We start from the raw sequence: 57671 nt of genomic DNA, 5'->3' as shown, positions 1-57671 counted from the left end.
CGCGCAGGAGCGGCTGGAGCGCTGGCGCGCGGCTTCCCGCACGGCAGGCAACGTGGAGGAAGTCAAGGAGGTCGTGCACCACGTACGTCGTGCCTTGGCCGACGACCTCGATACGCCACGTGCCCTTGAGGTTATCGATCAATGGGCAGATAAGGCACTGCAGGATGGTGCTCCGGATGAGGAGGCGTCCAGCTTGCTGCGCACTGCACTTAATTCTCTGCTGGGCGTGCGCCTCTAGACAACTTCAGGCATGATTTAGCTCATGACGATTCGCGCCGAATTCCAGCCCACCGTAGATGAGTTCATGTCTAACCTAGAGTCCTTTGCCACCGGGGATTACCTCAAGGAAGAGGAAAAGGAGTTCTGGGAGGCACCGTTCGATGCAACGGTGCTTCCGGATCTTCGCAGCATCCTCGAGTCCTTCCTCGATGATCTGGATAAGCTGCCCGATGATCCGGAAGGTGGGCTGTTGAGTGCAGCGGTGCGCCCCTCCGTGGAGAAACTCGCCGCCTTCAACCGAAAGAATGCTGACGCAGTGCTGGAGCCGGAGGAAAAGGAGGAGCTCACGGAGCTTATTCACTCTGCCTCGGCGGCCACCGGCGCGGATGACGATGCCTTGGCACAGCTACCGGAACTGGATTTTTAATTGACTGATAGTGAGCAGGCTGCAGGTGCTACCCGTCCCGCAGCGATCTTCTGGGATATGGATGGCACCCTTACTAATTCCGAGCCCCTTTGGGAGCAAGCCACCTTCCACCTCTCCGAAACGCTGGGACGCCGGCTAACGCCGACGGAGCGCTTAGCCACGGTAGGCGCCACGTTCGAGGACACCTTGGCCATCTGCGCCGATAAGGCGGGCGTCGTGCTTCAGCCCGGAGATACCGAAAAGTACCGTCGGCTCATGTTCGACTATGTCAAGTCCCTTTTTGTCGAACACCTCGAGATATTCCCGGGTATTCCGGAGCTGCTTAGTGAGCTCAAGGAGTTGGGTGTGCCCATGATGGTGACCACGAATACCGAACGTTACGTGGCGGACTCCGCGATTGCGGCTTTAGGCCGACACTACTTCGTGGACACGATTTGCGGTGACGAAGTCCCGCGGGGCAAACCCGCTCCGGACATGTATGCCGAAGCTGCCCGCCGGGTAGGCGCCTTACCGCAGGATTGCCTGGTCTTTGAAGATTCTGCAGCCGGCATGCGCGCGGCTGTCGCCGCTGGCTGCACCGTCATCGCGCTGCCCGAGGGCGACCACGTTGCGGTACCGGAGGAGGCGACCGTCATCACCGAGTTGCGCGGAACCCAGCACCGCCATCTCGACGGTGCTTCAGCCGCCGACGTCCACGACTGGTACAACCGCCTACGCGCACTCTAGCCGCCGCGGATTCGCTGCGGGGCGGTGGAGCGGTTGACTCCTTCCGTCGGGATTTCGGCTAGGGAGGAAGCATTTTATGCAGCAGTGTGGAAGAATAAGCCATTGTGAAGAATTTTGAGAGCCTGTTTGAGGAATTGTCCCAGAAAATCGCCGAGCGCCCTGAAGGCTCCGGCACCGTGGAAGCTTTTGACAAAGGGATCCACCACCTGGGCAAGAAAATCATCGAAGAGGCTGGCGAAGTGTGGATTGCCGCAGAGTATCAGTCCGATGAAGAGCTCGCCGAGGAGATGTCGCAGCTGCTGTACTGGCTCCAAGTCATGGCCCACAAGCGTGGCCTGAAGCTCGAGGACATTTACACCTACCTCTAATCGGCCGCCCAGTACGAGGGCTTCCAGCAGTTTCAACAACCAGCGCAATCACCGTAGAAAGCACCGCACACTCATGATCAAAATCGCCGTCCCTAACAAAGGCTCTCTGTCCGAGGCCGCTCTGGAGATCCTCAAGGAAGCAGGATATAAGGGCCGTGGTCACAATAAATCGTTGAACGTAGTGGATGAGGACAACGGCGTCGAGTTCTTTTTCCTGCGTCCGAAAGATATCGCCATTTATGTCGCGCAGGGTGTCCTTGATCTCGGGATTACTGGCCGCGACTTGGCTCTCGATTCGCGCGCGAAATTTAACGAAGTCTTGGATCTCGGTTTTGGCGCCTCAACGTTCCGCTACGCAGCACCAGCGGGGGAGCAGTGGGATGTTCCGAAGCTCCAGGGCAAGCGCATCGCTACCTCGTACCCCAACGTTGTGCGCAATCACCTCAGCGCGAATGGAATTGAGGCTGACGTCATTCGCCTCGACGGAGCGGTGGAGATTTCGATTCACCTCGGTGTCGCAGACGTGATCGCAGATGTTGTCTCAACGGGAACTACCCTGCGTCAGCAAGGGCTTAAGCCCTTTGGCGAGCCCATCGTTTCTTCCGAGGCCGTCGTGATCAAGCGCGAGGGCGAAGAAGTCACGGCCGAAGAGAACGTTGTGCTCAGCCGCATTCGCGGAATCCTCAACGCCCGCCACTATGTCATGCTCGATTACAACGTGGCGGAAGAGAAGCTCCCGGACGTCGAAGCTGTGACCCCCGGCTTAACTGGTCCCACCATCTCTCCATTGGCACGCGAAGGGTGGGTGGCCGTGCGCGTCATGGTGCCCCGCAAGCAGGCTAATCAGGTGATGGACGCGCTGGAAGGGCTCGGCGCCGAGGCAATCTTGGCTTCAGATCTGCGAATTGCCCGCTTTTAGGGGGAGAATCCAAGCATTTTATTCGCGCTCCTAGCTACGATGGGGGCTGACCATCATCGTTCTTCGATTTTTATGCAAGGAGTCAGCCCCGATGGCAAAGACAACTAAGAAGGATGCTCAGCCGGAGGCCAAGGAGACCAAGGACGTGAAGTCCCAGGTCGAGGAAAAAGCCACCAACAAGGCTCCGAAGTCCCCGTCCAGCAAAAAGACGCGTACTGAGACTGATCTTCTCGGCTCCGTAGAGGTTCCGAGCGATGCGTACTACGGTGTTCATACGCTGCGCGCTATCGAGAACTTCCAGATTTCCTACGTGACCATCAACACCATCCCGGATTTCATCCGCGGTATGGTGCAGGTCAAGAAGGCCACCGCGATGGCTAACCGCCGTCTGCACGTCCTTCCTAAGAAAAAGGCAGAGGCAATCATCTGGGCTTGTGACCAGATCCTGGAAGAGGGCCGCTGCATGGACCAGTTCCCGCTGGATGTCTTCCAGGGTGGCGCTGGCACCTCGCTCAACATGAACACCAACGAGGTTGTGGCCAACCTGGCGCTCGAGCACCTCGGTGAGGAAAAGGGTTCCTACGACGTCATCAACCCGAACGATGATGTCAACATGTCCCAGTCCACCAATGACGCATACCCCACCGGCTTCCGCTTGGGCATCTACTACGCCATGGAAGACCTCATCGAGCGCATCGATACCCTGCAGGCAGCATTCCACGCCAAGGGCAACGAGTTCGTTGACATCCTAAAGATGGGCCGCACCCAGCTGCAGGATGCCGTTCCGATGACCCTTGGTGATGAATTCAAGGCCTTCGCGCACAACCTTGCGGAAGAGCAGGCCATCCTGCGTGACGCCCAGAAGCGTCTGCTGGAGATCAACCTCGGCGCAACCGCTATCGGTACCGGCGTGAATACCCCGGCCGGCTACCGCCACCAGGTCACCGCCGCATTGTCCGAGGTCACTGGTCTGGAGATTAAGACCGCCCGCGATCTCATTGAGGCAACCTCTGACTGTGGCGCTTACGTACTGCTGCACTCCACCATCAAGCGTGCAGCAATGAAGCTGGCCAAGATCTGTAATGACCTGCGCCTGCTGTCGTCTGGCCCCCGCGCTGGCCTGGCCGAAATCAACCTGCCGCCGCGTCAGGCTGGTTCCTCCATCATGCCGGGTAAGGTCAACCCGGTTATTCCGGAGGTTGTCAACCAGGTCTGCTTCAAGATCTTCGGCAACGACCACGTCGTCACCATGGCCGCTGAGGCAGGCCAGCTGCAGCTCAACGTCATGGAGCCGGTGATCGGTGAGGCACTGTTCCAGTCCATCCGCATCATGGGCAACGCCGTCGACACCCTGCGTGAGAAGTGCGTCGTGGGCATCACCGCCAACGCTGACGTCTGCCGTGCTTATGTGGAGAACTCCATCGGTATCGTCACCTACCTGAACCCGTTCATCGGCCACCACAACGGTGACCTCATTGCCAAGGAGTCCCTGAAGACCGGCAAGGGAGTCAAGGAACTGGTTCTGGAGAAGGGCCTGCTCGACGAGGAAACCCTCAACAAGGTTCTGTCCGTGGAAAACCTCATGCACCCGGAGTTCCGCGGCCAGCTGTACATCGACGAATAAATCGTCGCCCAGCACTAGCGAGAGCGAATCGCTCATGCTGTACAACACACGCCCGCGCTGCCTCAATGATGGCGGCGCGGGCGTGTGCCCGTTTTCAACCACACCAGGTATCACGCCCTCTCTCGAGACCGAGCCGTCGGTGCGCACTTTTGTGGAAACGGACACAATCGGGCCTGAATACTCGCTAAAGCCACACCAATAGGGAAGAATAAAAACTGTCAGTTCTCGCGCCATGGTCGTGTTCTGACCGCCGCGCGAATTACCACCCATACTGCAGTTCAACTGCACATATTGGAGTTACACAATGGTTGTAGTGCACATCCTCATCGTCCTTGCGGCGATCTATCTCGGTGCCCGAATCGGTTCAATCGGCATTGGTATGGCCGGCGGCTTGGGCGTTCTACTTTTAGGCCTCACCGGCGTCCCCGTCACCCGCGAAGATATCCCCTTCGATGTCATCGGCATCATCATGACCGTTATCGCGGCCATCGCTGCCATGCAGCGCGCTGGCGGCATGGACTATCTGGTCTACCTGGCAGAGAGATTCCTTCGTAAAAACCCGAAGAAGATCACGTTCTATGCCCCGGTCGTCACGTGGCTGATGACCGTTCTGGCAGGCACTGGACACACCGCTTTTTCCACGCTCCCGGTTATCGTCGAGGTCGCCAAGGAAGGCAAGGTCCGCCCCTCACGCCCGTTGTCCATCGCGGTTGTTGCCTCGCAGATGGCCATCTGCGCCTCACCCATCTCTGCGGCCGTAGTCTTGCTGGCCTCCCTGTTGGAGCCCATGGGCGTGGGCTATTTGCAGATCCTCGCCGTGCTCATTCCTACGACGTTCCTCTCCATTTTCCCTGCCGCCTGGATAGCCAACCGAGCAGGTGCTGAGCTTGAAGATGATCCCGTTTACCAAGAGCGCAAGGCCCAAGGCCTGGTGAAGGTGCCACAGGGCTCCCACAACTACAGCCCGGTGCAGGGCGCCAAGACCTCCGTGATCATCTTCCTGGTTGCCATCGTCATCGTTATGCTGTGGGCCACCCTGACCTCCTCCCAGGTAGGACTCATTGAAGAGCCGACTCTGCCCCGTAACGAAGCCATCATGACGGTGATGCTTACCGCTGCAACCCTCATCGTCATGATCACCAAGATCTCCGCTGGCGATGTTCTCAACACCCCAGTGTTCAAGTCTGGCATGTCTGCCTGTATCTGTGTGCTTGGTGTGGCCTGGTTGGGCACCACGCTGATTAACCACTACATGGAGGACATCCAGGCTATCTCCGGGTCCATCATCGAGTCCGCCCCATGGTTGCTGGCCATCGTGCTCTTCTTTGCTGCGGCGCTGTTGTACTCCCAGGCAGCTACCACCAAGGCTCTCATGCCTGCGGCCCTGGCCCTTGGCGTCAACCCGCTGACTGCAGTCGCTGCCTTCCCCGCGGTATCCGCTCTGTTCATTCTGCCGACGTACCCGACCCTGTTGGCGGCCGTTGAAATGGATGACACTGGCTCGACCCGCATCGGAAAGGCTGTCTTCAACCACCCGTTCATCATTCCTGGCACTGTGAGCATCGTCTTGTCGGTCCTCCTGTGCTACGCCATCGGCGCAGTCGTTCTCTAGCATTATCAAAAAATTATTTGATTTTGCTCAAGACACTTCTTTAGCGCGCTAAGCTGGTGGGCATGACTACGCAACCTTCTGATGTTGAGATCGCTCAAGCCCACCAGCTCGAACCCATCACTGATATTGCCGCCCGCGCCGGTATCCCAGCGCCCGCCCTTATCCCTTATGGGCAGAACAAAGCCAAAGTAGATATCACCCAAGTTGGGGATACACCCGCCAACGGCAAACTCGTCCTCGTTACTGGTGTCTCGCCGACTCCAGCAGGTGAGGGCAAATCCACTGTCCTTATCGGTTTGACCGATGCCCTCACCCAGCTGGGGAAGAAGGCTATCGTGGCACTGCGCGAGCCCTCCCAGGGCCCCGTCATGGGCATTAAGGGAGGCGCCGCTGGAGGCGGCTACTCCCAGGTTGTTCCCATGGAGGACATCAACCTCCACTTCACGGGTGACTTCCACGCCATCTCTGCGGCGACCAATACCTTGGCCGCCATCATCGATAACCACATCCACCAAGGCAACGCTCTCAACATCGATCCGCGTCGCATCACCTGGCAGCGCTGTATCGACGTCAACGACCGCGCGCTGCGCAATGTCGTCACCGGTCTTGGCGGCCCGGCCCACGGTGTACCGGGGGAGACCGGTTTCACCATTACCGCGGCATCCGAAATCATGGCCATCCTGGGACTCGCCACTGACTTGGCAGACCTGAAGAAGCGCCTTGGCGACATCACCGTGGGCTACACCTATGACCAGAAGCCGGTCACTGCGCGCGAGTTGGGGGCAGAAGGCGCGCTGACGGCACTGATGCGCGATGCACTCAACCCCAACTTGGTGCAAACTCTCGGCGGAACCCCGGCCTTCGTCCACGGCGGACCATTTGCCAACATCGCTCACGGCTGCAACACGCTCCTCGCTACCCAAACCGCGATGCGCTTCGGCGATATCGTTCTTACGGAGGCAGGGTTCGGCGCGGATCTCGGCGGTGAAAAATTCCTCGACGTCAAGTCCCGCTTCGGTAACCTCGATGTCGCCGGCGCCGTCGTCGTGGCGACTATCCGTTCCCAGAAGTACAACGGTGGCCAGCCACGTGAGGAACTGACTACGGAAAACCTGGAAGCGTTGAAGAAGGGCGTGGTCAACCTCGAGCGCCACGTGGAGAACCTCCGCAAGTTTGGTCTGACCCCAGTGGTGGCCCTCAACCTCTTCGGCAGCGATACCGATGCCGAGCGCGAGTTCATGCGCCAGTGGGCGGCAGACTTTGACGTCGCGCTCGAGGAAGCAGAGGTGTGGGCCAAGGGAGGCGCCGGCGCCACAGCGCTAGCTGAGCGCCTTTTGGACAGCCTCTCCGAAGGCTCCTCTCACCAGCTTTACGATCCCGCCGATGGTATCGAGGCATCCATCGAGACCATCGCCACGGAAATTTACCGCGCAGAACGCGTCGAGTATTCCTCCAAGGCGCTCAAGGATCTCAAGTACATCAAGGACAACGGCTGGGAGAAGTTCCCCGTCGTTATCTCTAAGACCCAGTACTCCTTCTCCGATGATCCCAGCCAGCTCGGCGCTCCGGAAGGCCACGTCCTCCACGTCCGCGAGCTGCAGCCGCGCACCGGCGCTGGTTTCATCGTTGCCCTAACCGGTGACGTCATGACCATGCCGGGCCTGCCGAAGAAGCCCGCGGCGAACAACATCGACGTTGCCGCTGACGGATCGATCTCCGGCTTGTTCTAAGCCTCCGTGCGGTCTACGCAGCGCAATCTACGCGGTCTGGTCGGGCCACCCGGGATACTCGGGTGGCGTTCCACCAAAAGCCGGGCAGAGGTCTTGGAACGAGCACCAACCGCACAGCTTTGAAGTCTTCGGCCTAAAGTCTCCGGCCTTGCCATCGCCTTCGATTCTGGCCCAGAGCTCGCCTAGGTCGCGCTCGAAATACTCCAGTTCCTCCGGTCCCGGCGTGAGGAACATAGAGTCCAGAACCTTGAGGTACATCAGCCGCAGCTGCGTAGGGATGGTGCCGAGTAGCCGCCAGTACACCAGCGCGTAGAAATTCATTTGGAACTGCGCGTCCTGGGAATAACGGGGGAGCGGCTTCTTTCCGGTCTTATAGTCGACCACACGCACCTCGCCGGTGGGGGCGACGTCGACGCGGTCGATAAACCCGCGCACCGGCACGCCGTTGGGCAGCACGGTGTCGACGTACATTTCGCACTCGTGGGCGTCGAAACCTTGCGGGTTTTCCATCTGGAAGTAGCCCTTGATGAGCTCACGTGCTTCGACGAAGAAGTCGAGTTCTTCCTGTTCTGGGACTAATTCGCGTAGCTCGGGATCGGATTCAATCATCACTGCCCATTCGGGCTTAATCATCTTCACCGCCACCGGGTACTCCCGCTCCTCGCGTGGTAGCTGGTGCATCTTTTCCAGGACGGCGTGGACCAGCGTTCCCTTGACCTGTGCCTTCGTCTTGGGCTCGGGGAGCTTGTCGATGGCCCGGAAGCGATAGAGCAGCGGGCACTGCTTGTAATCGGAGGCGCGGGAAGGGGAGAGGGCTAGTCGTTTCGGCATAATGTTTCTCAGCCTAGCGCATAGGCACACACAGTCCTTCCGGCATCACCCGGCAGTCCGTGGCAAGCTGGAAGCATGAGCACTACGCAAGATTTTCTCGATTTCATCGCCGCCAGCCCGTCCTCCTACCACGCGGCTGAGGAGGTAGCGCGCAGACTCGTTGAGGCGGGTTTTAGCCGCCAGGATGAGTCCGCCGAGTGGTCAGCCGAACCGGGCGGCCACGTCATGGTCCGGGGTGGTGCGGTCATGGCATGGTTTGTCCCCGAGGGCGCGAGCCCGGACTCCGGCTTCCGGATTATCGGCTCCCATACTGATTCGCCCGGTCTTGCTCTCAAGCCCACCCCAGATTTCGACTCCGCCGGTTGGCAGCAGGTGGCCGTGGAAGTCTATGGCGGTGTGCTTCTCCACAGCTGGTTCGACCGCGAGCTCACCGTGGGCGGCCAGGTCATCACGAAGGATGGTAGCCGCCACTTGGTCAATACCGGGCCTCTCCTGCGCCTGCCTTCCTTGGCGATCCACCTCTACCGCAAGGATGAGTTCAAGCCGGATCGCCAGCGCCACATGCAGCCGGTGCTCTCCGTAGGCACTCCGGAGACGTCGGTGATGGGGGTCGTCGGCAAGCAGCTTGGCGTTGCTCCGGAAGACATTGCTTCCTTCAACCTCATTACCGCCGATGCCCAGCGCGGTGAAGTCTTTGGCGCCGGCGAAAAGCTCATCGCTGCTGGACGCATGGACAACCTCTCTTCCGTCCACGCCTCCCTGCGTGCCCTTCTCGCCGCTGCCCGCAACGCCGACTCGATTGAGCACAAGGACATCCTCGTCATGGCGGCCTTCGACCATGAAGAAGTTGGCTCCTCTTCGCGCTATGGCGCTGGTGGGCCGATTCTGGGGGATATCCTTACCCGCACCGCGCGGGCGCTCGGCGCCAATGAGGAGCAGCGCTTCCAAATGTTCGCGCGCTCCAGCTGTGTGTCGGCCGATGCCGCCCACTCCGTGCACCCGAACTACGCGGAAAAGCACGATCCCACCCACCACCCGATCATCGGCCAGGGGCCGGTGACCAAGATCAACGGCAACCAGCGCTACGCTTCCGACGCCAACACTGTGGCCCTGTGGGAATCTGCCTGCCGCCGTGCGGGCGTTCCGGTCCAGCGCTTCGTGGGAAATAACGATGTCCCGTGTGGCTCCACCATCGGGCCGATTTCTGCCACCCGTCTGGGCATCCCTACCGTTGATGTGGGAGTGCCGATGCTCTCGATGCACTCGATCCGCGAGCTGGTAGGCGAGCGCGACCAACTATGGCTTGGTAACGCCCTTGAGGCATACTTGGTGGGTTAATCCTAGCCACCCAAACTATGTGAAAGGTTCCCACGCCATGGCTTATTCTGGCCCCTTCCGCTACGGCGACCGCGTGCAGCTCACCGATGCCAAGCGGCGTCACTACACCATCGTCCTCGAGGAGGGAGGCCGGTTCCATTCGCACAAGGGCATCATCAACCACGATGATGTCGTCGGCATGGATGAAGGCTCCGTCATCGATTCGACTCTGGGCAGCTCCTTCCTCTTGTTTCGCCACCTCATGGTGGACCATGTCCTGTCGATGCCACGGGGTGCCGCGGTGATTTATCCCAAAGACTCCGCGCAGATTCTGGTCGAAGGCGATATCTTCATGGGCGCACGCGTGCTCGAGGCCGGCGCCGGTTCCGGCGCTCTCTCGATGACGCTGTTGCGCGCCGTGGGGCCGGAAGGCCACGTTTTCTCCTATGAGGTGCGCGATGATCACCTGGAATACGCCGTGGACAACGTCACCGAATACTTCGGTAAGCAGCCCGAATGGTGGAGCCCGCGTCTGGGGGACTTGGCCGATGTCACCGTCGAGGATCTGGGTGGCCCGGTGGACCGCGTCATCCTGGACATGCTCGAGCCCTGGGAGCACCTTGAGAAGGTACGCGACATCCTCATCCCGGGCGGCGTTTTCATGACCTACGTGGCCACCGTGCCGCAGCTGATGAAGGTCATGGAGGGCATCCGCGAGCTCAAGTGCTTTACGGAGCCGCGGGCCTGGGAGTCCCTCGTGCGTGAATGGAAGGTGGAAGGTTTGGCCACCCGCCCGGAGCATCGCATGAACGCGCACACCGCGTTTCTGATCTGGACGCGCCGGCTTGCCGACGGCGTCACTCCACCCCGCCCGCAGCGCCGCGCCCGAAAGTAAACCCTTTCACACTAATCGTGGGTTGCTGCGCGCTAGGGTGGGATCTATGAACGATGCCACTCATTCCCAGGAACTTGGCCAGCAGCGTCGCCAGATAGAGCAGCTCGCTGAACGCAATGCCAAGCTTGCTGCCCTGTTGAAGGATGCTCGCACGAAGCTTCAGCAGATGCTCGCGGAGGTTGACGCCCTTGCGGAGCCCGCCTCCACATACGGTGTCTTTCTGGGCTATTCCGGGCGTGCGCACGATTCGCGCCGCGACGCTGAGGTTTATACCAACGGTCGAGCCATGCGGGTCAAGATTTCGCCGAACCTCGAGCCCGGCTCCCTGAAAGTAGGGCAGCAGGTGCGCTTGGGCGAGGGCTTCGTTATCGTGGAGGCCTGCGCCCCTGTAAATACCGGCGCGCTGGCCACGCTACAAGAGCGTCTCGGCACCGACCGCGCCGTGGTCATTAATTCCTCTGGTGAAGAGCAGGTTATTCTCCTCGCCGCAGCGTTGCGGGATACCGTGCGCGCCGGCGATACCCTCTTGGTCGAGCCCAAATCAGGTGTAGCCACCGAACGCGTGCACAAGACTGAGGTAGCGCAGCTCACGCTGGAGGAGGTTCCTGACGTCTCCTACGAGGACATCGGCGGTTTGGACGAGCAGATCTCCCTTATCCGCGATTCCGTCGAGCTGCCTTTCCTCCACCCAGAGCTCTACCGCCAGTATGACCTCCAGCCGCCTAAGGGCGTGCTGCTCTACGGCCCGCCAGGCTGCGGAAAGACGCTCATCGCCAAGGCGGTGGCGCATTCGCTGTCCGCATCACTGGCAGCTAGTGCCCCCAGCTACTTCCTCAATGTGAAGGGCCCAGAACTGCTCAACAAATTCGTAGGCGAGACTGAGCGCCGCATCCGCCTCATCTTCGAACGCGCCCGCGAGCTTGCTTCCGAGCCCACCGAGGATGGCAGCCAGCGCCCGGTCATCATCTTTTTCGATGAGATGGAATCCATCTTCCGCACGCGTGGCTCCGGCGTGTCCTCCGATATGGAGACCACCGTCGTCCCGCAGCTGCTGACGGAGCTGGACGGTGTGGAGAAGCTCAGCAACGTCATCGTCATCGGCGCCACCAACCGCGAGGAACTCATCGACCCCGCCATCATGCGCCCGGGGCGCCTCGATATCAAGATTCGCGTCAACCGCCCGACCAAGCAGGGCGCGCGGGAAATCTTTGCGCGCCACTTTCCAGAATCAGTCCCGCACGAAGGCGACCTTTCCCAGCTCATCGATACCGCGGTCGACGATCTCTACGCCGAGCGGCCGTTCGTCAAACTCCACTTCGCTAACGCGGATCCGCGTGTGCTGCACTACCGGGACTTCGTGTCCGGCGCAATGATCGCCAACATCGTCTCCCGTGCCAAGAAGCTGGCGATCAAGGAAGCGTTGGACGCAGCCACTGCCACCGATGGGGCGAAGTCCACCGGCATAACCGCAGCGCACCTCCACGAGGCTATAGCCGCGGAACAGGCTGAATCGGAATACGTCCCCACCTCCGCCAACCCGGAAGAGTGGGCAAAGATCGTCGCAGGTACCTCTGCTGGCGCGTATGTCACCCAGGTCGAATTGATGGGAGTGTAGCCATGAGCCGTGTTCTAGGAACCGAAACTGAGTATGGAATCTCCACGCCGTCCAACCCGGCGCTGTCACCGATCGTGACCTCCACCCATGCTGTTGTGGCTTATGCCGCCCTGCATACCGGCGCGCGCTCCCGCTGGGATTTTCGGGAGGAGCACCCGCTGCGCGATAGCCGCGGCTTCGATCTCAAGCGCTACCACACCGTGCCGGTGGTGGACCCGAACGCGCTGGGTGTGGCCAACGTGGTGACCGCCAATGGCGCGCGTTTCTACGTCGACCACGCCCACCCCGAATACTCCTCACCGGAGTGCACGAATGCCTGGGATGCGATGCTTTACGACGCCGCCGGTGACCTCATCCTGCGCCGTGCAGGGGAGGCCGTAGCATCGCTGACCGCGCAGGGCACGTCCGTGTTGGCCACACACGATCCCTGCCCGCCGCTGAAGTTTTACAAGAACAATGTGGACGGCAAGGGGGCTTCCTATGGCAGCCACGAGAATTACCAGTACTCTCGGAACACCGACTTCGATGATATTGCCCAGGGGCTGATTCCTTTCTTCGTTGCCCGCCAAGTGGTCACCGGTGCCGGCCGCATGGGTGTGGGCGTCGATGGAGAGGAGCCAGGTTTCCAGATTTCGCAGCGCGCGGACTACATCGAGCAGGAAATCTCCCTAGAAACCACCCTCAACCGCGGCATCATTAACACCCGCGACGAGCCACACGCGGTGGCCGAGGACTTCGGCCGCCTGCACGTCATCATCGGTGACGCCACGATGTCCCACACCTCGACGCTGCTCAAGCTAGGCATGACCTCGCTAGTACTCGATGCCATCGAGAGCGGCGTGGACTTTAGTGACATGCGCCTTATGGAACCGGTGGAGGAGGTGCAGCGGGTGAGCCGCGACCTTACCTTGACCCATCAGCTTAAGCTTCACGACGGCCGCCGCCTCACCGCCCTCGACATCTTGGCCATCTACCGGGAAAGGGTTACCGCCGCCTCCGAAGCGGATGAAAAGGTACTCACCGTCTGGGACGAGGTTGTCGAGCTTCTGGCCGACAACCCGCTCAAGGCCGCCCACCTGCTGGATTGGGTAGCAAAATACCGCTTGATTAAGGGCTACCTGGACCGCGGCGTGGCGGCCGATGATCCGAAGCTGGCGCTGATCGATCTGCAGTACACCGACATCGATCCGGCAAAGTCCCTCTACCATGCGCTCGTGCGCAAGGGGCAGATGCGTACCTTGGTCAGCGAGGAAGAGATTGCTGCTGCAGCGGAAACGCCGCCCGCGGATACCCGCGCCTACCTGCGCGGCCACGCCACCCGAAAGTTCGGGGAGGATGTCTTGGCGGCGTCCTGGCAGTCGCTGACCTTCCGCATCGGTGAGGCCGAGGGAGCCAACTCTGGTACTGCCTGCGTGGCACTCGACGACACAAAAAGACTCGGGCAGGACGAGGTGGGCGCTCTGCTGGAATCTGCGGACAGCGCCGCCGACTTCGTTAATAGGTTGCGCCAGCTCGGGGTGCGAATCGAGTACCCTACACTGTATTAGCGCAGCATTTTCCACTCGCGAAAGGAGCTCTTAAGAATGAGCGGACAGCAGTCTCAGATCAACGCCGGTGGCGGCAACGGTCAAGGAGGCGACACTCCGGAGTTCGACGCCGGACAAGTCAGCATCAACAGCGCGGGTACCGATGACCTCCTCGATGAGATTGACGGCCTTTTGGAGTCCAACGCCGAGGAGTTCGTGCGCTCCTACGTCCAAAAGGGCGGCGAATAAAGGTGGAGCAGCCCTCCGATAGCGCCCCCGTTTATGCACGGCGGATTATGGGCATCGAAACCGAGTACGGCATTACAGCGAGCGCAAGCGATGGACAGCGGGTGATGTCCCCGGATGAGATCGCCCGCGTGCTTTTTCGGCCCATCGTGTCGAAGTACTCTTCCTCCAATATCTTTAGTCCCAACGCCTCCCGCCTCTACCTCGACGTGGGTTCCCACCCGGAGATCGCTACCGCGGAGTGCGATAGCTTAACCCAGCTCATTGCCTATGAGCGCGCCGGCGATGCTGTGGTCAATCGCATGGCCGTGCAGGCGGAGGAAACACTGGCGGCGGAGGGGGAGAAGCGCGCTGTCTACTTGTTCAAGAACAATGTGGACTCGGCCGGCAATTCCTACGGCTGCCACGAGAACTACCTCATCGGCCGCCACGTGGTGCTCAAGGACCTCGGCAAAGCTCTGCTGCCGTTCATGATCACCCGCCAGCTCATCTGTGGCGCAGGGATGGTTAGACCTGCCAAGGGAGAGGAACCCGCGCGTTTCGTGCTCTCCCAACGTGCCGACCAGGTGTGGGAAGGTGTGTCCTCTGCGACGACTCGCTCGCGCCCCATCATCAATACTCGCGACGAACCGCATGGTGATTCCAAGCGTTTCCGCCGCATGCACGTTATCGTTGGCGACTCCAACATGGCCGAACCCACGATGGCCCTCAAAGTTGGCTCCACGCTGCTCATGCTGGAGATGCTGGAAGCCGGTTTTGAGGTGCCGGCATTCTCGGTACTCGAGCCAATTAAACACATTAGGGCCATCGCGCTCGACCCCACCGGCCGCACCGAGCTTCCGCTTGAGGGAGGCGGCAGCACCACCGCGCTCGCCGTGCAGCAGGAGCTCTGTACCGCTGCCGAGCGCTGGCTGGATCACCGCGAGGACGCAGGTACACCGACGGTTGAGTTGGCCCGGGTCGTGGACTTGTGGAAGCGCACCCTCCAGGCCATTGACACTCAGGATTTCTCCGGCGTTGACCGCGAGATCGATTGGGTCATCAAGCGCAGCCTGCTGAACCGCTACCGCGAGCGCCTGGGCGGGGATTGGTCGCACCCCAAGCTGGCACAGATTGACCTGACCTACCATGACATCCGTCCAGGTCGCGGCCTCTACAGCGTATTGGAGCAGCGCGGCATGGTGAAACGCTGGATCGACGATGCTGCAATCAACGCCGCAGTCGACACCGCCCCGCAGACCACCCGTGCCAAGCTGCGCGGGGAGTTTCTCGCTGTTGCCCGCGAGCTCGATGCCGCGGTAACGGTGGATTGGACGCGGATGAAGGTCAACCGGCCTGAACCGATGACCGAGGAGTTCTCCGACCCCTTTGTGTCCGAGGACCCGCGCCTAGATGGGTTGTTAGACTACATGCGTTCGCACCCAGGCTCGTAGAGCCGTAGAGCTGATCAAGGAACCTGCCACTATGCCTTCAGTAGATCGCACTGCAGCCCGGACGCCGGTCAGAGACCGCGCTATCGAAAGGCTCACCAACCTCACCTTTGCCCTGCATGGGGCAGCGCACCAAGGCGGGGTTCCGGACCGCAGCGCGGCGTGGATCCGCAGCCACGTCGAGGGCTACCAGTCACGCAGCGATGAAGCCTTTCACAAGCAGCTTTCCCGCGACATCGTGACCCTGCAGCGCGCCGGTGTGCCAGTAGTACACAGCAGCGGCGCGGAAGGTTCGCTGTACCGGCTCGATCCCGAAAACTACCAGCTACCTCCCGTCGATTTCACGCCGGAGGAGGCCATGGTTCTCGGCGTAGCCGGCGGCATCGGCACTCCGGGAGGCTTAAGCGATTTCAGTCTCTCCGCGTGGACCAAGATCGCAGCCTCAGGCGCCTCCCGCGACTTGAGCGGAGCGCCGGTGTACACCGCAGTCAACGACATGACCAGGTTGAGCCCAGAGCTCGTCACTGGAGTCATCACCGCAGTGCGTGCTGGGCTGCGCATTTCCTTCGATTACTACGCCACGCCCTCTGCCGAGGCGGTTCGCCGCCATATGGATCCCTGGGGGCTGGTCAACCACCGGGATCGTGTTTATCTCGTCGGTTGGGATGTGGACCGCGAGGCTCCCCGAACTTTTCGCGCTACCCGCGTGGACAACGTCAGGCGCTCGCGCGCTGCGGCCACGCACCTCGAGCCCACTGCACCACTGCAGGATCTCGTTGTAGAGGCGCTGGAGCGGGGCGAAACGGTAAATGCAGTCCTCGAGGTTCCCGAGGGGCAGGCCGCCGAGCTTGTCGACGCCGGACGCAGGCGCGAGGATGGACTTCTAGAACTCACCAACGTACACCACGATTGGTTGGTGCGCACCGCTGCTGGCTATGCACCAGATGTCGTGGTTATCGAGCCACCCGAGGTTCGTGCCGACATCATCGCACTCCTAAGTGTCGGTGATGACCCATCATCAGCGTCTGGCGAGGAGGCCCGCCATGGTTGATCAACCCCGCAAGCTGCAGTCCCTTGTTCGCTCCCTCAACCTCATCCCTTACCTGCGTAACCACCCGGGGCTGACTCCGATGGAGGCTGCCGAGGATTTAGGGATGACCCCTGCTGAGCTTAAGGATGCTATCGACCGTCTCTTCTGCTCCGGTGTGGGCCGCAATACCGAGGACCTTATCGACTTAAGCTTTAGCTACCGCGATGGCATCGAGATCTACAACGACCAGGGCCTGACCCAGGCATTGCGCCTGACCCCAACTGAGGCCGGCGCATTGTTGCTGACGCTCGAGTCCCTTGAGGCAATGCCGGGGCTTGTCGACGTCTCCGCGGTCCACTCTGCCGCCGCGAAGCTGCGCGAGATCATGGATGAAAAGACAGCCGCCATCTATGACTCCCTGGCCACGACCGATCCCGAAGAGTCCGAGGTGCAAGCGGCGTTGGCGGGGGCCGTCGACAAGCGCCGGCAAGTGCGTTTTACCTACTGGAGTATGTCCTCCAACCGGACGAGTGAGCGTACCGTGCATCCGGCCCGCATCTTTATCGTGGACGGCGAACCCTATTTGGTGGCCTGGGACGAGTCGGTGGGGGAGCACCGCACGTTCCGCCTTGACCGGATGAGTGATGTCGAAGTGCTCGACGCTTCCGCGACACCACATGTGCGGGAGCTGGATTTCGACCCGGACTCCCCGTTTGGTCTAGATCACACTCTCACCGCCGAGCTGGAGATTCACCAAGAATTCACCTGGCTAGCGGAACACTACGACATCACCCTTGGCGAGACCCTAGAAAATGGCCTCATAGCTGCAACGATGCCGGTCGGCTCGGAGGCGTGGTTTAGCCGTTTCGCGCTCGGCCAAGCTGATCGCATGCGGGTTGTGGGGCCGCAGAAGCTCGTTGACGCCATTTCGGAGCATAGAAAACGAGCACTGGAGCGTTATACTCAACTGCCAGACTAAGAGCTCTCCCGCGTGCACGTCGCTCAGCGTCGCGCTGTGTGAACAAACACGCTTCATCGACCAAGAAAGAAGGGGCACCCTCAATGACCGTGGGACCTTTGGAAATCGGCCTTGTTGTTCTCGTGATCGTGCTGTTGTTCGGCGCTAAGAAGCTGCCGGAGCTGGCTCGCTCCATGGGCCGGTCTATGCGCATCTTCAAGTCCGAAGTCAAGGAGATGAAAGAGGAGAACAACACCTCTGAGCAGCAGGGCCAGATCGCGGGCTCCAAGCAGTCCGACGAGGACTTCTGGAACAGCCCGGAGATGCAGCCGCGCACTTCCAAGCCGGCTGACGGAAACCAGAACTAATAATCTTTCCCGGCAGGCAGACCACACTCCGAGTCCCTCGGCGTGCTGAGGCCTCGCCTGCCGTCGTGGGCTTTTCTGTGGAGGTCTTGCTTTGAGTACCGCGAGTACACCGTCGAATCCTGCTTCTAACGCGCCGAAGCAAAAATGGAGCTCAAAGCTACGCCGCAAGCCCAAGAACCCAACGGGGGAGATGACCTTAGTTCAGCACCTCCAGGAGCTGCGCCGACGCATCGTCATTTCCCTTCTCGCCCTCGCTGTGGGTGCCATCATCGGATTCATCTGGTACCAACACGCCCCGTTTGGCATGTCACCGCTAGGCGAGATTTTGCGCGGTCCCTATTGCTCACTCCCTGAAGAGAGCCGTGTTTCCTTCTCCGCGGACGGCGAATGCCGTCTGCTCGCAACCAGCCCCTTCGAAATGCTGATGCTCCGACTCAAGGTTGGCGCGTTAGCCGGCACTGTGCTGTCCTCACCGGTCTGGCTCTACCAGATATGGGCCTTCATCGTGCCCGGCCTGCACAAGAACGAACGCCGCTTTACCTTTTTGTTTGTCTCGACTGCGGTCCTGCTCTTCGTGCTCGGCGCGGTTCTCGCCTACGTCATCCTTTCCGTGGGTCTGGAGTTCCTCATGGGCATGGGCTCGGAGTACCAGACCGCAGCGCTCACGGGTGAGCGTTACTTCTACTTCCTGCTGGCGTTGCTCCTCATCTTTGGCGTGAGCTTTGAGATCCCACTACTCGTGGTTTGCCTTAATCTGATTGGTGTTTTGGAATATGACCACGTCAAAGATAAGCGCCGCATCATCATTGTCGTCATCATGATTTTCGCCGCGGTTGTTACACCGGGCCAAGAACCCTTCTCAATGTTGGTTTTGGCCGGTGCTCTCGTGGTTCTTGTGGAGATAGCTTTCCAGTTCTGCCGCATCAACGACAAGCGCCAGAAGCGCCAGCGCCCAGACTGGATGGACTTGGACGATGAAACTGCCTCGTCGCTGGATGAAGGTCCGGGTGCCATTGGCGCACCGACTCCGGTGTCTGCATCCACGAGCGTTTCTGCGTCGTCGCGGCCGGTATCTTCCGGGCCTGTCGCCCCGGCTTCGACTCCTGACGCTCGGGTACCGCAGCCTCAACAGACGAATACTCAGCCCCCGCAGAGCGGCTTCTTCGACGACGTTCTCTAACCTCGTCAGCCTTCTTAGCGAACTTGTTCAATCGTTCTGCTTGGCGCCGGGGACCGGCGCACTAGTACGCCGTCCCTGACAGGTACCCTGGGGACTTATGACACTGACGCATCTGGACGAGTTCACCCAAGCGCTTCCGTACTCACTGGATGAATTCCAGATCCAAGGATGCCAAGCCGTCGAAGCTGGCCACGGTGTTCTGGTCTGTGCGCCCACCGGCGCGGGTAAAACCGTGGTGGGTGAGTTCGCCGTGTCCTTGGCGCTGCGCCAAGGGACCCGCTGTTTCTACACCACACCCATCAAGGCGCTGAGTAACCAGAAGTACCACGACCTAGTTGACGCGCATGGTGAGGATGCGGTCGGGCTGCTGACCGGTGATGTCTCCATTAACTCCTCCGCGGACATCCTCGTGATGACCACTGAGGTTTTGCGCAACATGATTTACGCGGGCTCAGGTGCATTGGATCGCTTGACCCATGTGGTCATGGATGAGATCCACTTTCTTGCGGATGCTTCGCGCGGCGCAGTGTGGGAAGAGGTCATCCTCAACCTGGAGGAGCACGTCTCCATCATTGGTTTGTCCGCAACCGTATCCAACTCCGAGGAGTTCGGCCGGTGGCTGACCACCGTGCGTGGTGACACCAAGGTCATTGTCACCGACAAGCGCCCCGTACCGCTGGACCAGTGGATGATGGTCGGCCGCAAAATCTATCCGCTCTTTGAACCCGACTCAGGCGGCCAGGTAAACACTGAGCTCGCACGTCGTATCCAACGTCTGGAGGCCGGCGATACCGATAATGGCCGCGCAGACTATGCCCAGAACCGTGCGAGCTTCCGCGCCCGCGCCCGTCACAAAGGCGGCGGGCGCGGCGACCGGCACAGTGATCGGCGCAGCGGCGCGCCTCGTGCGCAGGACCGTTACCGTCCGCTTGGCCGCCCGGAGGTTCTCAAAGAGCTGCAATCAATGGAGATGCTGCCGGCAATTACCTTCATCTTCTCCCGCGCGGGCTGCGACGGTGCTCTGTATCAGTGCTTGCGCTCCCGCATGGTGCTGACCTCCCAGGAGGAGGCTGTTGAGATCAAGGCCATCGTCGATAAGGGCGTGGAAGGCATTCCGGAAGAAGACCTCAAGGTCCTTGATTTCAAACGTTGGCGCGAAGCACTCTCGCGTGGCTTCGCCGCTCACCACGCAGGAATGCTGCCGGCCTTTAGGCACATCGTAGAGGAACTGTTCGTCAAGGGCCTCGTGCGGGCAGTCTTCGCCACCGAAACGTTGGCCCTAGGAATCAACATGCCGGCGCGCACCGTGGTGCTGGAAAAACTGGTGAAATTTAACGGCGAGGCACACGTGGACCTGACACCGGGCCAGTACACACAGCTCACCGGCCGCGCCGGTAGGCGAGGCATCGATACCTTGGGCAATGCCGTCGTTCAGTGGGCACCCGCTATGGATCCCACCGCGGTGGCGGGGCTTGCGTCAACTCGTACCTATCCGCTCATTTCCACTTTCGAGCCCGGCTACAACATGGCTATCAACCTGCTGGGCATGCTTGGCTTTGATGACTCGCTCCGATTGCTGGAGAAGTCTTTCGCCCAGTTCCAGGCGGATGGATCCGTTGTGGAGGAAACCCGAGAGATTGAGCGCGCTGAGCACCGCGTCCGCGAACTACGCGCACAGTTGGAGCAGGCCGTAGTTAACTTGGCTCCGCCTGCCACCGATGGCGAAGACCCCGCTGAGATTCTCATGGACTATATGCGTCTGCGCCGAGCGCTGACCGAGGAGGAGAAGTCAGCGCGGGCCTTCAAGAAGGAGGAGAGAAACAAGGAAGTTGCCGCAGTACTGGCTCGCTTGCAGGTGGGTGAAGTCATCGCCATCGCAACCAAGAAACGGCCAACGCTGGCTGTCGTTATTACCCCGGCCAACCAGACTGCCGATCCACGCCCCTGGGTAACCACTGAAACGGGATGGTCTGGACGCATCGATTCCGCCGGTATCGATAATCCGCCGATCGTCGTTGGGCACATGAAGCTCCCGCGCGCAGCGCAGAAGAACCCGCGCCGCCATACCCGATTTGTCCAGGAGTCCTTCAAGCGCGACTACTACAAGCGTCCGAAGAAGATGCGCACTGAGCCGCGTAATCGCCCCAACAAGAAGATCGCGCAGTTGCGCGATGCCCTCCGCGAACATCCGGTGCACCTTTGGCCCGCGACCGACCGCGAGCAGCTGGCCGGGGTGGCGCAGAAGCTGGCGCGCCGCGAACGCGAGCTAGCCAGGCTTGAGGATAAGGTCGAGCGCGCCACGGATACTCTTGGCCGCACCTTCGAGCGCATCGTGGATCTTCTGGCGGAGATGGACTACGTGGAGTTTGATGGTTACGGCGAAAACCGCGAGCCGGTCATCACGGATGAGGGCGAGCGTCTGGCCAAAATCCACTCCGAGTCGGACCTACTGGTGGCGCAATGCCTCAAGCGCGGTATCTGGAACGAGCTTGACCCGGCGGAGCTCGCTGGTGTGGCTTCGCTCTGTGTCTTCGAAAACCGCAAGGCCACCCGCGGCGAACCTGGCGCAGCAACCGACGAGATGGCGGACGCCATGAACGCAACCTGGCGCATCTACGGAGAGCTTGTTACCGATGAGAAGCGCCATAACCTGCCGCAGACCCGTGAACCGGAACCTGCCTTTGCGCTCGCCATCCACCAGTGGACCGCGGGCGCCCCCTTGGCTTATTGCATGGCCGCGGCAAACGAATCCGGCGCGGAACTCACCCCCGGTGACTTTGTCCGCTGGTGCCGACAGGTCATCGACCTGCTCCAGCAGGTGGCCAAGACCGGCTACGAGGACGAGATTCGCCGAAATGCCCGGCGCGCCATTGACGCGATCCAGCGCGGCGTCGTCGCCATCGGCGCATAGGCTTAGCGCCTAGTTTTCGGAGCCACCGCGAAGCAGTGCCGTGGCTGCCGCCGCGAGTGCTTGGTGGTGGGGCGCAACGAGTGCCACGGTGGCGAGCTTGAGGTTGCGCCCCAACGGGTTAAGGATGAGGGCTTGCGTACCGATAACAGCGTCATCGACTAAAGCTGGACCGCCCGAGTCACCTTTGACTGCCGGAATCGTGTTGAAGACAAATCCGGCGGGGGAGACGGTGGTGCGGAAGTCAATGGACCAGGTGCGGAAGAAGGGAAGGAGAAAAAGCCCACTGCGCTGTTGGGCACGGCGAGCTTTTCCGCCATATCCCCAGGTGGTGACTGGGGCGCGGAATGGCGGGGTACTTTCTGCAAGCCCAGGAAGGTCCCGGGGCGGGGCCGGCCGGTCGAGCAAGCACAGCGCCATGTCGGTCCCATCAATCGTGCGCACGGCGGCCACGCGCCGGTTGAACCCGCCACTCACCCTGTAGTGATCCCCCTTATCAAGGCCGTCGCGGAAGAAGTGCGCGCAGGTCAGAACCAACCGGGTTGCCTGTTGGGAGCGGGGTCTTAAGGACGCATCGATGAGCACTCCCGAGCAATAGCTTGAGCGAGTCCGGAGCTTGACGGCAGCGGGATGGGAATTCACGCCTCCCAGCTTAACTGGACGAAGGCGGGCGGTAGGCTAACTGTCATGACTGATTATGCGTCCCGACTGAGCCGGTCCCGCGCTATTGCAGCTGCTAAGGGCATCGACATCCTGTTAGTGGGTACAGGTGCCGAATTCGCGTACCTCACCGGTTCGTGGGTCTCTTCCCACGAGCGCCTGACCTGCTTGGTTATCCGTCCTGATGCCGAACCGGTAATCGTCGCCCCCAGCACCGACATTGAGTCGCTTCAGGGCGTCGCAGCCCAGCTGGTGGGATGGAGCGATGGGCAGGATCCCTATGCGCTGGCCTTGGAAGGTGCGCGTCCTTCCACCGTTGCCTTGGGGTCCTCACTCACCGCCGATCACGTGCTGCGCTTTCAGTCCGCAATTGGCAACCTCGAAGCTAGTACTGCGAAGGAACAGCACCCCGCAAAGTATGTTCTGGCCACCGAGGCCCTCGCCGAGCTTTTTACCCGCAAGGATCCAGATGAGGTGGCTGAGCTACGCGCTGCAGCGGCGGCTATCGACGCTGTCCACGCCGAGGTGCCGCGCCTCCTGCAGCCGGGGCGCACTGAGGCCGAAGTAGCGGCGGATTTGCGCGAGCTTATCTTGCGCGAGCACCGCGAAGTGGATTTCATCATCGTGGGCTCCGGTCCGAATGGAGCCAATCCACACTATGACTTTGGGGACCGAGTACTCGCCGCCGGCGATCCCGTGGTGGTGGATATTGGCGGCACGCTGCCCTCGGGCTATCACTCCGACTGCACCCGCACCTACGTCGTTGGCGCCGATCCTGCTGCCGCGCCGGCAGAGTTTCGCGAGGCTTACGCGGTCCTAGAGAAGGCCCAGGCTGCCGGCCGAGCTGCTGCGCGCCCGGGTGCGACCGCCCAGGAGATCGACCGAGCCACGCGCAGCGTGATCGAAGACGCCGGTTGGGGTGAGTTCTTCACGCACCGCACCGGACACGGCATTGGCTTGTCGACGCACGAGGAGCCCTTCATCATGGAAGGAAACGGGCTGGAACTTTCCGAGTCCATGGCCTTCTCGATCGAGCCGGGTATCTACGTACCGGGCAAGTGGGGAATGCGCCTTGAGGACATCGTGGTAATCACCGAGTCCGGCTACGAGTCCCTGAACCAGGCACCGCGGGGGTTGCGCTAATGGGAGAAACTGGCGCGCTACTGATTCTTGGCGGGCGCAGCGACATCGGTGGGGAGCTTGCACGTCGGCTGTGTGAGGGTCGCCCGGTAGTTCTCGCCGCGCGGGGCGAACACGGTATGGACAGGCTGCACTCCGAACTCCTCAGCAGCGGGGCGTCGTCCGTTCACACGCTGTCCTTCGACGCTGCGGAAGTTTCCTCCCACCGCGCGGTCATCGAACAAGCCGCAGCACTCGCAGGGGCAGAGATCACCACGGCCGTCGTCGCCTTCGGAATTCTGGGCGATCAGGAGCGCGCGGAGCACGACGAAGCCCACGCCTTCGACATAGCGCTGGTGGACTATGCAGCGCAGGTATCCATGCTCACCGTGCTTGCCGACGTCATGACGAGAGGGCACATCGTGGCCTTTTCCTCCATCGCTGGGTGGCGGGCCCGCCGGGCCAACTATGTCTATGGCTCGACCAAGGCGGGCCTGGATGCCTTCTGCCAAGGCTTAGCGGATCGATTGCAGGGCAGCGGCCTAGCGCTGATCACCGCGCGCCCCGGCTTCGTCATTGGGTCGATGACTAAAGGCATGACACCCGCGCCCTTGTCCGTTACCCCTGACGTTGTGGCCCAAGCGGTGGTCAAGGCCATTGAGTCCTCGGCAGGTTCGCGGCCGGCTTCCCGCACGCTATGGATTCCACGGCCTCTTCAGCTCTTAGCGTGGGTGATGAAGCTGGTACCGCGTCCCATCTGGCGGCACATGCCGCGCTAGCGGTGCCCGAGGGCAGGAGAATTCGCATCGAAGATGAATCCGCGCGGTGCAAGGACGCGCAACACAACGTCAGCATCTCCCTCGGCTAGATCGTGGATGACCAATCCGCGCCAGGGGGTTACCGAGATGGACGCGCCCAGCTGGGCGATAAGCCCAGCGTATTCTCCGGGCAGCACGCCATCCTGCAGGCCCGCGCCCAGATCGACGCGGCCGGGCTTCGTGTGCTCAGTCAGCCAGCCGATGGGCAGCGCAGGCGAAGTGGGAGCTGACCCTGCCGCATCCGAGACACGTTCTAAGTCCTGCAGGTGATCTGCAGAGACCTTTTCCGCAAAGTCCACGAGTTGGGAAATGGCATCCGCAAGCCCCAGCAGCGGCCCGGTGGGCTCACCGTCGCGGATCAGGCGCGCGGTGGCGGTATCTTCATCGTCTTCCGCCTCCTCACCAGAGAGCTGAAGGCCAGCCGCCACCCCGTGTGTGAGGAGATCACCAGCACCGCTATCCACACCAAAAAGCGCGGCACGGGCTATCGCAGGGGCATCCTGATCGACGTCGGCTAAGGCTTCCGCGATCCGCTGCGCTACCTGACGGGCGCGCAGCGAGAGGGGAGAGGCCAGCACGTGAGCGGCGGTGGTGGGCAGGGGGACGTCGCCAAGCACCTGCGCATTGTCAACGCCTCGCAGGCCGATGACGCTGTGCTGCTCTAGGTACACATTGCCATCGCCATGTTCTCTGGCGGCCTGGCCCAGAGCGAGCCACTGCTCGGGGGTGACAACGCCGCCGGCGGGATGGAAGCGCAAGGTAGCGGATTCGGGATGCTTCGACTCAGGGAGGGACATGGTGGGACAGTCTAGTCGCTCCGGGAGGGTCTCCTGCGAAGCGCCAAGCCCAGCAAGTATGGTGGGCGACATGCCGTTTCTTCTCTTCATCGCGTACATCCTCCTAGAAACTATGGCCTTTTGGGCCGTTGCCGAGTGGATTGGTGTGCTGTGGGCGCTGCTTGCCTTGGCGCTGACCATGCTCTTCGGTATGACCATCGCCAGCTGGGAAGTCCGTCGCATGATGGTCAGCCGCATCCGTCAGACCGAAGACGGTGTGTACGTCATGGAGGATCCCACCCCGGGCAAGACGGCAGGCAACGTTGGCCTGACCATGGTGGGCGGAATCCTGCTGTCGCTGCCCGGATTTGTCTCCACGGTTTTCGGAGCGCTGCTCATCTTTGCGCCCACGCGGTCCATCATCCGCACGCTTCTTGCCGCATCGATGTTCCGGAAGATCGAAGACATGGGCGTGCGCGTGTACGAGGCCTCACCCATGGCCCAGCACCGCGATTCCTATGGTTCCTTCGGCACCTTTGGCGCAGGCGCCGCCGGTGGTGGAATGGGGGGCATGGATCAACCAGGCCAGTCGCATGAGGTCTTGGATGAAGATGAAATCCGCACGTGGACCCAACACGTCAAGCCCGAGGACTTTGAGGACGGAAACAAGTAGTGGTGGTACTGGTGGCCCGGCTCGCTCTCGCTGCTGCGTCGGGCGCGGTGACCTACCTTGCCGTTGAGCCACGCGGCTGGTGGGCCGCCGGCATAATCGGCATGGCGATGCTCGTGGCAGCGCTCTCACCGTGGACAAAGCCCCTGGGGCTGGGGTGGGCGGCACTTGTCGCTTGTGTGCATAGCGCGGTGTTGTACTTGTTCACGCTGCCGTGGATTGGTGAGCTCGTGGGCAACATGCCCTATATTGCGCTCGCTATCTTCCTGTCCTTGTACAGCATCCTCCTCGGTATCGCCGGGGCGGCGCTGCTGCGCTTAAACTACGGTTTCGCTCTCTTCCCGTTCTTCTACGTAGCGGTAGAAATGCTGCGCTCCTCCGTGCCCTTTGGCGGTTTTGCGTGGGTGCGCCTCGCTTGGGGGCAAATAGAGGGCCCACTCGCCAATCTCGCCCCGTGGGGCGGGCCGGCACTCATTACCTGCGCGGTAGTCTGCGTAGGCGCGGGCATGGTGGGGCTTGCCCGCTCACCGCGCCTGGCATGTGCGTTCTTGGCCGTGCCGATGCTTGCCGGATTATTGGCGGCACAGAGCGTGGACCGCCCAGGCCGCACAACAGGCACGGTGACGGTCGCCGCAGTGCAAGGAAACGTTCCACGGCTGGGCCTTGACTTTGCCGCCCAACGCCGCGCGGTGCTGGATAACCACGTCCGGGTCACTGAGCAGGCAGCCCAGGATGGCGCTGAGCCAGACATCGTCATTTGGCCGGAGAACTCCTCCGATATCAACCCTTTTGCGAATGAGGACGCCCGAGAGCTTATCGACGGCGCCGCCCACGACATCGATGCACCAATCCTCGTCGGAACGCTGACCCAGGATGAGGTTGGCGCACGGAACACCATGCAGGTGTTTAACCCGGATGGCTCGGCAGGGGAGTACCACCACAAGAAGTACCTGCAGCCTTTTGGTGAGACGATGCCGATGCGCGATTTCTTTAGGAAGATCACCGACCTGGTGGACCTGGCAGGCGACATGAAGCCCGGTGACGGTCCGGGCGTGGTCACCATGGCTGGGACCGCAGTGGGCGTTGCCACGTGTTATGAGATCAGCTTTGACCAGGCGTTCCGAACCGCCATCAACAATGGGGCGCAGATCCTCACGACACCGACGAACAATGCCACCTTTAGTGACTCCGACATGACCTACCAGCAGTTGGCCATGAGCCGCTTGCGCGCGATCGAGGCGGATCGGGCCGTCGTTGTGGCGGCTACGTCTGGGGTCTCTGCCATCGTCCACCCGGATGGCTCAGTGAGCCAGGCCAGCGGTATCTTTGAACCGGCATATCTCGAAGAAGAGCTTCCGCTGCGAGAAGGGCGTACATTTGCGGTGCGTTATGGTTCGCTCCTGCAATGGCTCATGGCTATTATTGGAACGGTCTGTGCGCTGTATGCGATCTATTCCACCCGCTTGTCCGGACGACGCAGCGCGCCTCAGAAAGAAATCTAAAGGAGCAAGGAACTAGTGAGCTCGACCCGCGAATCTACCCTGGTCATCATCCCTACTTACAACGAGATCGAGAACCTACCGCTCATTACCGGGCGCGTGCGCAAGGCAACGCCGGAGGTTCACATCCTGATTGTGGACGATAACTCCCCGGACGGCACCGGTGACGCGGCGGATAAGCTGGCCGCTGAGGATTCTCACCTGCACGTTCTCCACCGTGAGGGCAAGGGCGGACTTCTCGGCGCGTACATCGCCGGTTTCAAGTGGGGCCTGGAGAAGGATTACCAGGTTCTGTGCGAAATGGACGCCGACGGCTCCCACGCGCCGGAGCAGCTCCACCTCTTGCTTGAGGAAATCGAGAAGGGCGCAGATCTGGTCATTGGCTCTCGCTACGTACCGGGCGGAGAGACAGTGAACTGGCCTGCCAACCGCGAGCTGCTTTCCCGCTTGGGCAACAAGTACATTTCGGTTGCCCTGGGTGCCGGAATCAATGACATGACTGCTGGCTACCGTGCTTTCCGGCGCGAGCTGCTTGAACACCTCGACTTTGAAGAGCTCTCCAACGCCGGATACATCTTCCAGGTTGACGTTGCCTTCCGCGCCATCAAGGATGGCTTCGATGTCCGCGAGGTACCGATCACCTTTACCGAGCGAGAGCTGGGTGAGTCGAAGCTTGACGGCTCCTTTGTCAAGGATTCCCTGCTCGAAGTAACCAAGTGGGGCGTGGCTCACCGCTCCGAGCAGATCAGCGATTTCACCTCGGAGGTTTCGAAGATCGGCTCCCGCACGGTCAAGGACCTGGAGCTTGGCCCGAAGGTCAACACGGCAAAGAATGCCGTGGCCGACTTTGTTTCCGAAGTCTCCAACCTGGTGAAAGGCACCCTCAAGCGTTAATTTGATGCTCATGGCGCCTCATACACGCGCGTAAGGAATAAGAACCAGCCCGGAAGCCCGTTATGGTTTCCGGGCTTTTGCCGTAGTTACCAGTGCTAGTGCTAATGTCATAAGTAGCACTGTATCTGGTGCACAGTGATTTACTTCACTGTTTCTCACACTACGGATCGTTCGGCACGTACCTGTCGATGGAGGAGATTTTGCTATGGCAACCGTAACGTTCAAAGATGCATCCCTGACCTACCCGGGAGCAAAGGAACCCACCGTCAAGAAATTCAACCTGGAAATCGCTGATGGCGAGTTCCTCGTCCTCGTCGGTCCTTCCGGCTGTGGTAAATCCACCACACTGCGCATGCTGGCCGGTTTGGAAAACGTTACTGACGGTGCCATTTACATCGGAGACAAGGACGTCACCCACGTTGCACCGCGTGACCGTGACATCGCCATGGTTTTCCAAAACTATGCTCTCTACCCACACATGACCGTGCGCGAGAACATGGGCTTCGCACTGAAGATCGCCGGCAAGTCCCAAGACGAGATCAATAAGCGCGTCGACGAAGCAGCCGCTACCTTGGGCCTGACCGAATTCTTGGAGCGCAAGCCGAAGGCCCTGTCCGGTGGTCAGCGCCAGCGTGTGGCCATGGGCCGCGCCATTGTTCGTAACCCGCAGGTCTTCCTCATGGATGAGCCGCTTTCTAACCTCGATGCCAAGCTGCGTGTTCAGACGCGTACCCAGATTGCAGCCCTGCAGCGCAAGCTTGGAGTTACCACCGTCTACGTCACCCACGACCAGACGGAGGCCTTGACCATGGGTGACCGTATCGCGGTGCTGAAGGATGGCTACCTGCAGCAGGTTGGCGCGCCCCGCGAGCTTTATGACCGCCCCGCCAACGTCTTCGTCGCGGGCTTCATCGGCTCCCCAGCCATGAACTTGGGCACCTTCTCAGTCAAGGATGGCGACGCCACCTCTGGCCACGCTCGCATCAAGCTTTCCCCGGAAACCCTTGCCGCGATGACGCCCGAGGATAATGGCCGCATCACCATCGGTTTCCGCCCGGAGGCACTGGAGATCATTCCGGAGGGCGAGTCCACAGATCTTTCCATCCCGATCAAGCTCGACTTCGTGGAGGAACTTGGTTCTGATTCCTTCCTCTACGGCAAGTTGGTGGGCGAGGGCGACCTTGGATCCTCAAGCGAGGACGTCCCCGAGTCCGGCCAAATCGTCGTCCGCGCTGCGCCGAACACCGCGCCGGCTCCGGGCAGCATTTTCCACGCGCGCATCGTGGAGGGTGGCCAGCACAACTTCTCGGCGTCGACCGGCAAGCGCCTTCCTTAAGCCCGCGTGCCCGCTGCCCCGCGGCACGTAATGAATAGGACAGTTTCAGCCATAGTCAGCAGAAAAGGTGGAGTGATTCACCATGAAAGAGTCCATGAGCATCACCTCGTCGACGTACGCGTCGGCACTGCTGACGCTGCCCTGGGACACACCCTTAGAGCAGTGGCCCGATGCTCTCATCGCCGCATTGCCCAGGGGTATTTCCCGGCATATCGTGCGGTTCGTGGGGATCAACCGTGGCATCGTCGCGGTCAAGGAAATTGGTGCGCGTACCGCCCACCACGAGTACAAGATGCTGCGTGAACTGCAGCGCCTTGGCGCCCCTAGTGTGCGCCCCGTAGCCGTGATCACCGGCCGCCATCCGGCAGAGGAAGACTACGGGGAACTCACCGCAGCTTTGGTAACCGAGCACTTGGAGTTCTCCCTGCCCTATCGCGAGATCTTCTCTCGGCACCTCACGGTCGTGGAAGCGGAGAAGCTCATCCGCGCCCTGTCCGTGCTGTTGGTGCGGATGCATCTGCTCAACTTCTACTGGGGCGATGTGTCACTGTCCAACACTCTCTTTCGGCGCGATGCTGAGACCTATTCCGCCTATCTTGTCGATGCCGAGACGGGCGAGTTCCAACCCAACCTCTCCGAATCACGCAGGCTGTACGACGTCGACATTGCCCGCGTCAACATCATCGGCGAGCTCATGGACCTACAGGCGGGTGAATGCTTGGATGGGTCTATCGATGTCATTGCACTAGGCAGCCTTGTCGAGAGTTCCTATCTTGAGCTGTGGACAGAACTCACCGCTGAGGAGGCCGTGGATGCCAGTGAGTACTGGCGCGTCTCCGAGAGAATCGACCGCCTCAACCAACTGGGCTTTGATGTAGGGGAGCTCAAGGTAACCAAGGACGATTCTCGGCAGGTAGTACGAATCCGGCCCGTAGTGGTGGATCCGGGTCACTATCGTGCAGAGCTGTTGAGCTTAACTGGACTCAGCGTCGAAGAGCATCAAGCCCAACGCCTTCTAGGCTCCATCCAGGCCTACCAGGCCGTGGAATGTGGGCCTCACGTCGGCCTTACCCAGGCCGCGCACTTGTGGATGACGCATGAGTATGAGCCGACTATCGCTGCCGTGCCCGAAGAGATGCTAGACAAGCTTGAGCCGGCACAAATCTTCCACGAGATAGTCGATCACCGTTGGTTCCTCGCCCAGGAAAGGGGAGAGGCCGTCACGCTCGCGGAGGCCACGGCATCCTATCTGGCGTCTGTACTACCAGCCCGCCGTGCTGAGGCCCGGCTCCTCAACACGCCCCCGGCAGACGAAGACTTGTCATAACCTCTCGCGTGTCCCAACAACGCCCGCAATCTCAAATCCAACCAGACTTTTTCAACTGCTTTTTATATGTTTTTGTAAGTTTTAAGCCCGATTGCCCCATAAATGGGGAGGGTTTCCATGCCCGAATATGGATATGGTCACAATCGGGTGTTTTATGTCCGAATTCTTTTGAATATGTGGAATACCTCACTAAGATGGAGGGCAGGCTAACCAGTTCATAGTCGGACTGCGATCCGCTATGAAGCACTTGGTGGCGCTGGGAAGAAGCCTTCGTTACGGGAGGTCTCCCAGACACAACCGAATACGAGCCGGGTATCTATCCCTGGCCCACCATCCCGCTTTTCATCAAGAAAGATGAGGACCTCATGAAGCGTCTTACTCGCATCGCATCCATCAGCATGGCATCCATGCTCGCCGCCGCAAGTCTCGTCGCGTGCTCAGGCTCCACCGACGAGGAAGGCGATGTTTACTTCCTGAACTTCAAACCTGAACAGGACGCGGCATACCAGGAGATCGCAAAGGCCTACACTGAAGAAACCGGTGTCAAGGTCAAGGTCGTTACCGCCGCCTCCGGCTCTTATGAGCAGACCCTCAAGGCGGAAATCGGTAAGGATGAAGCCCCGACTCTCTTCCAGGTCAACGGACCTGCTGGCTTCATCACCTGGCAAGACTACATGGCGGATATGTCGGACACTGAGGTAGCTAAGCAGCTCACCGACGACATCCCACCGCTAACCACCGAGGACGGAGAGGTACGCGGCGTCCCGTTCGCCGTCGAAGGCTTCGGCATCATCTACAACGACGAGATCTTCGACAAGTACATCGCCACCTCCGGCGCGAAGATCAAGTCCACGGATGAAATCAAGAGCTACCAAAAGCTCAAGGAAGTCGCCGAGGATATGCAGGCAAAGAAGGACGAGCTCGGTATCGAGGGCGCCTTCGCCTCCACCTCACTGACCTCCGGTGAAGACTGGCGTTGGCAGACCCACTTGGCTAACGCTCCGATCTGGCAGGAGTACCAGGACAAGAACGTCGAGGACACCAACGATATCGAGTTCTCCTACAACAAGGAGTACAAGAATCTCTTCGACCTCTACCTTGATAACTCCACCGTAGAAAAGTCTCTTGCACCTTCTAAGACGGTGTCTGATTCCATGGCTGAGTTTGCGCAGGGTAAGGCCGCCATGGTTCAGAACGGTAACTGGGCATGGTCCCAGATTTCCGAGACCTCTGGCAACGTGGTCAAGGAAGACAAGATCAAGTTCTTGCCCATGTACATGGGTCTGCCAGACGAAGAAAAGTACGGCATCAACGTCGGCACCGAGAACTACCTGGGCGTGAACTCTGAGGCCTCTGAGGTCGACCAGCAAGCCACTAAGGACTTCGTGGATTGGCTGTTTACCTCTGATGCTGGCAAGGAGCACGTGGTGAAGGACCTGGGCTTCATCGCACCGTTCGAAAGCTACACCGCTGAAGACACCCCGAATGATCCCCTTGCTGAGCAGGTCGCGGAAGCTATCGCTAACGAGGATCTGACCACCTACCCGTGGAATTTCCAGTACTTCCCGTCGCAGCAATTCAAGGATGACTTCGGCCAGGCCTTGTCGCAATACGCCTCCGGAACGCTGAAGTGGGAGGACGTCGTCAAGCAGTTCAAGGACAACTGGGCTGCTGAGAAGGAATCCAACTGGGGCTAAATCTTTAAAGTCCCAATCCCCTCGCCAAACGTCTTCCGGCAATGGAGGGCGGGGAGGGGAGTAGGTGGGGATTGTGGCCCACGCCGGTAGCACGTGCGCGACTGGTTCTCCGCATCCTCAGCCTCCTCTCCTCACCGCCTTCCCGCTAGGACACGTGTGGCACCACCAGAAATTAAGGTTTCACCACCATGCAAGCAACGCTGAAGAAGTACTTCCCGGTCTTTGTCTTGCCCACCCTTCTGGCATTCATGATTGCCTTCTTGGTGCCGTTCATCGTGGGTTTCTTCCTTTCCTTTACGAAGTTCACCACCATCACCAACGCCAAGTGGGTTGGCATCGACAACTACGCCAAAGCTTTCTCCCAACGCGAAGGTTTCGTTTCAGCCTTCGGTTTCACTGTCCTCGTGGTCATCGTCTCCGTGATCACCGTCAATGTCTTCGCCTTCCTCCTGGCGTGGATGCTGACCCGCAAACTTCGCGGTACCAATTTTTTCCGCACAGTCTTCTTCATGCCGAACCTCATCGGCGGCATCGTGCTGGGTTATACCTGGCAGACCATGATCAACGCCGTGCTCTCGCACTATTCCACAACGATTAGTGCGGACTGGAAGTTTGGCTACGCCGGCCTCATCATGCTGCTTAACTGGCAGCTGATCGGCTACATGATGATCATTTATATCGCCGGCCTCCAGAACGTCCCGCCCGAGCTCATCGAGGCTGCCGAGCTCGACGGTGTCAATAAGTGGGAGATGCTGCGCCACGTCACTATTCCGATGGTCATGCCGTCGATTACCATCTGCCTCTTCTTGACTTTGTCGAACTCCTTCAAGCTCTTCGACCAGAACTTGGCGCTGACCAACGGCGCTCCTGGCGGGCAAACTGAGATGGTGGCGCTCAACATCGTCAACACGCTCTTTAACCGTATGAATGTCGAGGGGGTCGGCCAGGCCAAGGCTGTCATCTTCGTCGTCGTTGTGGTCGTCATCGCTTACTTCCAGCTGCGCGCGACCCGCTCCAAGGAAATCGAGGCTTAAGTTATGACTACCAGCACTTCAGCGCAGGCCGTTCCGGCCTCGAAGAAGAAGGATCACCAGCTTCCCTTGGATAATAAGACTCGGATGTCTGGTGGCGCCAAGTTCGTGGTCTACGCCATTCTGGTGTTCTTCACCATCGTCTTCCTTGGGCCGATCCTCTTCATCTTCATCAACTCCTTTAAGTCCAAGTTCGCTATCTCCTCCGATCCTTTCTCGCTTCCCATCGGTGAAACGTGGGTCGGCTTCGAGAACTTCATGGTGGGCTTGACCAAGCAGGGATTCTTGGAAGCGACCTTGTGGTCCTTCATCATCACGATCCTGTCCGTCATCGTCATCGTGTTCTTCTCCGCGATGACCGCCTACTACATCACGCGCGTCAAGACGTGGTGGACAAACCTTCTGTACTACCTCTTCGTGGTCTCCATGATCATCCCCTTCCAGATGGTCATGTTCCCGACGGTCAAGATTGCAGACATGCTTCACCTCAACAACCCGATCGGTATCGTGGTGCTTTACCTCGGTTTCGGTTCCGGTCTGTCGGTGTTCATGTTTGCAGGCTTCGTCAAGTCCATCCCTCTGGATGTCGAGGAAGCCGCGATGATCGACGGTTGTGGGCCGATCCAAAACTACTTCCGTGTGGTGTGGCCCATGCTCAAGCCGACTGCCATTACCGTGGCCATTCTCAACGCCATGTGGGTGTGGAACGACTACCTGCTGCCGTACTTGGTCATCGGTCTGTCCACGCGATACAAGACCATCCCGGTGGTCATCCAGTCCTTCGTTGGCTCCAACGGTAACCGCGATATGGGTGCCATGATGGCCATGCTGGTACTGGCCATCATCCCCATCGTCATCTTCTACTTCTCCACGCAGAAGCACATCATCGAAGGTGTGGCTGCCGGTGCCGTGAAGGGTTAAACCGGTGCGATAGGTTAGAAAACCATGAATCGCATGCTCGGCCCCGAATCGAAGTTCTATGCTGCTCTGAGCCTCTTCGCTGACCTAGTCATCGTGAATGTTCTCTTGGTGATCACGTGCTTTCCCGTGTTCACCGGGGGAATGTCCTTGCGCACCGCCCATGCGGTGACCGGGCAGATGGTCCGGGAGGAAGGTTCTCGCCGCGGCTCAGCCTTCGTTCGGGGCCTTCTGACGCGTCCCGGGGTCAACACCGCATGGTGGTTGATTTGCCTCGCCGTCGCCGCCTTAGCCGCGTATGAATTCGCGATTATTGCCAAGGCAGATCTGGGTTCAATGGGCCTGATACTGCGCGCAGCCTTGATCTCGGGGCTTATCGTATTGGGCTGTGTCAGCGTATGGTTCTTCCATCTCGATGCACCGGGGCTCGGATTCCGTCAAAGAAGCACACAGGCCATAATGAAGGCGGTAGGGCACCTACCGCGTACTCTATTGGCAGTATTGCCTGGCATAGTGCTTGTTCTGTATCCCGTCTTTTTCCCAGCGCAGTGGGGAGGCTACCTGTTCTTCCTCGCGGTGCTGGGCCCAGCTCTCGCGGTCTATCTCGCCGAGCTAGTGCTGCAATGGCCCGAACTCAATTCGCAATCACCCGATAGCTCTTCTTCCTAACGCGGTGCGCGCCAGCTGGCCTAAAGCCGAAAATAGGGTAGCGGTATCCACGTCATCGTGGATCCGCTACCCTGTGGTCTTTGTGGGCTTCCTAGAAGCCCTCTAAGCTTCGCCTTCTTCCTGCGCCTTCTGTTCCTTGAGCAGACGGGCGGCCGCGCGGCGACGAGAACGAAGATTCTCAATGCGCTCGGTCAAAAGTTCATCCAACTCCTCAATGGAGCGGCGCTCGCGCAGCATGTCCCAGTGGGTCCGCGGCGGCTTCACCGGCTTGGACTCGACGCCCTCGCCCTCAACAAGGGTGCCGAGCTTACCGTTCTTGCACATCCACTCCTCAGGGATTTCCGCATCGTCAGCGAAGGGCACCTCATAGATGTCGCCGTCTTCGGTGCGGTACTTCACCATTTGGCGTGGGGCCAAGTCGTGGTCGCGGTCGGTTTCGTAACTCACTGCGCCCATGCGGCTGCCACGGAGTACGCGATCTGCCATGCAACATCATCCTTTTCACGTGTTGAGGTAGGGAAGTGATCAGGGTCGACCCATATCACCCAGAGAACAATCATTATAACGAACGGCCCACTGCCTTTGTTCCCACCCTCGGTTTAATGGGCTAAGGTGTGTGAGGTGATTGGTACACAGGATCCGCAGCCCGGAAAGCCAACAAGGCGCGGCTCGGCTATCTGCCAGTGGTGCGGCAAAGAGATCGCCCAGGGCGGCCGAGGAAGGCCTCGCAAGTTTTGCTCGCCCTCGTGCAAGCAACGCGCGTACGAACAGCGCCATAACGTCGCAGGGACGCCTATTCCAGCCAACGCTGTCATCTTGACTCCGGAGAAGGCCGACCGACTTCGTGACGGCCTCTTCGAGCTTCGATGCTGTGCCGAGGACGTCGCCACGGCGGCGTCGGAAAGCGCCAGCGCTGAAGAAATGGAAGAACTGTGTGCCGAACTGGTCACATTGGCTCGCAAGCTTGAGGAATTGAGATAGCACATGAAATCTGTATTGGGTAACCGCAAACTGATTGTCAGTATCTTCGTGGTCCTGATTCTGGCCTCGTCAGCGCTGGCCCTTGGACCGCTAGCATTTTCGGTGATCATGGGCCGCGGTGTGAAGACCGAACCGATCAACGCGGATAAGGTCCATGCCGCAACAACGGACGTTGATGGCGAATGGCACGTGGTGCAAGGTTCGGCCTACAACTACACCTCAGCTGGGTTTACCATCGACGAGATCCTGCCGGCGGATAAGCGCACGACGTCTGGCTCCACCAAGCATGTCACGGGCCAGGCAACCATCAAGGACGAGGTCGTTGAGGAAGCCAGCATCACCGTGGACATGGCGAGCCTGACCACGGACAAGAAGGTGCGCGATCAGAACATGAAGTCGAAGCTCTTTGAGGTAACGAAGTACCCAGAGTCGACCTTCACGTTGACCGAGCCGGCAGATGTCTCCGCTGTGCCTGACGACGGCTCATTGGTCACCGTGCCGCTGACTGGTGACTTGACCATCCACGGCGAGACCAAGAACGTGACACAGGACTTCCAGGTAGTCCGCGATGGCGACACCATTATTTTGGGCGGCGATATTCCGATTAACCGCCTTGAATTCGGCGTCGAAGCCCCGGAGATGATCGCCGCGAAGATCTCTGAGGTCGGCGACGTTAACGTTCGCGTTACCCTCGAGAAGTAACGCATCCGGTCAGTCATGAATTATCAGCATCTTATTCCTGTCCTGTGGGTGCGTCTCGTAGTACTCGCAGGGTTCGGTATTTTCATCTGGTTTCAGGGGACGAAGCTTCTGGCAGCGTTTTCTGTAGTGCTTGTAGCTCTCACCGTGGTGCAGCTGGTGATGGCTTACCAACGGCGCTAAAACAGTTCTCCGATGGACTCCCCCCAAATACCGCACCATTACGTAACAGTGACTATATTTTGCCTTAAAAGGGGTCGCTCCAAGGACGGCTAGGGAGGCGCAGATCGGCCCAGATCTAAAGGCGTCACCACGAATATTCCACTTGCACACATGACAGTTCTCCGACCATCGCATGACGCACGGGAAAGCCGCCCGGAAGGCAGCGAACAAAGAAGTCGCCCAAATGAGCTGAAGGCTTGAACTTCCGGGACAGGACAGGCAACTCGGAGTAAAGCATCAAGAGCTAGTTGAGTACGCGCAACACACACATGGCTCCGCCGGCGCCCATGACTCAGCAAGGGTCGCGCCGTCAAGGCCTGAGCATAGATCCATGCGAGCTCAGAGATGGGAGATGCGAAGTCACGCCGCCCGCTGCACAAGTTATTGTCCGATAATGTACATTATGTCAGATTGTATTTGCGCACCCTCCCCGCCCAATAGTCACGGCCACAGCACCACAACATGTTAACCCCTTCCTAGTTCTCGCGAATTTATCATGTGGTGAGAGTTGGATTTCAACCTATGGGACGGTAATGTTTCCCACATAATCAATCACTCTATTGAAATTATCAAGGAGGGCGCTTCCCACATGACCGCCGTCAGCACCACGCCGCCAAAGACAGCGGCCCCAGCACAGCAGCTCACAAAACGTGACCGCGTGCGTGTGGCCGTGGCATCGACCATTGGTACGACCATCGAGTTCTATGACTTCTATATTTATGCCACGGCAGCCGTAGCCGTCTTTCCTTTCCTCTTCTTCCCGAAGACCGAGGACCCCACCGTTGCCCTGCTCCAGTCCTTTGCCACCTTCGGCCTGGCCTTCATTGCCCGGCCACTGGGCTCAGTGCTCTTTGGACACTTTGGCGATCGCATCGGCCGCAAGGCCACCCTCGTGGGTGCACTCCTGACGATGGGCATTGCTACCTTCATCATCGGCGTCCTCCCCACGTACCAGACCGCGGGCATCATCGCGCCTGCCCTGTTGGCCCTGATGCGCTTCTGCCAGGGTTTGGGCTTGGGCGGCGAATGGTCCGGTGCAGCTTTGCTGGCTTCCGAGACCGCCGAGGAAGGCAAGCGCGCTTCCGCCGCCATGTGGCCGCAGTTCGGCGCACCTTTCGGGTTCTTGCTCGCCAATGGCTTCTTCCTGACTCTGGTTGCGACCATGGATTACTCCCGCGGCGACACGACCGGCACCTTCATGGAATGGGGCTGGCGCTTGCCCTTCCTCGCCTCCGCTGTCATGGTCCTCATTGGCCTCTACGTCCGCCTGCGCCTGGAGGAAACACCTGTCTTCCAGCAGGCAGTAGACGAAGGCAAGAAGGTCAAGACCCCCATGGTGGAGGCTTTCCGCACTGCCTGGAAGCCGATGATCATCGGTACCTTCGTCATGGTCTCCTGTTACACGCTGTTCTACCTAGTCACCACCTGGATTCTCTCCTACGGTATCGGCGATAAATCCCAGGGGCTGGGTTTGGGAATCCCCTACCTGGAATTCCTGGAGATCCAGCTGATCTCCATCTTCATGTTCATCATCGGCATTCCCGTATCTTCCATGCTGTCGGATAGGTATGGCCGCAAGCCGATCCTGGTCGTGACCTCACTCATCATGATTACCTTCGGCTTCAGCTTCCCCTTCTTCCTCGGCATTGAGCACGCTGACCGCAACTCGGTCCTCGGCTTCTTGCTCGTCGGCATGTTCATCATGGGCCTCATCTTCGGCCCCATGTCGGCTGTCTTGCCGGAGCTCTTCCCCACTAACGTCCGCTACACCGGTTCCGGCATCGCGTACAACGTCTCTTCTATCCTGGGTGCCGCCGTGGCCCCGTTCATCGCTACGTGGCTGGTCAGCGCCTTTAACGTGAGCTACGTGGGCTATTACCTCATCATCGTCTGCTTCATCTCCCTCATCGCTATCCTCATGATGCAGGAGCTGAAGGACCAGGATCTTTCCCAGGTTTAGGTCTTCAGACACAAGCATCTCCCCGTCTCCTTCCGGTGTTGCTCACCGAAGGGCGGGGAGATTTTTTGTCGCACCGTGCCCCGCCGCCTTCAAAAGTGCAGACCTGGAAGTACAGACTCGCTGGTCGTCGCAAAGCACTGCCTGGGCGCTTGACGACGACCACCTGCATGAATGCACTTCCAGGTCTGCACAAACAGAAAAGGTGGCCGGCAAACATGTGCCAACCACCTATGCGGAGCTAGTTGCCCGGATGGGCAACCTTCTACACAGAAACCGCAGTTTTACTGGATTCCGCCTCGTCCTCGATGGGCTTGCGGCGCACGATGGCGGAGAAGACTGCGCCAGTGACGTTGGCCCACACTGCAGCAACCACACCCGGCAGCGCCGCCTCTGGGCTAAAGAACTGCAAGGCCAATGCCGAAGCAAGCCCCGAGTTCTGGGTCGCCACCTCAATTGCCGTGGTGCGCGCCGCTGCCTCGCGCTGGCGGGCTAGCTTGGCCATGTAGTAGCCAAAGAGGAATCCGATGAGGTTCTGGATAGCCACGCCGATAAACACGACGAGACCAACGGTGATCAGCTTATCTTGCGATTTCGACACCACCGCTGTGACCACGCCGCCGATGCCTGCGATGGCCACCCACGGCAAAGCCGGCAGCACCTTGTCTACCGCCTTGCTAGCAATCACGCGCAGCAGCAGACCCAGGCCTACCGGGATGAGGACGGTCTGGACCAGCGACCACATCATGCCAGCACCATCGACCTCCGCGGTTTGCCCCGCCAACCACAGCATGAGCAACGGCGTCATGATCGGCGAGACCAGCGTGGATACCGAGGTCATCGCCACCGACAGCGCCACATCACCCTTGGCCAGGTAGGCCATCACGTTGGAGGCCGTACCGCCGGGGACCGACCCGAGAAGGATGAGGCCGACGGTGGCGGCGTCGGAAAGCCCTAGCAGTTTAGCCACGAGCACGGCACTCGTCGGCATGATGGCAAACTGACAGAGAACGCCCAAGAAGATGGGCAATGGGCGCTTCGCCACCAGGGCCAGGTCCGGAATCGTCAGGGTAAGCCCCATGGAAAACATGATGACCATAAGCAATTGCGAGGTGTACTGCCCCACCGGCTCAAAGGTGCTGGGGCTCAAAAAGGCGACAATGGCGCAGGCAACAATAACGATGGGAAAGATGTAGACGGCGAGTTTCTCGCCAGTCTCCCCTTCTGTGCGCGGGTTCGTCATAGTGTTTCCTTTCCAGAATATGTCTCACTATATGAATTGAGTATCCCATATGATGAACCTCACGTACCCGGTTTGGTCGAGATTTACTGTCAAGCGATAGATTAGAAATATGTCCAAGCTACTAAGCCCCGATTCCTCTCGTTTCTCACGCCCGGCCGGCGCTACCAGCCAGGCCGACGCCGTTTCCGAGCGCTACCGCCACGGCTCCCCCGCCGAGCTGGTTGCGGACATGGAAGCCATCGTCGGTCAAGAGAACGTGCACGGCCGGCTCAGCGACCTCGTGCGCTTTTCCTCTGATGCCGGCCCCTACCGATCCATCCCGAACATCGTGGTTTCCCCGCGCAACGCAGCGGACCTCGCTGCGCTCATGAAGTACTGCGATTCTCACGGTCGCCACATGACCTTCCGCGCAGCAGGAACGTCCCTGAACGGCCAGGCCATGGGCGATGACATCCTCGTCGATGTCAAGACCCACTTCGGCGGCATGGAAGTGCGCGAAGAAGGCCGCAAGCTGTGGTCGCGCCCCGGCGTCATCTTGGGCGATGCCCAGGCAGTACTCTCCCGCCATGGCTTCATGCTGGGGCCGGACCCGGGATCCACGTCCGTGTGCACCATCGGTGGCGTGCTGGCCGATAACTCCGGCGGCATGCGCTGCTCCTTGGAGCGCGATAGCTACCACAGCATCGAAGAGCTCATCTTCGTCTTGCCCTCCGGCACCATCGTGGATACGTCTCGTGGGGACGAGGCCTTCCGCAAGCAGGAGCCGAAGCTCCACGCTGATCTGCTGGCCTTCCGCGATAAGCTGCGCGCCAACACCGAGATGGTGAAGTTCCTGCGCACTAAGTTCTCTATTCGCAACACCAATGGACTGCGAATTGATGCCTTCCTCGATGAAGACGAACCCGTGCACATCCTTAAGCGCCTGCTCATCGGCTCCGAGGGCATCTTCGGTGCCATCACGGAATCCGTCATCCGCACGGTGAAGCTTCCGCGCGTGAAGGCCACGACCTGGGTCGAGCTGCCCAACCTCCGCGATGCCGCAAACTACGTGCACCCCATCATGGAGACCGGCGCGGAAGCCTGCGAGCTTCTGGTTGCCCCGGTCATGCGCCGCTCGGCCGAGCACTATGCGCACGCGCCGGAATCGTGGCGCAACCTCGATGATGACGCCGCAGCACTCCTCGTCGAGGTCGGCGGCAGCGACGAGGCAGACTTGGACAAGGCCATGGATCGCCTACGCACCGTGCTTGCCGACGCCCCACTACTGCGCCCCCTCGAATTCCTCACCACCGCAGAAGGTATGCGCGGAGCGTGGGAGCTGCGCAACGGCCTGTACGGCCTGCTGGGCGCGGACCGTCCGAACGGCACGGCGTACATTACCGAGGATGTCTGCTTCCCGCCTTCTCAGGTTGGCGAAGCCGCAGCGGACCTGTTGGACTTGCAGGCCAAGTATGGTTACCCGGAATCGGTTATGGGTCACGCTGCTTTTGGCAACCTGCACTTCTTCTTTACCCCGCGCTTCGATGTTGAGGAGGAGCGCGAATCCTATGCCGCGTTCTTGGATGATTTAGCCGAGCTGGTCATTGATAAGTACCAGGGCTCGATGAAGGCCGAGCACGGTACCGGCGTGAACATGGCCCCCTTCCTGGAGCACGAGTGGGGCACGGAGGCCTTCGAGCTGTTCTGGGAAGTCAAGAACATGATCGATCCCAAGAGCATCCTGGCACCGAACGTGAAGCTCACCCGGGACCAAACCATCCACCTGCGCAACTTCAAGTCCTTCCCCAAGGTCGAGGAAGAGATCAACCCGTGTGTGGAATGCGGTTTCTGTGAGCCTGTCTGCCCCTCCCGCCACGCCACGGTGACCCCGCGCCAGCGCATCGTGCTGCGCCGCGAGATGGCCCGGCAGGAAGAAGGCTCGGAGGTCTTGGCGCAGCTGCAGAAGGAGTATCAGTACGACGCCGTCGACATGTGCGCCGCCGACGGCACCTGCTCTATCCCCTGCCCGATTAGCATCGACACCGGCGCAGTGATGAAGCAGCTGCGCGCCCAGCAGGCCACCCCGGCCCGCGAGAAGGTGGCACTGACGACGGCACAGCGTTGGGAGTTGGTGGAAAGGCTTGCCCGCGCTGGCATCATCTCCGCCAACAAGATTCCCCACAAGCCCCTCGAGCTGGGCGCCAACATGGCACGTAACGTGGTAGCACCGGACTTGCTGCCCACCGTCCCGGGGCCGCTTCCGCAGGCCGCATCGCGTCTGCCGGAAACCCCGCGCGAGGGCGCTGGCGCGCTCTACTTCCCTGCCTGCATCAACCGCATCTTCGGCCGCCCAGCCGGAGCGGCTAAGGATTCGGTCGATCTCCCGCGCGCCATCGTGGAACTGGGACGCCGGGCTGGCCAGCCGGTGTGGATCCCCGAGGATGTCGCCGGCGATTGCTGTGGCACACCGTGGTCCTCCAAGGGCTACAAGGAAGGGTTTGAGTACCAAGCTCAAAAGATTGTGCGCGACCTCTGGCACTGGTCGGAGCACGGCCAGCTGCCCATCGTGGTCGATGCTGCCAGCTGCACCCACGGGTTGCTCGATTCGGTTCCTGAGGTGCTCTCCCCTGCCGACCGCAAGCTTTGGGAGGATCTGCGCATCCTCGATGTCGTGGAATGGCTCCGTGATGAAATCGCCCCGCACCTGCCCATCGTGAAAAACATGGGCTCCATCGCAGTCCACCCAACTTGCTCGACTGACCACATGGGCATGAGCCAGGCCCTGGTTGACCTGGCGAACCTCTGCGGTTCTGCCAAAGTCCCAGAGGGCGCGATGTGCTGTGGCTCCGCCGGTGACCGCGTCATGCTGCACCCGGAGCTCGTCGAGTCCGCCACGCGCGAAGAACGCGCTTCTCTCGACGCGGAGCACTTCGACGCCTTCGTCTCCGATAACCGCACCTGCGAGATGGGCCTGGAGATGATCTCCGGGCGGACCTATGAATCAATCGCAGTGCTGTTGGAGCGGGCCTCCCGTCCGGTCGTCACTCCATAAGCAACGCGCCGGTGGCAATACTCCTCGGCGGGAGCTCTGCCACCGGCGCAACAGATGTGGTGGAGCCGGGTTAGAGATAGTCGTAATTGATTTCGGTGTCCGGGGCGAAAAACACGCACCCGCCCTTCATCGGGCGAAGGTAGATCGTGTCGCCTTGGTGCACGTCAATGCCGCGCGGCACCTTCACCGTGATGCGGTCACCGCGGACCACGGTCCCGTCATTGGCCGACTCTTCGCGACCACCATAGACGTACAGCTCGGAGCCTAAGTGCTCCACGATATCGACCCTAACCGGTATCCCATACTCTTCACCTGGTTGGTTGACGCCGATGATTTCCCAGTTCTCTGGGCGCACACCAACGAGGACGTGATCCGCTCCCACCTTCGCGGCCTGTTCCTGTGGCATGTAGTAGTCCAGCGCCTGGTCTTTGCCGCTGACGACGCGACCGTCAACGAAGGGGACGTTGTCGATGAGAGTCATAGCCGGCGAACCGATGAACGTCGCGACGAAGGAATTACCGGGGTTCTCATACAGTGTTTTAGGTGGGGCGACCTGCTGAATAATGCCCTGTTTGAGGACACACACGCGATCCCCCATGGTCATTGCCTCAGTTTGGTCGTGGGTGACATAGACCGTGGTGGTGTTAAGCTCGCGCTGCAGTTGAAGGATCTGCGCACGCGTGGATACGCGGAGCTTCGCATCCAGGTTGGAGAGGGGCTCATCCATGAGAAAGACCTTGGGCTGGCGCACGATAGCGCGCCCCATGGCCACACGCTGGCGCTGGCCACCCGACATTGCGGAGGGCTTGCGATCGATAAGGTCCTCCAGCTCCAGCATTTTCGCAGCGAAGCTCACGCGCTCTTCGATGGTTGCCTTATCCACCTTGGCATTTTGCAATGCAAACGCCATGTTCTGACGTGCTGTCATGTTGGGGTACAGCGCATAGGACTGGAACACCATGGCTACATCGCGGTCCCGCGAGCGGGTCTCGGTAACGTCGGCCCCGTCGATGAAGATCTGGCCTTCGTCGATTGGCTCAAGGCCAGCAAGCATGCGCAATGTCGTGGACTTGCCGCAACCAGACGGTCCGACGAGTACTAGAAACTCGCCGTCCTTGATATCGAGGTTAATGCGGCTGACCGCCGGTGGCTTTTTCGGGTCATAAATCCTGGAAGCCTGACGGAATTCAACAGTAGCCATGGTGTCCTTTCAAACGATCCGAAGTGTTACTTGAGCTTCGGGGTGATGTCGCGGTCGATAACGCTCTGCGTCTCCTTCTGCAGGTCGCCGAATGCGGACTCCACATCCTCATTGCCCACAGTGATGCGGTCGAGAACACCACCGATGCGCTGTCCGCCGCCCGGCACGAAGACGCGAGCGTAATCCTGCGGCTTGGTGTTCTCGTTGAGCTGCTCGATTGCCGTCTGGGCGTTCGGGTTCTCCTCCAAGAACTTCTTCTCCTCCGGATCATCCAGGGCGTCCTTGCGCACCGGCATGTAACCCGTCTTCTGGGAGAACTTGATGGTGTTCTCGGTGTTCGTCAGGAAGTCAATGAACTTGACCGCGTTAGCCTTGCGCTCGTCAGAGATTCCAGCCGGCACTGCCAGACCAGCACCACCGGTGGCTGCCGAAGGACCAGGGCCTGGCAGGTAGGTGGTGATGAATGGAATCGTCGCCGTCTCCTTCAGGCCGCCCAGAGAACCAGTGGACTCCAGCAGTCCAGAGGCCTTGCCAGAGCCGAAGGCTACGGTCGGGTCAGTGGAGATTTCGATGTGACCGGCCTTGACCTGGTCCTGCAAGAACTTGCCAGCCTCGATGGACTCCTTCGACGTAAAGTTCGGTTCCCACTCATCAGAGTAAGAGCCACCGAAGGCCCAAATCATGCCCTGGAAGTACCAGTCGAGGTAGTTGGATCCATCCGGAACGGTGACGGCCGGCTTGTCGAGCTTGTCCTTGATCTTGGTGGCCCACTCGTCGAACTCTTCCCAGTCCTTCGGGCCACGGTCGGTAGGAAGTCCAGCTGCCTTGAGGTCATCGGTGTTCCAGTACATCAGGTTCGTGGAGCGGGAGTACGGAACGCCGTAGTGCTTGTCCTTGTAGTTGTAGTCTTCGCGCAGGGTGTCGACGTAGCCCTCATAGTCAATGTCGTTCATCTCCCACAGCTCATCGAGCGGCGTCGTGGCCTCATTCAGCGCGAAGTTGAACCACGTGACGTCAGAAGCAACGAGGACGTCGGGAAGGTCGCCACCTGCGAGGGCAGCGTTGAAGCGCTGTGCAACTTCCTCGTAGTTGGAACCTGCGGTAACCAGTTCGACCTTCAGATCTGGGTTCTCCTTCTCGAACTCATCAATGAGCTCTTGCTCTATGTCACGGGAAGAACCCGGGTGGTTGGACCAGAAGGTGATGGTGTTGGCGTCTCCGCCGTCCTTTGAGTCGTTCCCTGCGGTGGTCGAACCACCTGCACAGGCGGTCAAGGACGCTGTGGTGAGAAGTGCCGCGCAGGCGGCAACGATACGAGTAGAAATCTTACGAGACATGGGGAGGTTCTCCTTGAGAAGTGAAGAGTTCAGGGGACTTGTTCGAGTTGGGCGTCGGGATAGCAGGCAGGCTAGCCCTTGACTGCTCCAGCAGTCAGGCCCTTAATCATCGGCTTCTGGAGTATGAGGAAGATGATGATCATGGGCAGGGTTGTCAGCACGGTGCCGGCCATCACCGGCGCCCAGTTGGTCACGCCTTCCGCGTCCTGCAAGCGGGTTAGGCCCACCGGAAGGGTGGCTGCAGCCGGTGTATCCGTAATCAGGAAAGGCCACAGGTATTGGTTCCACTCATTGACCACGGTGATCAGGACGAACGCGGACAGCGTTGGCCACGACATGGGCAGGACCACTCGGAACAAGGTTGTGAAGAATCCTGCCCCGTCCATGCGCGCGGCCTCGAGAATCTCCGGGGGCAATGATTGGAAGTGATTGCGCATGAGGAAGGCACCGAACGCCACGCCCGCCAACGGGATGATGACTCCGGCGTAGGTGTCTCTCCAACCCCATGACGCAACCAGCGAGTAATTGGAAATAATGGTGATCTGGTTGGGCACCATCAGCGAGGCGATGATGAGCAAGAACAGCAGATTCCGGCCGGGGAAGCGAATGAATGCGAAGGCATAGGCAGTCAGCACTCCGAGGACTACCTCCACCACCGTGAGAATCAGCGTGATGATGATGGAGTTTCTCAGGTAGCTCGAAAAGCCAGAAGTCTGCCAGACATAGGAATAGTTTTCTGCCTTAAAAGGATTAGGCCAGAAGGAAATCGGATCCGAATACACATCCTGGAAAGACTTAAAGCTGGTGATGAAGATGAAGTACAGCGGCACCATAATCATCAGCACTGTCAGTACCAAGGCAATGTAGCCGACGACCTTCGTTGCTGGATGACCGTGATCAACCGGCTCACCTTTACGCTTGCGCTGGGCCTCGGTGATGACTGGTGCTGCGAGGGACTGCGAACCAGGAACCGGCGGCAGCTCTCCTTTCGCTTGCGGGAGCCCTACCTTGATAGAAGCCGGAATCGCGCGTTTTTCGGACATTTACTTATCCATCCTTTCCTGCAACTTGATCTGCAGCACCGTAATGACAAGCACGACGAGGAACATGATGGTGGCCACGGCAGCGCCATAGCCGGCACGGTTGTTGATGAACGTCTCTTGGTACACCTGGAAAACCATCGTGGAGGTTCCGTAACCAAACGGTCCACCGCCGGTCATCGCGTTGATGATGTCGAAGACCTGGAAGGAATTGAGCAGCACAGTGATTAACAGGAAAAACGTGGTACCGCGAAGCTGTGGCAGGACCACGCGGAAGAAATGTCGCACGGCCGGAGTGCCGTCAATCTCAGAGGCCTCATCGAGATCGCGGCGGCGCCCCTGCAGGGCAGCAAGATAGATGACGAAAACGTAGCCCACGTTCTTCCACACGTAGGTCACCGTAATCATGAACAGTGCCCAGTTCTGCTGCTGGTAGAAGTTCGGCACATCGACCCCGAGAAGACCCAAAAAGTATTGAATGAGCCCGTAGTTAGGATCGAAGACGAACTGAAAGGCAACGCCAATCGCCGCGCCAGCGATGACATAGGGCGCGAAAACCATTGAGCGCACAGCCGCACGGCCAAACAGTTTCTGATCCAGAAGCAATGCCAGCGCTAGCCCCAGAACCATCGAACCGACCACCGCGAAGAAGGTGAAGACGACAGTGTTGAACACCACGCGTCCAGTATCTGGCGCCTAGAACCAGTCGATGTAGTTCTGCAGACCGACAAAAGTCATCGTCGGCGATGAAATATTCCAGTTAAAGAAAGAGATGCGGATGTTATCGACCAGTGGTCGATAGGTGAAAAGAATGAGAAGGAGAAGGTTCGGGCCAATCAGCAATGCCGCTAGGCCGATCTGGCGCCAGTCAAGCTTTCGCTTGCGTGGGTGGCGCGCGTACTCCTCGGAGACGATCGGCTTCTCGTTAACAGGAGGGATCGCAGCCGTTCGCCCGCTCGCGGGGATGGTTTTTGCCATGCAGAAGAAACTAGACCAAGGCAGTAAACAGAAGGTTTACTCAACGTTTTGATTGAATAAACAAAAAGAAAATTCCAGGAGCCTAGCCCCCAAAAGCCCTCCCTGTGCGTGGGGTACGTCACACAAAGCACGGGAGAAAGAACTCCATAGAAACTCCCGGGCAAGAAAGCGCCACCATCTTTCCAGCTAGACCTTTTCGGGGATGAACACAACGGCCACGGGCGTAGCTTGGCGCTAACTCGCCGAGCGCACAACGTCGAGTGCTAGCTCTGGCAAGTCCGTTGCCATGAGCTCTATCCCATTGTTACGGCACCACTCCATGTCCTTCGGTAAGTTCACCGTCCATACGTAGGAGTGACTGTCGACGTCTGCAAAGAAGTCAGCGTCCAACCGCGCCTGGCGAATGGAAGGCCCGAAGCCCGAAGCGCCCTCGAGGGAATCTGGTAGTCCCGCATCCGGTTCCAAAAGAAGAAAGGAGCGCAGGGATGGCAATAGGTTTCGAAATCGCGCAATTGCTTCAGGGTTAAAGGAAATCAGACTGAACCGTGGATCGGCATCGAGATGTCGGTTGCGTAGGACTTCGGCCACCGACTCTTCGAGTCGCGCCCCGAAAGGAGACGGGTGCTTCGTCTCGATGAGCAGCTGCTTTCCGGGGTATGACTCGATGAGGTCCACCAGTTCGTCGAGAAGCAGAATGCGTTGGGGATCCTCGTCGGTACCAAAGTTGAGTGTGCGCAGCTCCTCCAGTGTCATGTCACCGACAGAGCCTGTGCCGTCCGACGTCCTATCCACAGTCTGGTCGTGGATAACCACTACCTCCCCGTCCTTGGTCAGGTTGACGTCGCACTCCACACCGGCCACCTCAAGCTTGAGAGCCTCCTCGAAGGCACGGTACGTATTCTCCGGGAACCATCCGTTATACCCTCGGTGCGCGATAATTCCTGTGCGGTCTGCCATGTTCTTTCCCTCCGGGCCGCAAAGTGGTTGTGCTTCTGGCGCCGCCCAGTGTAGACCGCTAACGGCGGCCTCCGCGGTTGCGGTGCGTCGCCACCACGTGCACGGCATCCAGCATTCCTAAGGTGAACAGCGCCTCGCGGAGAGCGAACTGGAAGGTCCAGAGGCGGCGGAAAACCTGGTCGAAGCCCGCTGCCGCCGCTTCGCGGCGCCGCCCATCGAAGAAACTGCGCTGGTAGCGAAGCGTTTCCAGGTAGTGGCTTCCGGTGTGGGTCTGAGCGATGATGCGCAGGTTGGAACGCCTATCAAAGAGTCGGTGTGTCTCCTCGATCGTCGGATAGTCTAATCCGGGCCAAATATAGGCGCGCAGAACCTGAATCGCAGACCGAGCGGCCGGGGTCATCGCGTCGGTGGCGAACAACGAGGCCACAGCCACACGCCCACCGCTGACCAGCGAGCGATCCAGCATCTGTACGTAGCGCCGGCGCTCGGGGGGCGATAGCGTCTCTAGCTTCTCCACGCTGACAATCGCGTCATAGCGCCCGCGCCACTTCTTCGGATTGGGCAACGCCGTTTCGATGCCCTGCACATGGACAGAGTCGGCGGCGCCTTCGAGAAGCAGTTGTTCGTCGAACAGCGCCTGCTGCTCTGTGTCGCCCGTAAGGACGTCAACGGTGGCGCGCCGGGCAACGGCTTGTACTGCTACCTGCAGCCCAGTCGCCGGGTACACCAGAAGGTGTGTGCCGGCGCCGGTGCGGGTGGCATCGAGAAGCCACTGTGCAGCGCGGCGCTGTGCATCACCCAAGTCCTCGCGGTCCGTGTGCGTAGGCTCGGTCACGCTCGTCACATCGACGAAGTGCTCCTTGGGTTCCTTGCTCCCCATCCGCGCGCTATAGCTGCGGACCGCCTCGCGCACCGTGGTGGGAACGCCGCTAGCGAAAATTCCGCCCGAATGGCTCAAGGAGTCACCCGCGTACAGCTTCACCACATCGAGGGGTAGCTCGCCGGGACTCGAAGTCTCGACCGCCAGCTCCTTCGCTTTCGGCCGATACCCCACCCCCAACAGCCGCAGGAGAACCTTGACCAAGCGATCGGAATCGGGCGTCGTCCACTCCCCTGCCATATAAGACTCAGCCAGGCCCAGCCAGCCCGAGTCGGCGATGCGGGAAAAGAGAGCGTCGTGAAGCACAGCCAGATCCGGCTCCTCGCCTTCCAGCTCCACCCCTGCTTTGGCGCAGGCCTGCGCAAACTCCGCTTCAGTCCGGCCGCCCGTAAAGCGCAGCAAACGCGGTGAGGGCACGGTTGCTACGCCGGGCCACGTCGCAGCGTCAATCGATGCCAAGTGGGAATACACGCTCTAGCCAGCCTTCCTCATCGCACACACGTATTTACTTAGAGTAAAACCAGCGGGCCACGAAGAGGTGGAGGCGCGGCCCAAAAAGCCAGTTAATAACCCATAAAGTATGCATGTACCGCTAGAAAGGTTTAGACTGACTCGGGTAAAATAATCAAGCTTTCTTCAGGAAGGTATTCAATCACCATGGCGCAAACTCCCCACCGCCCTAGTAACGGCCGCCACCACGTCGTTGTTATCGGTGCCGGCTTCGGCGGCATCAACGCCGTTAAGAAGCTCAAGAACGCGGATGTTGAGATCACCCTCATCGACAAGAAGAACCACCACCTCTTCCAGCCGATGCTCTACCAGGTAGCCACCGGCGTCATTTCCGCCGGCGAAATCGCCCCGTCCACGCGTCAGCTCCTGCGCCATCAGGACAACGTCAACTTCGTCAACGGCGAAGTCACTGACATCAATATCAAGGAACAGACCGTCTCCGCAGAACTTGACGGCGCTGTTCGCACCTACGGCTACGACTCCCTCATCGTCGCCGCCGGCGCTGGCCAGTCCTACTTCGGCAACGACCACTTTGCCGAGCACGCGCCGGGCATGAAGACGCTTGACGACGCCCTCGAGATCCGCTCCCGCATCATCTCCGCCTTCGAGAAGGCTGAGTTGGAAGAGGATCCTGCCAAGCGTGAAAAGCTACTGACCTTCGTCATCGTCGGCGCTGGCCCGACTGGCGTTGAGCTCACCGGCCAGATCGCCGAGCTGGCCCAGCGCACCTTCGCTGGCACCTACTCCAACTTTGGTTCCTCCTCCGCCAAGATTTACCTCCTGGATGGTGCGCCGCAGGTGCTTCCTCCGTTTGGCAAGCGCCTCGGCCGCAAGGCTCAGCGCACCCTGGAGAAGCTGGGTGTTGACGTGCGCCTCAACGCCATGGTTACCGACGTCACCGCTGACGCCGTCACCTACAAGAACATGAAGACCGAGGAAGAGGTCACCATCGAGGCCGCGACCAAGATCTGGTCTGCAGGTGTCGCCGCTTCCCCGCTGGGCAAGCTTATTGCCGACCAGGCAGGCGTGGAGGCAGACCGGGCCGGCCGCGTCTCCGTCAACGAGGACCTCACGGTTGGTGAGTACAAGAACGTCTACATCGTCGGCGACATGGTTTCCCTCAACCGCCTTCCGGGTGTGGCCCAGGTGGCCATCCAGGGCGGCAACCACGTGGGCAAGCTCATCGAGGCCAAGATTGATGAGGAGTCCACCGCTAACGAGGCCGAGCCGTTTGAGTACTTCGACAAGGGCTCCATGGCCGTCATTTCCCGCTTCAACGCAGTGGTCAAGCTGGGCAAGACCGAGTTCGCTGGCTTCCCGGCCTGGATCTCCTGGCTCGGACTGCACATCTTCTACATCGTTGGCTTCCGCAGCCGCACCCTCGTTGCGCTGCACTGGCTGCTCAACGCCTTCTCGCGCGACCGCGGTAACCTGGAGATCACCCAGCAGCAGCGCGTTGCTCGCAACGTGATTGACCGCGACCTCCACTAGGTCTTACGCGTCTTATAAGGAGAGAGGAAATTTCCTCTCTCCTTTTTCTTTAGCCATGTACGGTAGACGAAAGAATAGCCAAGCTTAAGGAGAAACCGTGAGCCAACCTGCGCTGCCCCGTGTCCTCAGCATCGCCGGCACCGATCCGACGGGCGGCGCTGGTATTCACGCCGACCTCAAGTCCTTTGAGGCCGCTGGGGCCTACGGCATGGCCGTGGTGACCGCCCTGGTTGCGCAGAATACGCAGGGCGTGCGGGCTATCCACACACCACCGGTGGAGTTTCTGCGTGAGCAGCTGGCAAGCGTCAAGGACGACGTGACTATCGACGCCGTCAAGATCGGCATGCTGGGATCCGTCGCTATCACCGAAACGGTGAGCGACTTCATCGCTTCCCTCCCCGCGGGAGTGCCGGTGGTCTGTGATCCGGTCATGGTCGCCTCCAGCGGTGACCGCCTGCTCGAGCCGGAAGCGGAGCGCGCCGTACGGGAGCTGGCGCGCCGCGCGACCGTGGTCACACCCAACCTGCCGGAACTCGCTGTCCTCGCGGGCGTAGCAGAACCGCGCACCTTTGATGACGCTCTCTCTGTCGCAACCACCTGGGCCCGCGAGAATGACACGTGGGTCGTAGTCAAGGGCGGTCACCTCGATGGTGCCGAGGCCGATAACGCGACCGTAAGTCCTTCCGGCGATATCACGCGCGTGCCCTGCCCGCGGATTGATACGAAGAACACGCACGGCACGGGCTGCTCGCTGTCCTCAGCCCTAGCGGCGCGTTTGGGCGCGGGCGAATCCCTCGACGAAGCACTGGTTTGGGCCACCGAGTGGCTCCACGAGGCGATTGAGCATGCCGATGCGCTTCACGTCGGACACGGACACGGGCCCGTTGACCACGGCCACCGGCTCCGGCGCCTGGCTGCGGAGAAACAAAGTTAGCCCAGCAGATCGGCACCTGGACGAGTAAGCACGGCCACCATGAAGGTGGAGTTCTCTTTAAAGACCTTCATGTCCCACGAGGAGAAAATGAAATCGACTCGGTAGCCCACCGCGCGGGCCAGTTCGAGGAACTCCTCAAAGCCCCAGCCGCGGCCCTCGCCGAAACCGACGACGAAGCGGCCGCCGAGGCGAAGCGCGTTAAACACGTTGCGCAAGGCCGCCTCGCGCCCTTCGTTGGCGATAAAAGTCATGACGTTGCCCGCAGCCACGGCGATGTCGAAGTTGCCCTCCGGGATTTCCTCTTCCGAAAGGTCACCTACCTCCCAGCGGGCCTCCGGATAATCATTCACCGCGTGCTCAATCAAAATCGGGTCGACGTCCACGCCCACTACGGTATGCCCGCGCTTGGCCAACTCGCCGCCGAGCCGTCCGGAACCGCAGCCGGCGTCGAGGACGCGGGAGTGGCGTTCACTCATAGCGTCGATAAGCCGGGCTTCCCCGTCGATATCCTTACCCTGGGCCCGCAGCGTCTTCCATTTCCGTGCAAAGTTGTGGGAATGGGAGGGGTTCGCGGCAGTTACTTCTTTCCAGGTAGGCATGACAACGAGTATAGGCCTTTAGAGGTGTAAGATTTAGCCGCTCTGATAAAACGCCTATACGAAGCGAAGGAGGCTGAGACACGATGCCATCTGTACCGTCACCATTCAAGCCACGCAAGAAAAACACTGCCGGCAATAGTACGCCGAGTTTTTCCGTGCCCGTCGAGCGTGCCATTGAACACTGCCGAGTGTTCATCGACGGTGAGGCGCTGCCCGGTGAATTCACCCCGCACAGCGCGCTGCAAACCGTGGAAGAATACGGCCGCGGCTTCGTGTGGGTAGGCCTGCACGAGCCGCTCGAATCTCAGATGACGAAGGTAGCGGCTGAATTCCGCATCCACGAGCTCATCGTCGAGGACGTCGTCCAGGCGCACCAGCGTCCCAAGCTGGAGCGCTACGACGACCAGCTCTTCGTGGTGGCACGGTCGGTGAACTACCGCGACCACGACGAGGTCGCCGATAAACGCCAAATTATCTCCACTGGTGAAATCCAGATGATCATTGGTGCCACGTTCATTATCACGGTGCGCCACTCCGCCAAGCTGCCTAATCTCGCCTATGTGATCCAAGATGAGCAAGACCTCGTCGAGCAGGGCCCCATTTCGCTGGCGTGGAAGATCCTGGACATGATGGTGGACCGCTATTCGGAGATTTGCCGCCTCATCGCTATCGAGGTCGACGAATTAGAAGAAGAAATCTTCACCCCGAATTCGCTGCCCAACATCGACCGTATCTACATGTTCAAGCGCGAAATCTTGGAGATGAAGCACGCCATCGTGCCGCTTTCCCCAGCGTTGCGGGCGATGGTAGCGGACCACAAGGATCTCATTCCGAAGACGATTCGTTCCTATATCCGGGACGTCAACGACCACCAGCTGGTGGTCCAGGACCACGTGTCGGGGTTCGATGAGCGCTTGACCTCGCTTATCGACGCCTCCGTGGCCAAGATCAGCATGCAGCAGAACTCCGACATGCGCACGATCTCCGCGGTGGTTGGCATGTGGGCAGCGCCAACACTTGTAGCAGGTATCTATGGAATGAACTTCGACATCATGCCGGAGCTGCATTTCGCATGGGGCTATTACGGGGCAATTGGCCTCATGATCTTGGTGGTGGCCGGAATGTGGTGGTGGTTCCGGCGCAACAACTGGTTGTAGGGATTATTGCACCACCATGGTGCGCAACGTGGAAGCAGCGAGGAGTACATCGCCCTGGCTGATTTTCACTTCCCACAGCTGCGTGCGGCGGCCCTTGTACAGCGGCGTAGCGACAGCCGTGACGGTGCCTTCGGCAACGGGCTTGAGGAAATCTGTGTTGTTGTTCACGCCCACAACCGGCTTGCCCGCAAGGATCAGGCTGCCCACAGATGCGGTGGACTCCGTAATCGTGCAGAAAAGCCCTCCATTCGCCACGCCCCAGGGCTGGTGGTGATCCGGAACAACGTCAACCTCAGAGCGAATCTCATCAGCGGAGATGTGCGTGAAACGCAAACCAATGAGCCCGGCTAGGCCCTGCGGGTGAGAATTGATGAGCTGCAGTTCCTCGGCGTTAAGCGGCCGTGCCTGGGATACTGCTACGAGCTTTTCGAAGATTTCAGAGTGTTTCATGCCACACCAGGTTAGTGGATTTCGGTGACGTAGGATGGTTGACATGACTCAAACTGCTGAAAAGACAGATCTCGCTCAGATTGGTGTTGTGGGCCTAGCCGTCATGGGCTCCAACCTCGCGCGCAACTTCGCCCGCAACGGAAACACCGTCGCGGTCTACAACCGCAGCCCGGAGAAGACGCGCGCGCTTATCAGCGAGCATGGTGATGAAGGAACCTTCATCCCTTCCGAGACCGTTGAGGACTTCGTGGCCTCCTTGGAGCGCCCACGTAAGGCAATCATCATGGTGCAGGCGGGCGCGGCTACCGACGCCGTCATTAACCAGCTCGCCGAGGCCATGGATGAGGGCGACATCATCATCGACGGTGGCAATGCCTTGTTCACGGACACCATTCGCCGCGAGAAGGAGGTCGCAGCTCAGGGCCGTCACTTCGTCGGCGCGGGCATCTCCGGTGGCGAGGAAGGCGCGCTCAACGGCCCATCCATTATGCCCGGCGGTCCGGCCGAGTCCTGGGAAACTCTGGGGCCGATCCTGGAGTCCATCGCTGCTGAGGTGGACGGCACGCCGTGTGTCACTCACATCGGCCCGGATGGTGCGGGGCACTTCGTGAAGATGGTGCACAACGGCATTGAGTACGCCGACATGCAGGTCATCGGCGAGGCCTACCAGCTCCTTCGCTATGGCGCGGGCATGGAACCGGCTGAAATCGCTGAGGTCTTCCGCGAGTGGAATGCCGGCGACCTGGACTCCTACCTCATTGAGATCACCGCCGAGGTGCTGGCGCAAACCGATCCTGACACTGGTGCCCCGCTTGTCGACGTCATCGTGGACGCCGCCGGCCAGAAGGGCACCGGCCGCTGGACTGCCATTAACGGCCTCGAGCTTGGCGTCCCCATCACCGGCATTGCGGAATCCGTGTTCGCGCGTGCGCTCTCCTCGGCCACCGCGCAGCGCGCCGCCGCCCAAGAGGGGCAGCTGCCCTCCGGTACGATCACCGAGCTCAACGTGAACAAGGCGGAGTTCGTCGAGGACGTTCGCCGTGCGCTCTATGCCGCAAAGCTCATTGCCTATTCTCAGGGCTTTGATGAGATCAAGGCTGGTTCGGACGAGTTCGGCTGGAACGTCGACCCGCGCGACTTGGCCACCATCTGGCGTGGCGGCTGCATCATTCGCGCGAAGTTCCTCGACCGTATCCGTGAGGCTTATGACAATAACGCCGACCTTCCGGCCCTCATTCTGGACCCGTACTTCAAGGGTGAGCTGGAAAACCTGATTGACCCGTGGCGTCGCGTCGTTGTGGCTGCCACCCAGCTGGGGCTGCCGGTACCCGTGTTTGCTTCTTCTTTGTCCTACTACGACAGCCTGCGCGCCGAGCGCCTCCCTGCGGCCTTGATTCAGGGCCAGCGCGATTTCTTCGGCGCCCACACCTTCAAGCGCGTGGACCGCGAGGGCACCTTCCATATCGAATGGTCGGGTGACCGCTCACTCACCGAGATGTAGCTGCCAAGCCCCTCACCTGAGGGGCTTTTCTCGCACCAGCCCCACTACCCCTCTAACCAGGAGTTTTCTTCTTCCGGTTGCGGGGTACACGGTGCTGGTTTAATCTTCGTGCCCATGGGGGATATTGAAACCTACCTCCGCCTCCGCAACTCGGGGATTGCGCTGGTGGAACACATACCTGGCACACCCGACGAGCTCCGCGCGCTCGGCGCCGACCCAGCCGACGCCACAGAGCTTGCCGGCCTTAACCAGGTGTACTTCGGCCCCACCCGCTTTACCGGCAAACAGAAAAAGGCACGCGCTGCCGCCCTTCAACAACGCCACAGCCTGAGCACCCTCACACTCATCGAAACCTACGTGTCGAAGGTCAAGAAAACCCTGGATGCGTGGAACCTTAGAGCCAAACTCGCCGCCACACCAGCACACCGCATCCCCACCGTTGCTACCGCGCGGCTGAAAGAACTCACACGTAAAAGAACCGCGAAACCAGGTGTGCGCATCACCTACCGAGAGCAAGGCCCTAACACACTCTCCATTACCGATGACGCCACCACGATTGCCAACATGCGCGCAGTCTTAGAATCCACCAACAACACCGATCTGCTTCAAGCCGCCAACGACGTCTTCTTCACCCAAGCCACCGGCACCAAGCCTGCCGTGCGCACCCAAGTCATCGTCACGTTGAACGAGTTGGACCAGATCATCAACGGCAACGGGGACGAGATCGAACTCAACCTCACCAACGGCGCGCGCATGACAGGCGCTGAATTCCTCACCCACAAGTTTGCCGAAATCGGCTACGCCACCATCATCCACCCTGTCGAAGGACCCATCAACACCTGGCGGCTCGAGCGCGGAGCAAACCTCAACCAGCGCCTGACCCTCCACGCGGAATTCCACACCTGCTCAAGACCAGGCTGTAATAAACCAGCTGATTACTGCCAAGTCCATCATTTAGTGCCGTGGCAGGCGGGTGGCTACACCAACATTAAAAACCTCACTTTCCTGTGCGCCTACCACAACGGCATCAACGACGATGACCCACAAAGGCCTACTGGGCGCGGCTACATGTACCGGCTTAATACCGGGGTTAGCTTCATCCCACCGTGGGGTGCACCGATTACCGCAATGCCGGAATACCAAGAAGCACTAGCCAGACT

The 57671-nt window shown here is 60.0% G+C and carries 50 protein-coding genes and 2 pseudogenes (1 of these 52 only partly in view); 39 read left to right on the top strand and 13 right to left on the bottom strand.

The annotated features are described in order from the left end of the window. From mshC to HMPREF2993_RS12260, 8 genes are all read left to right on the top strand, one after another. Positions 1–238 carry the 3' end of a cysteine--1-D-myo-inosityl 2-amino-2-deoxy-alpha-D-glucopyranoside ligase gene (mshC, locus tag HMPREF2993_RS12295; RefSeq protein ID WP_070702610.1) on the top strand. It extends 1007 nt beyond the left edge of the window, so the window shows 238 of its 1245 coding nt (coding positions 1008–1245); the start codon falls outside the window, past its left edge; its stop codon occupies positions 236–238. Between the two features lie 24 nt (positions 239–262). Continuing rightward, a complete protein-coding gene (locus HMPREF2993_RS12290; RefSeq protein WP_046649142.1) occupies positions 263–646 on the top strand; it encodes a hypothetical protein in 384 nt (127 codons plus the stop codon). Then, positions 647–1372 carry an HAD family hydrolase gene (locus HMPREF2993_RS12285; protein ID WP_046649143.1) on the top strand — a complete coding sequence of 242 codons (726 nt, stop codon included), beginning with the start codon at positions 647–649 and terminating at the stop codon, positions 1370–1372. A 104-nt stretch (positions 1373–1476) separates the two neighbouring features. Further along, positions 1477–1740 (top strand): phosphoribosyl-ATP diphosphatase, encoded by a 264-nt coding sequence (locus HMPREF2993_RS12280; RefSeq protein ID WP_046649144.1) that lies wholly within the window; start codon positions 1477–1479, stop codon positions 1738–1740. A 73-nt stretch (positions 1741–1813) separates the two neighbouring features. Continuing rightward, positions 1814–2659, top strand: coding sequence for an ATP phosphoribosyltransferase (gene hisG / locus HMPREF2993_RS12275; RefSeq protein ID WP_046649145.1), 846 nt, complete (start codon positions 1814–1816; stop codon positions 2657–2659). Positions 2660–2750: 91 nt separating this feature from the next. After that, positions 2751–4283 (top strand): aspartate ammonia-lyase, encoded by a 1533-nt coding sequence (aspA, locus tag HMPREF2993_RS12270; protein WP_070702608.1) that lies wholly within the window; start codon positions 2751–2753, stop codon positions 4281–4283. Between the two features lie 304 nt (positions 4284–4587). Continuing rightward, complete coding sequence (locus HMPREF2993_RS12265; RefSeq protein ID WP_070702606.1) at positions 4588–5895, top strand: anaerobic C4-dicarboxylate transporter; 1308 nt, start codon at positions 4588–4590, stop codon at positions 5893–5895. 62 nt (positions 5896–5957) lie between these two features. Continuing rightward, positions 5958–7625 carry a formate--tetrahydrofolate ligase gene (locus HMPREF2993_RS12260; RefSeq protein WP_070702604.1) on the top strand — a complete coding sequence of 556 codons (1668 nt, stop codon included), beginning with the start codon at positions 5958–5960 and terminating at the stop codon, positions 7623–7625. Positions 7626–7652: 27 nt separating this feature from the next. Here the strand turns inward: HMPREF2993_RS12260 and HMPREF2993_RS12255 are convergent, their stop codons facing one another. Further along, a complete protein-coding gene (locus tag HMPREF2993_RS12255) occupies positions 7653–8456 on the bottom strand; it encodes a RecB family exonuclease (protein ID WP_046649148.1) in 804 nt (267 codons plus the stop codon). A 75-nt stretch (positions 8457–8531) separates the two neighbouring features. Between HMPREF2993_RS12255 and HMPREF2993_RS12250 the strand changes: the two genes are divergently transcribed. The 11 genes from HMPREF2993_RS12250 to HMPREF2993_RS12200 all read left to right on the top strand — a co-directional run bounded on the left by HMPREF2993_RS12250 (position 8532) and on the right by HMPREF2993_RS12200 (position 21932). Beyond that, positions 8532–9794 (top strand): M18 family aminopeptidase, encoded by a 1263-nt coding sequence (locus HMPREF2993_RS12250; protein ID WP_070702601.1) that lies wholly within the window; start codon positions 8532–8534, stop codon positions 9792–9794. 37 nt (positions 9795–9831) lie between these two features. Beyond that, positions 9832–10668, top strand: a complete 837-nt coding sequence (locus HMPREF2993_RS12245) for a tRNA (adenine-N1)-methyltransferase (protein WP_070702599.1) — start codon at positions 9832–9834, stop codon at positions 10666–10668. A 46-nt stretch (positions 10669–10714) separates the two neighbouring features. Continuing rightward, positions 10715–12283, top strand: a complete 1569-nt coding sequence (arc, locus tag HMPREF2993_RS12240; RefSeq protein ID WP_070511868.1) for a proteasome ATPase — start codon at positions 10715–10717, stop codon at positions 12281–12283. A 2-nt stretch (positions 12284–12285) separates the two neighbouring features. Then, the gene (gene dop / locus HMPREF2993_RS12235; protein ID WP_070702598.1) at positions 12286–13830 is read left to right on the top strand and encodes a depupylase/deamidase Dop; all 1545 of its coding nucleotides are present in this window, start codon (positions 12286–12288) and stop codon (positions 13828–13830) included. Positions 13831–13866: 36 nt separating this feature from the next. After that, positions 13867–14058 carry a ubiquitin-like protein Pup gene (locus tag HMPREF2993_RS12230; RefSeq protein ID WP_010186632.1) on the top strand — a complete coding sequence of 64 codons (192 nt, stop codon included), beginning with the start codon at positions 13867–13869 and terminating at the stop codon, positions 14056–14058. A 47-nt stretch (positions 14059–14105) separates the two neighbouring features. Next, a complete protein-coding gene (gene pafA / locus HMPREF2993_RS12225) occupies positions 14106–15488 on the top strand; it encodes a Pup--protein ligase (RefSeq protein WP_049157703.1) in 1383 nt (460 codons plus the stop codon). A gap of 31 nt (positions 15489–15519) precedes the next feature. Next, positions 15520–16536, top strand: a complete 1017-nt coding sequence (locus tag HMPREF2993_RS12220) for a helix-turn-helix transcriptional regulator (RefSeq protein WP_049157706.1) — start codon at positions 15520–15522, stop codon at positions 16534–16536. Continuing rightward, a complete protein-coding gene (locus tag HMPREF2993_RS12215) occupies positions 16529–17494 on the top strand; it encodes a helix-turn-helix transcriptional regulator (RefSeq protein WP_070517792.1) in 966 nt (321 codons plus the stop codon). Before HMPREF2993_RS12220 ends, HMPREF2993_RS12215 begins: the two co-directional genes overlap by 8 nt. Before the next feature lie 83 nt (positions 17495–17577). Beyond that, the gene (gene tatA, locus HMPREF2993_RS12210) at positions 17578–17841 is read left to right on the top strand and encodes a Sec-independent protein translocase subunit TatA (RefSeq protein ID WP_046649155.1); all 264 of its coding nucleotides are present in this window, start codon (positions 17578–17580) and stop codon (positions 17839–17841) included. 190 nt (positions 17842–18031) lie between these two features. Continuing rightward, the gene (gene tatC / locus HMPREF2993_RS12205) at positions 18032–19021 is read left to right on the top strand and encodes a twin-arginine translocase subunit TatC (protein ID WP_070511880.1); all 990 of its coding nucleotides are present in this window, start codon (positions 18032–18034) and stop codon (positions 19019–19021) included. Between the two features lie 97 nt (positions 19022–19118). Then, a complete protein-coding gene (locus HMPREF2993_RS12200) occupies positions 19119–21932 on the top strand; it encodes a DEAD/DEAH box helicase (RefSeq protein ID WP_070702596.1) in 2814 nt (937 codons plus the stop codon). Positions 21933–21941: 9 nt separating this feature from the next. Here HMPREF2993_RS12200 and HMPREF2993_RS12195 read toward each other — a convergent pair whose 3' ends face one another. After that, a complete protein-coding gene (locus tag HMPREF2993_RS12195) occupies positions 21942–22571 on the bottom strand; it encodes a trypsin-like peptidase domain-containing protein (RefSeq protein WP_246822441.1) in 630 nt (209 codons plus the stop codon). 45 nt (positions 22572–22616) lie between these two features. Between HMPREF2993_RS12195 and HMPREF2993_RS12190 the strand changes: the two genes are divergently transcribed. Continuing rightward, positions 22617–23732: a M24 family metallopeptidase gene (locus tag HMPREF2993_RS12190; RefSeq protein WP_070702592.1), complete on the top strand. Its 1116-nt coding sequence runs from the start codon at positions 22617–22619 to the stop codon at positions 23730–23732. Continuing rightward, complete coding sequence (locus tag HMPREF2993_RS12185) at positions 23732–24487, top strand: SDR family oxidoreductase (RefSeq protein WP_070511892.1); 756 nt, start codon at positions 23732–23734, stop codon at positions 24485–24487. The genes HMPREF2993_RS12190 and HMPREF2993_RS12185 overlap by 1 nt, the downstream gene beginning before the upstream one ends. Here HMPREF2993_RS12185 and HMPREF2993_RS12180 read toward each other — a convergent pair. Continuing rightward, a complete protein-coding gene (locus tag HMPREF2993_RS12180; RefSeq protein ID WP_070702590.1) occupies positions 24484–25323 on the bottom strand; it encodes a cobalamin biosynthesis protein in 840 nt (279 codons plus the stop codon). The two genes, HMPREF2993_RS12185 and HMPREF2993_RS12180, sit on opposite strands and share 4 nt — an antisense overlap. A gap of 70 nt (positions 25324–25393) precedes the next feature. Between HMPREF2993_RS12180 and HMPREF2993_RS12175 the strand changes: the two genes are divergently transcribed. The 9 genes from HMPREF2993_RS12175 (at position 25394) to musI (ending at position 35343) form a co-directional block, all read left to right on the top strand. Next, positions 25394–25975 (top strand): FxsA family protein, encoded by a 582-nt coding sequence (locus HMPREF2993_RS12175; RefSeq protein WP_070702588.1) that lies wholly within the window; start codon positions 25394–25396, stop codon positions 25973–25975. 2 nt (positions 25976–25977) lie between these two features. Further along, on the top strand, positions 25978–27474 hold the full coding sequence (gene lnt / locus HMPREF2993_RS12170; RefSeq protein ID WP_246822445.1) for an apolipoprotein N-acyltransferase: 1497 nt from the start codon (positions 25978–25980) through the stop codon (positions 27472–27474). Positions 27475–27489: 15 nt separating this feature from the next. Beyond that, positions 27490–28365 carry a polyprenol monophosphomannose synthase gene (locus tag HMPREF2993_RS12165; protein WP_070702583.1) on the top strand — a complete coding sequence of 292 codons (876 nt, stop codon included), beginning with the start codon at positions 27490–27492 and terminating at the stop codon, positions 28363–28365. Between the two features lie 205 nt (positions 28366–28570). Further along, positions 28571–29701 carry an ABC transporter ATP-binding protein gene (locus HMPREF2993_RS12160; RefSeq protein WP_070511908.1) on the top strand — a complete coding sequence of 377 codons (1131 nt, stop codon included), beginning with the start codon at positions 28571–28573 and terminating at the stop codon, positions 29699–29701. A gap of 82 nt (positions 29702–29783) precedes the next feature. After that, positions 29784–31028, top strand: a complete 1245-nt coding sequence (locus tag HMPREF2993_RS12155) for a DUF4032 domain-containing protein (RefSeq protein ID WP_070511911.1) — start codon at positions 29784–29786, stop codon at positions 31026–31028. A 365-nt stretch (positions 31029–31393) separates the two neighbouring features. Further along, positions 31394–32725 (top strand): ABC transporter substrate-binding protein, encoded by a 1332-nt coding sequence (locus tag HMPREF2993_RS12150; protein ID WP_070511914.1) that lies wholly within the window; start codon positions 31394–31396, stop codon positions 32723–32725. Positions 32726–32913: 188 nt separating this feature from the next. Beyond that, on the top strand, positions 32914–33759 hold the full coding sequence (locus HMPREF2993_RS12145) for a carbohydrate ABC transporter permease (RefSeq protein ID WP_070511918.1): 846 nt from the start codon (positions 32914–32916) through the stop codon (positions 33757–33759). A gap of 3 nt (positions 33760–33762) precedes the next feature. Beyond that, on the top strand, positions 33763–34677 hold the full coding sequence (locus HMPREF2993_RS12140) for a carbohydrate ABC transporter permease (RefSeq protein WP_070511921.1): 915 nt from the start codon (positions 33763–33765) through the stop codon (positions 34675–34677). A 24-nt stretch (positions 34678–34701) separates the two neighbouring features. Further along, entirely contained in the window at positions 34702–35343 is a 642-nt protein-coding gene (gene musI, locus HMPREF2993_RS12135) for an ABC transport system MusEFGK2I component MusI (protein ID WP_070511924.1), read from the top strand. Positions 35344–35445: 102 nt separating this feature from the next. On the opposite strand, the gene HMPREF2993_RS12130 is transcribed toward musI, so the two are convergent. Continuing rightward, positions 35446–35829: an RNA polymerase-binding protein RbpA gene (locus HMPREF2993_RS12130; RefSeq protein ID WP_010186588.1), complete on the bottom strand. Its 384-nt coding sequence runs from the start codon at positions 35827–35829 to the stop codon at positions 35446–35448. 135 nt (positions 35830–35964) lie between these two features. On the opposite strand from HMPREF2993_RS12130, the gene HMPREF2993_RS12125 reads away from it, so the two are divergent. From HMPREF2993_RS12125 to HMPREF2993_RS12115, 3 genes are all read left to right on the top strand, one after another. Continuing rightward, a complete protein-coding gene (locus tag HMPREF2993_RS12125) occupies positions 35965–36324 on the top strand; it encodes a hypothetical protein (RefSeq protein ID WP_070511927.1) in 360 nt (119 codons plus the stop codon). Between the two features lie 3 nt (positions 36325–36327). Next, a complete protein-coding gene (locus HMPREF2993_RS12120; RefSeq protein ID WP_070511929.1) occupies positions 36328–37026 on the top strand; it encodes a YceI family protein in 699 nt (232 codons plus the stop codon). An 808-nt stretch (positions 37027–37834) separates the two neighbouring features. Further along, the gene (locus HMPREF2993_RS12115) at positions 37835–39205 is read left to right on the top strand and encodes an MFS transporter (RefSeq protein ID WP_049154659.1); all 1371 of its coding nucleotides are present in this window, start codon (positions 37835–37837) and stop codon (positions 39203–39205) included. A gap of 262 nt (positions 39206–39467) precedes the next feature. On the opposite strand, the gene HMPREF2993_RS12110 is transcribed toward HMPREF2993_RS12115, so the two are convergent. Beyond that, positions 39468–40445: a bile acid:sodium symporter family protein gene (locus HMPREF2993_RS12110; RefSeq protein WP_070702581.1), complete on the bottom strand. Its 978-nt coding sequence runs from the start codon at positions 40443–40445 to the stop codon at positions 39468–39470. Between the two features lie 109 nt (positions 40446–40554). Here HMPREF2993_RS12110 and HMPREF2993_RS12105 point away from each other — a divergent pair, with 109 nt between their 5' ends. Next, on the top strand, positions 40555–43476 hold the full coding sequence (locus tag HMPREF2993_RS12105; RefSeq protein WP_070702579.1) for an FAD-binding and (Fe-S)-binding domain-containing protein: 2922 nt from the start codon (positions 40555–40557) through the stop codon (positions 43474–43476). 70 nt (positions 43477–43546) lie between these two features. Here the strand turns inward: HMPREF2993_RS12105 and HMPREF2993_RS12100 are convergent, their stop codons facing one another. The 6 genes and pseudogenes from HMPREF2993_RS12100 to HMPREF2993_RS12075 all read right to left on the bottom strand — a co-directional run bounded on the left by HMPREF2993_RS12100 (position 43547) and on the right by HMPREF2993_RS12075 (position 50340). After that, complete coding sequence (locus tag HMPREF2993_RS12100; protein WP_049154656.1) at positions 43547–44677, bottom strand: ABC transporter ATP-binding protein; 1131 nt, start codon at positions 44675–44677, stop codon at positions 43547–43549. Between the two features lie 26 nt (positions 44678–44703). Beyond that, positions 44704–46014, bottom strand: a complete 1311-nt coding sequence (locus HMPREF2993_RS12095) for an ABC transporter substrate-binding protein (RefSeq protein ID WP_070512741.1) — start codon at positions 46012–46014, stop codon at positions 44704–44706. Positions 46015–46085: 71 nt separating this feature from the next. After that, positions 46086–47057, bottom strand: a complete 972-nt coding sequence (locus HMPREF2993_RS12090; protein ID WP_046649374.1) for a carbohydrate ABC transporter permease — start codon at positions 47055–47057, stop codon at positions 46086–46088. After that, a pseudogene (locus HMPREF2993_RS12085) lies at positions 47058–48032 on the bottom strand (carbohydrate ABC transporter permease). It lies immediately after the preceding gene. A gap of 234 nt (positions 48033–48266) precedes the next feature. After that, positions 48267–48989 (bottom strand): glycerophosphodiester phosphodiesterase, encoded by a 723-nt coding sequence (locus tag HMPREF2993_RS12080; protein ID WP_070512744.1) that lies wholly within the window; start codon positions 48987–48989, stop codon positions 48267–48269. 58 nt (positions 48990–49047) lie between these two features. Next, positions 49048–50340 carry a class I SAM-dependent methyltransferase gene (locus HMPREF2993_RS12075; RefSeq protein ID WP_070702577.1) on the bottom strand — a complete coding sequence of 431 codons (1293 nt, stop codon included), beginning with the start codon at positions 50338–50340 and terminating at the stop codon, positions 49048–49050. Between the two features lie 186 nt (positions 50341–50526). Here HMPREF2993_RS12075 and HMPREF2993_RS12070 point away from each other — a divergent pair, with 186 nt between their 5' ends. Further along, positions 50527–51870, top strand: coding sequence for an NAD(P)/FAD-dependent oxidoreductase (locus HMPREF2993_RS12070; protein WP_070702575.1), 1344 nt, complete (start codon positions 50527–50529; stop codon positions 51868–51870). Between the two features lie 97 nt (positions 51871–51967). After that, positions 51968–52783, top strand: a pseudogene (thiD, locus tag HMPREF2993_RS12065) (bifunctional hydroxymethylpyrimidine kinase/phosphomethylpyrimidine kinase); the annotation flags it as partial. 17 nt (positions 52784–52800) lie between these two features. Here thiD and HMPREF2993_RS12060 read toward each other — a convergent pair. Further along, positions 52801–53403 (bottom strand): class I SAM-dependent methyltransferase, encoded by a 603-nt coding sequence (locus tag HMPREF2993_RS12060; RefSeq protein ID WP_070702573.1) that lies wholly within the window; start codon positions 53401–53403, stop codon positions 52801–52803. A gap of 83 nt (positions 53404–53486) precedes the next feature. Here HMPREF2993_RS12060 and corA point away from each other — a divergent pair, with 83 nt between their 5' ends. Continuing rightward, a complete protein-coding gene (gene corA / locus HMPREF2993_RS12055) occupies positions 53487–54560 on the top strand; it encodes a magnesium/cobalt transporter CorA (protein WP_070702571.1) in 1074 nt (357 codons plus the stop codon). Between the two features lie 3 nt (positions 54561–54563). On the opposite strand, the gene HMPREF2993_RS12050 is transcribed toward corA, so the two are convergent. Further along, the gene (locus HMPREF2993_RS12050; RefSeq protein ID WP_049154649.1) at positions 54564–55010 is read right to left on the bottom strand and encodes a PaaI family thioesterase; all 447 of its coding nucleotides are present in this window, start codon (positions 55008–55010) and stop codon (positions 54564–54566) included. A 43-nt stretch (positions 55011–55053) separates the two neighbouring features. Here HMPREF2993_RS12050 and gndA point away from each other — a divergent pair, with 43 nt between their 5' ends. Further along, the gene (gndA, locus tag HMPREF2993_RS12045; protein ID WP_070512758.1) at positions 55054–56511 is read left to right on the top strand and encodes an NADP-dependent phosphogluconate dehydrogenase; all 1458 of its coding nucleotides are present in this window, start codon (positions 55054–55056) and stop codon (positions 56509–56511) included. A 114-nt stretch (positions 56512–56625) separates the two neighbouring features. Further along, positions 56626–57671 (top strand): HNH endonuclease signature motif containing protein (locus HMPREF2993_RS12040; RefSeq protein ID WP_070702625.1); only part of this gene is annotated, 1046 nt, incomplete at its 3' end.

The sequence above is a fragment of the Corynebacterium sp. HMSC068G04 genome (assembly GCF_001814885.1).
Lineage (GTDB): Bacteria > Actinomycetota > Actinomycetes > Mycobacteriales > Mycobacteriaceae > Corynebacterium > Corynebacterium hiratae.
This window is presented reverse-complemented; position numbering and strand designations above follow the sequence as displayed.

What these genes read in the sequence shown, in the direction of transcription:
- HMPREF2993_RS12290 (WP_046649142.1), top strand. Translation starts at nt 263, where the DNA reads ATGACGATTCGCGCCGAATTCCAGCCCACCGTAGATGAGTTCATGTCT.
- hisG (WP_046649145.1), top strand. Translation starts at nt 1,814, where the DNA reads ATGATCAAAATCGCCGTCCCTAACAAAGGCTCTCTGTCCGAGGCCGCT.
- aspA (WP_070702608.1), top strand. Translation starts at nt 2,751, where the DNA reads ATGGCAAAGACAACTAAGAAGGATGCTCAGCCGGAGGCCAAGGAGACC.
- HMPREF2993_RS12265 (WP_070702606.1), top strand. Translation starts at nt 4,588, where the DNA reads ATGGTTGTAGTGCACATCCTCATCGTCCTTGCGGCGATCTATCTCGGT.
- HMPREF2993_RS12260 (WP_070702604.1), top strand. Translation starts at nt 5,958, where the DNA reads ATGACTACGCAACCTTCTGATGTTGAGATCGCTCAAGCCCACCAGCTC.
- HMPREF2993_RS12255 (WP_046649148.1), bottom strand. Translation starts at nt 8,456, where the DNA reads ATGCCGAAACGACTAGCCCTCTCCCCTTCCCGCGCCTCCGATTACAAG.
- HMPREF2993_RS12250 (WP_070702601.1), top strand. Translation starts at nt 8,532, where the DNA reads ATGAGCACTACGCAAGATTTTCTCGATTTCATCGCCGCCAGCCCGTCC.
- HMPREF2993_RS12245 (WP_070702599.1), top strand. Translation starts at nt 9,832, where the DNA reads ATGGCTTATTCTGGCCCCTTCCGCTACGGCGACCGCGTGCAGCTCACC.
- arc (WP_070511868.1), top strand. Translation starts at nt 10,715, where the DNA reads ATGAACGATGCCACTCATTCCCAGGAACTTGGCCAGCAGCGTCGCCAG.
- dop (WP_070702598.1), top strand. Translation starts at nt 12,286, where the DNA reads ATGAGCCGTGTTCTAGGAACCGAAACTGAGTATGGAATCTCCACGCCG.
- HMPREF2993_RS12230 (WP_010186632.1), top strand. Translation starts at nt 13,867, where the DNA reads ATGAGCGGACAGCAGTCTCAGATCAACGCCGGTGGCGGCAACGGTCAA.
- pafA (WP_049157703.1), top strand. Translation starts at nt 14,106, where the DNA reads ATGGGCATCGAAACCGAGTACGGCATTACAGCGAGCGCAAGCGATGGA.
- HMPREF2993_RS12220 (WP_049157706.1), top strand. Translation starts at nt 15,520, where the DNA reads ATGCCTTCAGTAGATCGCACTGCAGCCCGGACGCCGGTCAGAGACCGC.
- HMPREF2993_RS12215 (WP_070517792.1), top strand. Translation starts at nt 16,529, where the DNA reads ATGGTTGATCAACCCCGCAAGCTGCAGTCCCTTGTTCGCTCCCTCAAC.
- tatA (WP_046649155.1), top strand. Translation starts at nt 17,578, where the DNA reads ATGACCGTGGGACCTTTGGAAATCGGCCTTGTTGTTCTCGTGATCGTG.
- tatC (WP_070511880.1), top strand. Translation starts at nt 18,032, where the DNA reads ATGACCTTAGTTCAGCACCTCCAGGAGCTGCGCCGACGCATCGTCATT.
- HMPREF2993_RS12200 (WP_070702596.1), top strand. Translation starts at nt 19,119, where the DNA reads ATGACACTGACGCATCTGGACGAGTTCACCCAAGCGCTTCCGTACTCA.
- HMPREF2993_RS12190 (WP_070702592.1), top strand. Translation starts at nt 22,617, where the DNA reads ATGACTGATTATGCGTCCCGACTGAGCCGGTCCCGCGCTATTGCAGCT.
- HMPREF2993_RS12185 (WP_070511892.1), top strand. Translation starts at nt 23,732, where the DNA reads ATGGGAGAAACTGGCGCGCTACTGATTCTTGGCGGGCGCAGCGACATC.
- HMPREF2993_RS12180 (WP_070702590.1), bottom strand. Translation starts at nt 25,323, where the DNA reads ATGTCCCTCCCTGAGTCGAAGCATCCCGAATCCGCTACCTTGCGCTTC.
- HMPREF2993_RS12175 (WP_070702588.1), top strand. Translation starts at nt 25,394, where the DNA reads ATGCCGTTTCTTCTCTTCATCGCGTACATCCTCCTAGAAACTATGGCC.
- HMPREF2993_RS12160 (WP_070511908.1), top strand. Translation starts at nt 28,571, where the DNA reads ATGGCAACCGTAACGTTCAAAGATGCATCCCTGACCTACCCGGGAGCA.
- HMPREF2993_RS12155 (WP_070511911.1), top strand. Translation starts at nt 29,784, where the DNA reads ATGAAAGAGTCCATGAGCATCACCTCGTCGACGTACGCGTCGGCACTG.
- HMPREF2993_RS12150 (WP_070511914.1), top strand. Translation starts at nt 31,394, where the DNA reads ATGAAGCGTCTTACTCGCATCGCATCCATCAGCATGGCATCCATGCTC.
- HMPREF2993_RS12145 (WP_070511918.1), top strand. Translation starts at nt 32,914, where the DNA reads ATGCAAGCAACGCTGAAGAAGTACTTCCCGGTCTTTGTCTTGCCCACC.
- HMPREF2993_RS12140 (WP_070511921.1), top strand. Translation starts at nt 33,763, where the DNA reads ATGACTACCAGCACTTCAGCGCAGGCCGTTCCGGCCTCGAAGAAGAAG.
- musI (WP_070511924.1), top strand. Translation starts at nt 34,702, where the DNA reads ATGAATCGCATGCTCGGCCCCGAATCGAAGTTCTATGCTGCTCTGAGC.
- HMPREF2993_RS12130 (WP_010186588.1), bottom strand. Translation starts at nt 35,829, where the DNA reads ATGGCAGATCGCGTACTCCGTGGCAGCCGCATGGGCGCAGTGAGTTAC.
- HMPREF2993_RS12120 (WP_070511929.1), top strand. Translation starts at nt 36,328, where the DNA reads ATGAAATCTGTATTGGGTAACCGCAAACTGATTGTCAGTATCTTCGTG.
- HMPREF2993_RS12115 (WP_049154659.1), top strand. Translation starts at nt 37,835, where the DNA reads ATGACCGCCGTCAGCACCACGCCGCCAAAGACAGCGGCCCCAGCACAG.
- HMPREF2993_RS12110 (WP_070702581.1), bottom strand. Translation starts at nt 40,445, where the DNA reads ATGACGAACCCGCGCACAGAAGGGGAGACTGGCGAGAAACTCGCCGTC.
- HMPREF2993_RS12105 (WP_070702579.1), top strand. Translation starts at nt 40,555, where the DNA reads ATGTCCAAGCTACTAAGCCCCGATTCCTCTCGTTTCTCACGCCCGGCC.
- HMPREF2993_RS12100 (WP_049154656.1), bottom strand. Translation starts at nt 44,677, where the DNA reads ATGGCTACTGTTGAATTCCGTCAGGCTTCCAGGATTTATGACCCGAAA.
- HMPREF2993_RS12095 (WP_070512741.1), bottom strand. Translation starts at nt 46,014, where the DNA reads ATGTCTCGTAAGATTTCTACTCGTATCGTTGCCGCCTGCGCGGCACTT.
- HMPREF2993_RS12090 (WP_046649374.1), bottom strand. Translation starts at nt 47,057, where the DNA reads ATGTCCGAAAAACGCGCGATTCCGGCTTCTATCAAGGTAGGGCTCCCG.
- HMPREF2993_RS12080 (WP_070512744.1), bottom strand. Translation starts at nt 48,989, where the DNA reads ATGGCAGACCGCACAGGAATTATCGCGCACCGAGGGTATAACGGATGG.
- HMPREF2993_RS12070 (WP_070702575.1), top strand. Translation starts at nt 50,527, where the DNA reads ATGGCGCAAACTCCCCACCGCCCTAGTAACGGCCGCCACCACGTCGTT.
- HMPREF2993_RS12060 (WP_070702573.1), bottom strand. Translation starts at nt 53,403, where the DNA reads ATGCCTACCTGGAAAGAAGTAACTGCCGCGAACCCCTCCCATTCCCAC.
- corA (WP_070702571.1), top strand. Translation starts at nt 53,487, where the DNA reads ATGCCATCTGTACCGTCACCATTCAAGCCACGCAAGAAAAACACTGCC.
- HMPREF2993_RS12050 (WP_049154649.1), bottom strand. Translation starts at nt 55,010, where the DNA reads ATGAAACACTCTGAAATCTTCGAAAAGCTCGTAGCAGTATCCCAGGCA.
- gndA (WP_070512758.1), top strand. Translation starts at nt 55,054, where the DNA reads ATGACTCAAACTGCTGAAAAGACAGATCTCGCTCAGATTGGTGTTGTG.